Origin of the sequence: Rhodanobacter sp. OK091, assembly GCF_900142825.1 — a bacterium.
Classification (GTDB): Bacteria; Pseudomonadota; Gammaproteobacteria; order Xanthomonadales; family Rhodanobacteraceae; genus Rhodanobacter.
Genome location: NZ_FRCH01000007.1, coordinates 1 through 48,664 on the forward strand (window position 1 = coordinate 1; position 48,664 = coordinate 48,664).

At 62.8% G+C, this 48,664-nt stretch carries 36 protein-coding genes; 24 read left to right on the forward strand and 12 right to left on the reverse strand.

What is annotated here, in order from left to right; translation table 11 throughout:
- Window positions 1-287: 287 nt before the first annotated feature.
- Window positions 288-854 (forward strand): TIGR00645 family protein, encoded by a 567-nt coding sequence (locus BUA26_RS19320; RefSeq protein WP_072762544.1) that lies wholly within the window; start codon window positions 288-290, stop codon window positions 852-854.
- 103 nt (window positions 855-957) lie between these two features.
- Window positions 958-2,457 (forward strand): glycerol kinase GlpK, encoded by a 1,500-nt coding sequence (gene glpK, locus BUA26_RS19325; protein WP_072762545.1) that lies wholly within the window; start codon window positions 958-960, stop codon window positions 2,455-2,457.
- Between the two features lie 55 nt (window positions 2,458-2,512).
- Here glpK and BUA26_RS19330 read toward each other — a convergent pair whose 3' ends face one another.
- Complete coding sequence (locus BUA26_RS19330) at window positions 2,513-3,448, reverse strand: carbohydrate kinase family protein (RefSeq protein ID WP_072762546.1); 936 nt, start codon at window positions 3,446-3,448, stop codon at window positions 2,513-2,515.
- Between the two features lie 275 nt (window positions 3,449-3,723).
- Between BUA26_RS19330 and BUA26_RS19335 the strand changes: the two genes are divergently transcribed.
- The 12 genes from BUA26_RS19335 to BUA26_RS19390 all read left to right on the forward strand — a co-directional run bounded on the left by BUA26_RS19335 (window position 3,724) and on the right by BUA26_RS19390 (window position 17,059).
- Complete coding sequence (locus BUA26_RS19335; protein ID WP_072762547.1) at window positions 3,724-4,770, forward strand: rod shape-determining protein; 1,047 nt, start codon at window positions 3,724-3,726, stop codon at window positions 4,768-4,770.
- A 22-nt stretch (window positions 4,771-4,792) separates the two neighbouring features.
- A complete protein-coding gene (gene mreC / locus BUA26_RS19340) occupies window positions 4,793-5,770 on the forward strand; it encodes a rod shape-determining protein MreC (protein ID WP_072762548.1) in 978 nt (325 codons plus the stop codon).
- The gene (gene mreD, locus BUA26_RS19345; protein WP_072762549.1) at window positions 5,767-6,252 is read left to right on the forward strand and encodes a rod shape-determining protein MreD; all 486 of its coding nucleotides are present in this window, start codon (window positions 5,767-5,769) and stop codon (window positions 6,250-6,252) included. Before mreC ends, mreD begins: the two co-directional genes overlap by 4 nt.
- Window positions 6,253-6,268: 16 nt before the next feature.
- Window positions 6,269-8,260 carry a penicillin-binding protein 2 gene (mrdA, locus tag BUA26_RS19350; RefSeq protein ID WP_072762550.1) on the forward strand — a complete coding sequence of 664 codons (1,992 nt, stop codon included), beginning with the start codon at window positions 6,269-6,271 and terminating at the stop codon, window positions 8,258-8,260.
- Window positions 8,257-9,372, forward strand: coding sequence for a rod shape-determining protein RodA (rodA, locus tag BUA26_RS19355; protein WP_072762551.1), 1,116 nt, complete (start codon window positions 8,257-8,259; stop codon window positions 9,370-9,372). Before mrdA ends, rodA begins: the two co-directional genes overlap by 4 nt.
- 95 nt (window positions 9,373-9,467) lie before the next feature.
- A complete protein-coding gene (mltB, locus tag BUA26_RS19360; protein ID WP_072762552.1) occupies window positions 9,468-10,472 on the forward strand; it encodes a lytic murein transglycosylase B in 1,005 nt (334 codons plus the stop codon).
- The gene (locus BUA26_RS19365) at window positions 10,469-11,380 is read left to right on the forward strand and encodes a septal ring lytic transglycosylase RlpA family protein (protein ID WP_072762553.1); all 912 of its coding nucleotides are present in this window, start codon (window positions 10,469-10,471) and stop codon (window positions 11,378-11,380) included. The genes mltB and BUA26_RS19365 overlap by 4 nt, the downstream gene beginning before the upstream one ends.
- Window positions 11,381-11,455: 75 nt before the next feature.
- Entirely contained in the window at window positions 11,456-12,709 is a 1,254-nt protein-coding gene (locus BUA26_RS19370; protein ID WP_072762554.1) for a D-alanyl-D-alanine carboxypeptidase family protein, read from the forward strand.
- Complete coding sequence (locus tag BUA26_RS19375) at window positions 12,709-12,999, forward strand: DUF493 family protein (protein ID WP_072762555.1); 291 nt, start codon at window positions 12,709-12,711, stop codon at window positions 12,997-12,999. Before BUA26_RS19370 ends, BUA26_RS19375 begins: the two co-directional genes overlap by 1 nt.
- Before the next feature lie 122 nt (window positions 13,000-13,121).
- Window positions 13,122-13,790: a lipoyl(octanoyl) transferase LipB gene (gene lipB, locus BUA26_RS19380; protein ID WP_072762556.1), complete on the forward strand. Its 669-nt coding sequence runs from the start codon at window positions 13,122-13,124 to the stop codon at window positions 13,788-13,790.
- Between the two features lie 9 nt (window positions 13,791-13,799).
- Window positions 13,800-14,810, forward strand: a complete 1,011-nt coding sequence (gene lipA / locus BUA26_RS19385) for a lipoyl synthase (protein ID WP_072762557.1) — start codon at window positions 13,800-13,802, stop codon at window positions 14,808-14,810.
- 8 nt (window positions 14,811-14,818) lie between these two features.
- Window positions 14,819-17,059, forward strand: a complete 2,241-nt coding sequence (locus BUA26_RS19390; protein WP_072762558.1) for a carboxy terminal-processing peptidase — start codon at window positions 14,819-14,821, stop codon at window positions 17,057-17,059.
- A gap of 57 nt (window positions 17,060-17,116) precedes the next feature.
- Here BUA26_RS19390 and BUA26_RS19395 read toward each other — a convergent pair whose 3' ends face one another.
- From BUA26_RS19395 to BUA26_RS19435, 9 genes are all read right to left on the reverse strand, one after another.
- On the reverse strand, window positions 17,117-18,739 hold the full coding sequence (locus tag BUA26_RS19395) for a family 43 glycosylhydrolase (protein WP_072762559.1): 1,623 nt from the start codon (window positions 18,737-18,739) through the stop codon (window positions 17,117-17,119).
- A gap of 154 nt (window positions 18,740-18,893) precedes the next feature.
- The gene (locus tag BUA26_RS19400; RefSeq protein WP_072762560.1) at window positions 18,894-20,636 is read right to left on the reverse strand and encodes a M1 family metallopeptidase; all 1,743 of its coding nucleotides are present in this window, start codon (window positions 20,634-20,636) and stop codon (window positions 18,894-18,896) included.
- 121 nt (window positions 20,637-20,757) lie between these two features.
- Window positions 20,758-22,632 carry a tetratricopeptide repeat-containing sulfotransferase family protein gene (locus tag BUA26_RS19405; RefSeq protein WP_072762561.1) on the reverse strand — a complete coding sequence of 625 codons (1,875 nt, stop codon included), beginning with the start codon at window positions 22,630-22,632 and terminating at the stop codon, window positions 20,758-20,760.
- Window positions 22,633-22,700: 68 nt separating this feature from the next.
- Window positions 22,701-25,562, reverse strand: a complete 2,862-nt coding sequence (locus BUA26_RS19410) for a TonB-dependent receptor domain-containing protein (RefSeq protein ID WP_255368423.1) — start codon at window positions 25,560-25,562, stop codon at window positions 22,701-22,703.
- A 203-nt stretch (window positions 25,563-25,765) separates the two neighbouring features.
- On the reverse strand, window positions 25,766-27,091 hold the full coding sequence (locus BUA26_RS19415; RefSeq protein ID WP_072762563.1) for an aspartyl/asparaginyl beta-hydroxylase domain-containing protein: 1,326 nt from the start codon (window positions 27,089-27,091) through the stop codon (window positions 25,766-25,768).
- A gap of 78 nt (window positions 27,092-27,169) precedes the next feature.
- Window positions 27,170-28,549, reverse strand: coding sequence for a leucyl aminopeptidase family protein (locus tag BUA26_RS19420; RefSeq protein ID WP_072762579.1), 1,380 nt, complete (start codon window positions 28,547-28,549; stop codon window positions 27,170-27,172).
- Between the two features lie 99 nt (window positions 28,550-28,648).
- Window positions 28,649-29,356: an HAD family hydrolase gene (locus tag BUA26_RS19425; RefSeq protein WP_072762580.1), complete on the reverse strand. Its 708-nt coding sequence runs from the start codon at window positions 29,354-29,356 to the stop codon at window positions 28,649-28,651.
- A gap of 26 nt (window positions 29,357-29,382) precedes the next feature.
- A complete protein-coding gene (locus BUA26_RS19430; protein WP_072762564.1) occupies window positions 29,383-30,729 on the reverse strand; it encodes a LysM peptidoglycan-binding domain-containing protein in 1,347 nt (448 codons plus the stop codon).
- Window positions 30,730-31,118: 389 nt separating this feature from the next.
- Window positions 31,119-32,516, reverse strand: a complete 1,398-nt coding sequence (locus BUA26_RS19435) for a Do family serine endopeptidase (RefSeq protein WP_072762565.1) — start codon at window positions 32,514-32,516, stop codon at window positions 31,119-31,121.
- A gap of 379 nt (window positions 32,517-32,895) precedes the next feature.
- Between BUA26_RS19435 and BUA26_RS19440 the strand changes: the two genes are divergently transcribed.
- The 7 genes from BUA26_RS19440 to BUA26_RS19465 all read left to right on the forward strand — a co-directional run bounded on the left by BUA26_RS19440 (window position 32,896) and on the right by BUA26_RS19465 (window position 41,557).
- On the forward strand, window positions 32,896-35,058 hold the full coding sequence (locus tag BUA26_RS19440; protein ID WP_072762566.1) for an adenosylcobalamin-dependent ribonucleoside-diphosphate reductase: 2,163 nt from the start codon (window positions 32,896-32,898) through the stop codon (window positions 35,056-35,058).
- A gap of 91 nt (window positions 35,059-35,149) precedes the next feature.
- Complete coding sequence (locus BUA26_RS19445; protein WP_072762567.1) at window positions 35,150-35,839, forward strand: hypothetical protein; 690 nt, start codon at window positions 35,150-35,152, stop codon at window positions 35,837-35,839.
- Between the two features lie 98 nt (window positions 35,840-35,937).
- Window positions 35,938-36,702, forward strand: a complete 765-nt coding sequence (locus tag BUA26_RS19450) for a TSCPD domain-containing protein (RefSeq protein ID WP_072762568.1) — start codon at window positions 35,938-35,940, stop codon at window positions 36,700-36,702.
- Between the two features lie 314 nt (window positions 36,703-37,016).
- Window positions 37,017-37,934, forward strand: a complete 918-nt coding sequence (locus BUA26_RS19455; protein WP_072762569.1) for an S-4TM family putative pore-forming effector — start codon at window positions 37,017-37,019, stop codon at window positions 37,932-37,934.
- On the forward strand, window positions 37,931-39,343 hold the full coding sequence (locus BUA26_RS19460) for an SMODS domain-containing nucleotidyltransferase (protein ID WP_072762570.1): 1,413 nt from the start codon (window positions 37,931-37,933) through the stop codon (window positions 39,341-39,343). Before BUA26_RS19455 ends, BUA26_RS19460 begins: the two co-directional genes overlap by 4 nt.
- A gap of 100 nt (window positions 39,344-39,443) precedes the next feature.
- Window positions 39,444-40,178, forward strand: coding sequence for a hypothetical protein (locus BUA26_RS20335; RefSeq protein ID WP_143154349.1), 735 nt, complete (start codon window positions 39,444-39,446; stop codon window positions 40,176-40,178).
- 734 nt (window positions 40,179-40,912) lie between these two features.
- Complete coding sequence (locus BUA26_RS19465; protein ID WP_255368427.1) at window positions 40,913-41,557, forward strand: XAC0095 family protein; 645 nt, start codon at window positions 40,913-40,915, stop codon at window positions 41,555-41,557.
- Window positions 41,558-41,705: 148 nt separating this feature from the next.
- Here BUA26_RS19465 and BUA26_RS20345 read toward each other — a convergent pair whose 3' ends face one another.
- Window positions 41,706-43,004, reverse strand: coding sequence for a glycoside hydrolase (locus BUA26_RS20345; RefSeq protein ID WP_143154350.1), 1,299 nt, complete (start codon window positions 43,002-43,004; stop codon window positions 41,706-41,708).
- A gap of 764 nt (window positions 43,005-43,768) precedes the next feature.
- Here BUA26_RS20345 and BUA26_RS19480 point away from each other — a divergent pair.
- A complete protein-coding gene (locus tag BUA26_RS19480) occupies window positions 43,769-45,307 on the forward strand; it encodes an FAD-dependent oxidoreductase (protein ID WP_255368428.1) in 1,539 nt (512 codons plus the stop codon).
- Between the two features lie 67 nt (window positions 45,308-45,374).
- Here BUA26_RS19480 and BUA26_RS19485 read toward each other — a convergent pair whose 3' ends face one another.
- Window positions 45,375-46,121 carry a DUF3667 domain-containing protein gene (locus BUA26_RS19485; RefSeq protein WP_083573114.1) on the reverse strand — a complete coding sequence of 249 codons (747 nt, stop codon included), beginning with the start codon at window positions 46,119-46,121 and terminating at the stop codon, window positions 45,375-45,377.
- A gap of 506 nt (window positions 46,122-46,627) precedes the next feature.
- Between BUA26_RS19485 and BUA26_RS19490 the strand changes: the two genes are divergently transcribed.
- Entirely contained in the window at window positions 46,628-47,017 is a 390-nt protein-coding gene (locus tag BUA26_RS19490) for a hypothetical protein (RefSeq protein WP_072762576.1), read from the forward strand.
- A 20-nt stretch (window positions 47,018-47,037) separates the two neighbouring features.
- Window positions 47,038-47,805, forward strand: a complete 768-nt coding sequence (locus tag BUA26_RS19495; protein WP_143154351.1) for a hypothetical protein — start codon at window positions 47,038-47,040, stop codon at window positions 47,803-47,805.
- Window positions 47,806-48,664: the final 859 nt, after the last annotated feature.

A 48,664-nucleotide genomic window follows, 5' to 3' on the forward strand; every position in this document is an offset into this window, starting at 1 on the left:
CATGCAAGAGTAGGTCACCGCCAGGGGCTTTATCCCTAAAAACCTCCACCCGAAACGGTGGGGGTTTTTTCTTGTCTGGACGACGGCGGCGACGAGCGCCGAGCGCGACGACTTGGTCCACTGCCAGAGGCTTGAGCACGCTCAGTTCCCAATCGAACCATGATCACGTCGGCCTTCGTATGCGCCTGCCGAGGTAACGGCGAAGATATTGCGATGATGACTCGCGTTAACGAAAGTTTTTGCGACGTTCGCTAAAATCGGCCGTATCCCCCCCATCACAAACACGAATGACGACTTCCCATCCAGGCCGCCTCGGCCCCTTGTCGTACCTGATTTTTTCCTCGCGCTGGCTGCAGTTGCCTTTGTACCTTGGCCTCATCGTGGCCCAGGGCATTTATGTGGTGCAGTTTCTGCGCGAGCTGTGGCACTTGATGGAAACCACGCTGTTGCACAACGGGATCGACGCTTCGGGCGGAGCCGAGAGTGCCGAAGCGACGATCATGCTGACCGTGCTGGGTCTGATCGACGTGGTGATGATCTCCAACCTGCTGGTGATGGTGATCGTGGGAGGCTACGAGACGTTCGTTTCGCGTTTGCGGCTTGAAGGGCATCCGGATCAACCCGAATGGCTGTCGCATGTGAATGCCACCGTGTTGAAGGTGAAGCTGGCGATGGCGATCATCGGCATTTCCTCGATCCACCTGCTCGCCACCTTCATCAAGGCGCGCAGCATGGATGGCGACACCATCATGTGGCAGATCCTGCTGCACCTGACTTTCGTGGTCTCGGCGGTGGCGCTCGCGTATATAGACAAGCTGACCCAGCCCGCCGGCAAGCATGCCGGGGCGCACTGAACGCGGACGGTCGAGGTACGGCGATCGCTCCACGCATCGGCCACTTGCTACTACTCTTCGCCGATGGGTTCATGGGCGACGGGTCCGCGCGAAAGGAAGTACCGTGGTGCAACGTTACGTACTGGCGATAGATCAGGGCACGACCAGCTCGCGCGCGATGCTGTTCGACCAGGCCGGTGCCGTCGCGGGCTTGGCGCAACGCGAGTTGCACCAGATATTCCCGCAGCCGGGCTGGGTGGAGCACGATCCACAGGAGATTCTGGCCAGCGTGCTGGAGACGGTCGGCAACGCGCTGGCCGCGGCACGGATAAGCGCCAATGAACTGGCTGGCATAGGTATCACCAACCAGCGCGAGACTGCCGTGGTGTGGGATCGCCATACCGGCCAGCCGGTCTACAACGCGATCGTGTGGCAGTCGCGGCAGAGCCTGGCGATCTGCGAGCGACTGGAAGCGGACGGCTATGCAGCCTTGGTGCGCGAAAAAACCGGCTTGCTGATCGATGCCTACTTTTCCGGCAGCAAGATCCGCTGGATTCTCGATCACGTGGCGGGTGCCCGAGCGCGTGCAGAGCGCGGCGATCTGCTGTTCGGCACGATCGACAGCTGGCTGATCTGGAACCTCAGCGGTGGCAAGCTGCACGTCACGGATATCAGCAATGCCGCACGCACGCTGCTGTTCGATATTCATGCGCGATGCTGGGATGACGAACTGCTGCGCATGCTGGATATTCCACGCAGCATGTTGCCGCAAGTGCGTTCGTGCAGTGAAGTCTACGGGCATACCGCGGCATTGCCGGGCCTGCCTGCAGGCATACCGATCAGCGGTGTGGCCGGCGATCAGCAGGCGGCCTTGTTCGGCCAGGCCTGCTTTGAACCGGGTATGGCCAAGAACACCTACGGCACCGGCTGTTTCATGCTGATGAATACCGGAACGCGGGCCGTGCCATCACGACATGGCCTGTTGACCACGATCGCCTGGGACGTGGGAGGCACGGTCGAATACGCGCTGGAAGGCAGCATCTTTGTCGCCGGCTCCGTAGTTCAGTGGCTGCGCGATGGCTTGCACATGCTGGAGCAGGCCAGCGATTCGCAGCTCTGTGCGGAGAGCGTGCCTTCGAGCGAGGGCGTGTATTTGGTGCCGGCGTTCGTGGGGCTGGGCGCGCCTTACTGGCGCAGCGACGTGCGTGGCGCCATGTTCGGCCTGTCGCGCGGCACCCGCAAGGAGCATGTGGTGCGCGCGGCGCTCGAGTCGATGGCCTACCAGTCGCGCGATGTGCTGGCCGCGATGGAGGCGGACGCCGGCATTCCGCTGAGGGAATTGCGCGCCGACGGTGGTGCGATCGCGAACGACTTCATGGCGCAGTTCCAGAGCGACATGCTCGGCGTGCCGGTGCTGCGCCCGCGCGTGGCCGAGACCACTGCGCTGGGTACGGCCTATCTGGCGGGACTTGCGGTGGGATTCTGGGAAAGCCGCGCACAGATCGCGGCGTTGTGGCAGATGGATAGACGCTTTCAGCCAGCGATGGACGAAGCCACCCGGCAACGCCTGTATCGCGGCTGGCAGAACGCAGTGAACGCGACCATCGGCTTTCGCGTCGACTGATACGAACGAGGCTCCCGTCGTAGGGAGCCTCGCGGTCCAGTCGCTGGCGCGACGGTCAATCCAGCGCGTAACCGAACTGGTCGAGGAATTCCGCCGCAAACTCGGGGTAGCTGAAGCGCTGGTTCTGCGTGCCGGGATGTTCGACTTTCAGCGCGCCCATCAGCGACGCCATGCGGCCGACCGTCGGCCAGTCTTTGTTGCCCATGATGCCGAAGATCATGCCGGCACGATACGCGTCGCCGCAGCCGGTCGGATCCACGATCTGGCGTTCGCGTGCCGGCGGGATGTGGTGGGTCTCGCCGTCGACGTGGATGATCGAGCCGCGTGGCCCCTGGGTCACGACATACGCGGTCACCTTAGCGGCGATCTCGGCGGCGCTCCAGCCGGTCCGCGTCTGCAGCAGCTGCGACTCGTAGTCGTTGACGATCACATAGGTCGACTTGGCGATCATCGAGCGGAATTCGTCGCCGCTGAACAACGGCATCGCCTGGCCCGGATCGAAGATGAAGGGCACGCCGCGCTCGGCGAACTCGTCCACGTGCTGCAGCATCGCTTCGCGGCCGTCGGGCGCAACGATCGCGATGTCGATCTGCGGGATGTCGCGCACGTGGTTTTCCTGTGCACTGGACATCGCGCCCGGATGGAAGGCGGTGATCTGATTGTTGTCCAGGTCGGTGGTGATGAAGCATTGCGGCGTGAACTGGTCGTCGAACTCGCGCACGCAATCGAGCCGGATGCCGCACTGCTCCAGGTGCTTGCGATACGGCGCGAAATCCTGGCCCACGGCAGCCACCGGCAGCGGATCGCCGCCGAGCAGCTTGAGGTTGTAGGCGATATTGCCGGCACAGCCGCCGAATTCGCGACGCATCCGCGGGACCAGAAACGACACGTTCAGAATATGCATCTGATCGGGCAGGATATGATTCTTGAACTGGTCCTGGAACACCATGATGGTGTCGTAGGCCAGCGATCCGCAGATGACGGCAGGCATGATGTGCGGGAGTCCCCAGGCAAGGTGGCAAGGCCGCGCGTGCCCTGATCGGCGATGGCCGAACCGGAATGCTGCGGTCAAAGGGTGGAATCGTACCGCCATATGTCCGCGTTGGCGACTTCCTGCCGGCATGCACAGCTCACTTCGAGGCGCAGGAAATGTGCTTAGGGCAGTGTTGTGAAAGGATTTCTTAACGTTATTGTCCTTGCGCATGCGGGTCACGCTGACTAGACTGGCGAGCTTACTTTTTAGCCAAGCCGACCCACGGCGGACCCATGTTCAAGAAGTTTCGCGGGATCTTTTCCAACGACATCTCCATCGACCTCGGCACAGCCAATACGCTGATTTATGTGCGCGGCCAGGGCATCGTCCTGAATGAGCCGTCGGTGGTGGCGATTCGCCAGGATCGTGGTCCCGGTGGTCCGCGTACCATTGCCGCGGTTGGCAGCGACGCCAAGCGCATGCTTGGCCGCACCCCGGGCAACATCGCCACGGTGCGTCCGATGAAGGACGGCGTGATCGCCGACTTCACCATGACCGAGGCGATGCTGCAGCACTTCATCAAGCAGGTGCACAAGTCGCGTTTCCTGCGGCCGAGCCCGCGTGTGCTGGTCTGCGTGCCTTGCGGCTCGACCCAGGTCGAGCGCCGTGCGATCAAGGAATCGGCTGAAGGTGCCGGTGCGCGCGACGTGTTCCTAATCGAGGAGCCGATGGCCGCGGCGATCGGCGCCGGCATTCCGGTGCATGAGGCGCGCGGTGCGATGGTGCTGGATATCGGCGGCGGTACTTCCGAAGTGGCGGTGATCTCGCTCAACGGCATCGTCTATTCGCAGTCGGTGCGCGTTGGTGGCGATCGCTTCGACGAGGCCATCATCAATTACGTTCGGCGCAACCACGGCACCTTGATCGGCGAATCCACCGCCGAAAAGATCAAGCTGCAGATCGGCTGCGCATTCCCGCAGAGCGAGGTCAAGGAGATCGAGATCTCCGGCCGCAATCTCGCCGAAGGCGTGCCGCGCATGTTCACGATCAACTCCAACGAGATCCTCGAGGCGCTGCACGAGCCGCTCGCCGGCATCGTGGCCGCGGTCAAATCGGCGCTGGAGCAGACCCCGCCGGAGCTGTGCTCCGACGTGGCCGAGCGGGGCATCGTGCTGACCGGCGGCGGCGCATTGCTGCGCGATCTGGATCGGTTGATCTCCGAGGAGACCGGCCTGCACGTGCAGGTGGCGGACGATCCGCTGACCTGTGTGGCGCGCGGTGGCGGCAAGGCGCTGGAGCTGATCGATCAGCACGGCAGCGACTTCTTCGCGCCCGAATAACCCACGCTAATCAGGGGCGGCCATGGCGCGCACGCGCGACGAATCCTCGCCTCTGTTCGCCGGCAATGCGGCCGGCACGCTGCGGCTGATTGTCTATCTCGCATTGGCCGTAGTGCTGATGGTGCTCGACCATCGCAACGGCTGGCTGTGGCACCTGCGCTACGGCGCGTCCGCAGTGGTGGAGCCGGTGTATCGGCTGGCCGGTTTGCCGGCCGAAGGCATACGCACCATGAGCGTGGCGTTTGCCGATCGCCAGCGGCTGACCGAGCAGAATCAGCGGCTGCGCGAAGATCTGCTGCTGGCCAACGCCAAATTGAACCGAATGGCCGCGGTCGCCGAACAGAATCAGCGCCTGAAGGAATTGCTCGATACCCAGCACAGCCTGGAGCTCAACGTGCAACTGGCGCGCGTGATCGGCGTGGATCTGGGTGCTTACCGATACCGGCTGACCTTGAACATGGGTGCCCGCGACGGCGTCAAGCCGGGGCAACCGGTGATCGACGCGCATGGCGTGATGGGTCAGGTGAAGGAGGTGCTGCCGACGACGTCGGTGGTGATGCTGATCACCGATCCGGCGCACGCCATTCCGGTGGTGATCGAGCGCTCGGGTTTGCGCACCGTGGCTTACGGCTCGCGCGATGGCGATCAGCTCGCGTTGCCCAATATTCCCCTGGCAACCGATGTGCGCGCAGGCGACAAGCTGCTTACCTCCGGCCTCGGCGGGCGTTTTCCGCCGGGCTTCCCGGTGGGCGAGATCGTTTCGGTGGCGCCGGCAGCCACCGGCATGTTCCAAGTAGCGCTGGCGCGGCCGGCGGCGGATATCGACCGCAGCGAGGACGTGTTGCTTCTGCACGATCAGGCCGAGCCGGATGGACCGCCAGCGCTGGTGAAACCGATGGGCCCACCCCGCGAGCTGATGTCGAACGGAACCGCGGCGCCGGCGACAACCTCGACCGTCCGGTCGGCGACAACGCCGGCCTCCGGCGAGGTGCCGCGATGAACAAGCAGCGTCTGAGCCTGTGGTGGTTCATCGGCACGCTGGCGTTTGCGCTGGTCTCGATGCTGGTGCCGCTGCCCGGTGTACTGGAGCCGTTCAAGCCGTACTGGCCGGCACTGATCCTGCTGTACTGGTCGCTGGAGTCGGAGGACCGGGTCAATCTGGGTCTGGCCTTCATGGTGGGACTGGGCGCGGATCTGCTCAACGGCGTGGTGCTTGGCGAACAGGCCTTGCGCCTGTGCGCACTGGTCTTCATCGCGCTGCGCTTTCGTTCGCGGCTGCGTTTCTTCCCGATGTGGCAGCAGACCCTCGCGGTGCTGGCGTTGTTGTTGAACGACCGCATCCTGGTACTGATCGTGCGCGTGCTGGCCGGCGCGTCGCTGCCGCCGGCCAGCTGGTGGATCGCGCCGTTCGTCGGTGCGGCGCTGTGGCCGTTCCTGTTCCTGCTGCTCGACGACCTGCGCGCACGTCTGCGGATTCAATAAGACATGATCCAGTGACATGAAGATCCGGCGATCGATCAAGGACCCGCGCGGCGAAAGCGAATTGTTCCGGCGCCGCGCCGTGGTGGGTTTCGTGCTGCTTCTGCTCGGTCTCTGCCTGCTGGTCAGCCGTTACATGTCGCTGCAGGTGACGCGCCACAATGAGTTTGTCTCCCGCTCGACCAGCAACAGCGTCAAGCCGCGGGTGATTCCTCCGGCCCGCGGATTGATCTACGACCGCAACGGCGTGATGCTGGCCGACAACGTACCCGCGTTCCGGCTCGAAGTGGTGCCCGAGCAGGTCAAGGACATGCCGGCCCTGCTGGTCGAGCTGGGCAATGTGGTGCCGCTGGGTCAGGACGATCTGGACGCGTTCAAGAAGCAGCTCACGCAGAGCCGGCGCTTCGACAGCGTGCCGTTGAAGATGCGCCTGACCGAAGACGAGATCGCCCGCTTCGCGGTGAACCGCTGGCGTTTTCCCGGTGTGGATGTAGTGCCTTACCTGACCCGGCGTTATCCGCTGGGTGGACTGTTCGCGCATGTGGTGGGTTATGTCAGCCGCATCGACGCCGACGACCTCGACCGACTTGATCCGGCGCGTTACAAAGGCACCAGCCATGTCGGTCGCAGCGGCATCGAGCGATCTTACGAGGATGTGCTGCACGGCACCCCGGGCTACGAACTGGTGGAAGTCAATGCCGATGGGCGTACCCAGCGCGTATTGCAGACGTACCCGCCCATACCTGGCAAGAATCTGTACTTGAGCGTCGATGTGCGTATGCAGAAGGCTGCCGAAGCGGCCTTCGCCGGTCGACCGGGCGCCGCCGTGGCGATCGATCCGCGCAACGGCCAGGTACTGGCGATGGTCAGCGTGCCCACGTTCGATCCCAATCTGTTCGTCAACGGCATCAGTCAGGCCGACTACAGCGGGTTGACCAACGATCCGGCCAAACCGCTGGTCAACCGCGTGCTGAAGGGCGTCTATCCGCCCGGTTCCACCGTGAAGCCGTTTCTCGCGTTGGGCGGACTCGAGTACGGCATACGTCGGCCAGGGGATACGGTGCTGTCCACGGGTCAGTTCTGTCTGCCCGGACAGACGCGCTGTTATCGCGACGATGACCGCGGCGGCAATGGCGTGGTCGACATGGTGCGTGCCATCGAGAAATCGACCAACACCTACTTCTACAAGCTGGCGCTCGATCTGGGCATCGACCGGTTGAGCGCCTGGATGAGCCGCTTCAGCTTCGGCGGCAAGACCGGCATCGATCTGCTCGGCGAGTCCGAAGGTGTGCTGCCCTCGCGCGAGTGGAAGGCCAAGCACAGCAAGTTCGGCTGGTTTCCCGGCGAAACCGTGATCGCCGGTATCGGGCAGGGCTACTGGGCGGTGACTCCATTGCAGGTCGGCCATGCCGTGGCCACCTTCGCTGGACGCGGCGTGCCCTACCAGCCGAGGCTGGTGATGGCCACCAAGGCAGTCGCCGAAGCACAACCTCAACCACTGGCCAATCCGCCCTCAGGTCCCTCGCTGATCCGCAAAGCTTCTGACTGGGATGTGATCAACGAAGGCATGCGGGCGGTGATTACCAGCGGTACCGGCAAGGATGCGAAGTTGAATGACGGCTTCCCGTATCTGATCGCCGGCAAGAGCGGTACCGCCGAGCGTTTCTCGCGTAAGTCGGAGGCCTACGATACGAACAAGAACACGGCCTATCTGGCGACGCGCCATCGCGCATGGTTCGAAGCCTATACGCCTGCGGACGATCCGCAGATAGCCGCCGCTGTCCTCCTCGAATCAGGAGCATGGGGCGCCCTGGATGCAGGGCCGATCGTGCGCAAGATTTTTGATGCCTGGGTAGTCGCCAAGGGCGGCGTGCAACCGGTGGATACATCGCTGCCCAATCCGGCCACGTCGTCGCCGTCGCCGGGGAATCAAGCCGTGCCTGCCGAAGACCTGCCGGCAGAGCCGTCCAGCAGCGACGAAGCGACCAGCAGCGACGGAGAGACGCCATGATCGGGGCCATGCAAGTGCGTCTGCGCCGCTTCCTGCGCCGCATCATGACCCGGCCGCGGATCGACCTTCCGCTGGCCCTCGGCTTGTTCGCGCTGGCGACGGTCGGCCTGATCACGCTGTACAGCGCCGGCGACGAAAGTCTCGCGCTGGTCGGCGGCCAGGCCGCGCGCTTCGTGCTGGGCGGCGTGCTGTTGCTGCTGATTTCGCGCATCCCGCCATCGACGTTGCGCAACTGGACGCCATGGCTCTATGCCGGCAGCACCCTGTTGCTGGTGGTGGTGGCGGTACTGGGCGAAGGCCGCGGTGCGAGCCGCTGGCTGAACCTGGGCGTGATGCGTTTTCAGCCGTCCGAACTGCTCAAGCTGACGATGCCGATGATGGTCGCCTGGTACCTGCATCCGCGCCAGTTGCCGCCGGGCTGGAAGGACATCGCCGTGGTCGGCCTGCTGATCGCGATACCGGCAGCGCTGATCGCCAAACAGCCGGATCTCGGTACGGCGCTGCTGGTGAGCGCCGCCGGTGCGTTCGCGCTGTTCCTGTCCGGCATGGCGTGGTGGCGGATCGGCGTGCTGATCGGCGCGGTCGGCGGCATGATTCCGGTAGGCTGGCACTTCCTGCATCAATATCAGCGCGATCGCGTGCTGACCTTGCTCAATCCGGAATCCGATCCGCTCGGCAACGGCTGGCACATCATCCAGTCGCAAATAGCCGTGGGTTCGGGCGGCATCTTCGGCAAGGGCTGGCAGCACAGCACGCAGTCGCGGCTGGATTTCCTGCCCGAACACACCACCGACTTCATCTTCGCGGTGTTTTCCGAGGAGTTCGGGCTGGTCGGCGTATGCGCGTTGTTCGTGCTGTATGCGTTCATCATCGGCCGCTGCCTGTGGATCGCGATGGAGGCGCGCGACACTTACTCGCGTCTGCTTGCCGGCGCGATCGGCATGAGCTTCTTCGTCTACGTGTTCGTCAACGGCGGCATGGTCGCCGGCATGCTGCCGGTGGTCGGCGTGCCGATGCCGATGGTCAGTTACGGCGGCACTTCGGCGGTGTCGCTGCTGGTCGGTTTCGGTGTATTGATGTCGATCCACGCCAATCGCAAGACGCACCTGTGAACACAGCCAGTGCGTTGCCCGCGTGCGGCCCGAAGTTGCCCCGGCGTGCGTGTTAGGCTTTCGATGACATCGTTTTCTGCGAGCGAAGCCTGCACATGACAGCCACTCCTGCGCCGCGCGCGGCCTGTTTTCTCGCCATCCTCAGCCTGTTCGGGGTGGCTGTGCCGGCGCTGGCGGCGACCCATCCCGGTCAGGCTGAGCTGGTGCGCGAGGTGGCGAGCGAGACCGGCAAAGACCCGCAGGCGCTGAACAGGTTGCTCGACGGCGCGAAGATGCAGCAAAGCATCCTCGATGCGATCAGTCGTCCGGCCGAGAGCAAGCCGTGGAAGGATTACCGGCCGATCTTCATGACCGACAAGCGCATCAGCGATGGCATCGCGTTCTACCGCGAGCATCGCGCGATGTTGGAGCAGATCGGCAAGCAGTACGGCGTGGCGCCGCAGTACATCGTGGCCATCGTCGGCGTGGAAACCAATTACGGCCGCATCACCGGCAAGTACAAGGTGCTCGACGCGCTGGTCACGCTGGGTTTGTACTACCCGCCGCGGGCCAAGTTCTTCCGCGAGCAGCTGAAGGAGCTGCTGGAAATGCCAGACAACCATCTGGCCGGGCCGGTCGATACGCTCACCGGCTCGTATGCCGGTGCGCAGGGCTGGGGCCAGTTCATGCCCACCAGCATCCGCGACTTCGCGGTGGACGCCGATCAGGACGGCCACATCGACCTGCAGAATTCGCTGCCGGATATCTTCGCCAGCGTGGCGAACTACTTCGCGAAGCACGGCTGGATCAGCGCCGATCCGGTGGCGGCGCGGGCGCAGCCGGATGCCGCGGCGCGACCGATCGCGGTGGAGGACACCACACCGCAATGGCCGCTGGAGCAGCTCGAGGCGTGGGGCTATGCGCCGCTGCAACCGCTGTCGCCGGCGCAACCCAGCAGCTTGCAGACGCTGGAAGGCCCGAACGGTCCGGAGTACTGGTTTACCTTCCAGAATTTCTATGTGATCACCCGCTACAACCGCAGTCCGCTCTATGCGATGGCGGTCGATCAGCTGGCGGGCGCCATCGCCGCCGGCGTGGCCCAGGCGGACGCTGCACCATGAGGCTGCCGGGGGCGGCGGTATTGCTGCTGGCCATGATGTTGCTGCTGACTGGCTGCGGCGGTGCGAGGACGAAGCCTTATCATGGCGCCAGCGATCGGCAGCGGCCGAGCCGGGCAGGAACCGCCGCGGGCAGCGACAGTTTTCGCGACGACCTCAGCAGGTCGCAGGACAGCCGCTATCGCGACGGCAGCGACAGCGTGCCGGACGACGTGCCGGATGTGAGCAAGCTGATCGAACCGGTGCCGAAGGTCGAACCGCGTTCGCTGTACGGCAACAAGTCGCCGTATACCGTGCTGGGGCACACGTACAACGTGCTGCCCAGCGCGCGCGACTACGACGAGCGCGGCATCGCCTCGTTCTACGGCAACAAGTTCCACGGCTACAAGACCTCCAGCCTGGAAACCTACGACATGTACGGGTTCAGCGCCGCCAGCACCACGCTGCCGCTGCCCAGCTATGCGCGCGTCACCAATCTCGAGAACGGCAAGAGCGTGATCGTGCGGGTCAACGATCGCGGCCCGTTCCACCAGAACCGGGTGATTGACCTTTCCTACGCGGCCGCCGTGAAAATCGGCATCTGGCCCAAAGGCACCGGGCTGGTCGAGGTGCGTGGCATCGATCCGGGAAATTCTACGCAGGAACTGCCGCCGCCGGCTGTGGTCACATCCCAACACCCTGGCATCTACCTGCAAGTGGGCGCGTTCTCGGATGCGGACAATGCCGAGCGGCTCGCCCAGCGCCTGCGCCAGGCCAATCTCGGCGACGTGCAGGTGATGGACGCCGACGTCAACGGCCGCCGCGTGCGGCGGGTGCGGGTCGGGCCGCTGGCCGATGTGGATCGCGCCGACCAGGTCAGCGCCCGGATCGAAGGCATGGGTCTGCCGCGGCCTCAGGTCGCGGTAGACTGAGCAGGATTTGCGTACCCCTTTTAATCACGTCGGCACCCGCGATGCCGATATTCAGAGACTGGACAGAACAACCCGATGAATTTCCTCCGCCGTAGCTTGATTCCGTTCGCCGCCGCCGTGTTGCTGGTCGGTGTTGCCGTCGCCCAGACACCGCCGCGTCCGTCGCCGGTGCCGCGCCCGGTGGTGCCTGACGCACCGGTGCCGCCGCCGCCGGATGTCGACGGCAAGAGCTGGGTGCTGATGGATTACGCCACCGGACAAATCCTCGCCAGCAAGGAGCCGGACCTGCGCGTGGAGCCCGCCTCCATCACCAAGATCATGACCGACTACGTGGTCTCGGCCGAGGTCGCCAACGGCAAGGTCCACATGACCGATCCGGTCACCATCACCGAGAATGCGTGGCGCGGCGGCGGTGCGGGCACCGACGGTTCCACCAGCTTCCTCAAGCTCAACAGCCAGGTGCCGCTGAAGGATCTGCTGTACGGCCTGATCATCCAGTCCGGCAACGACGCCGCGATCGCGTTGGCCGAGCACACCGCGGGTTCCGAGCAGGCCTTCGCCGGCTTGATGAACGCGTATGCCAAGCAGCTCGGCATGGTGAACTCGAACTTCGAGAACGCTTCCGGCTACCCGATCGCGAACCACTACACCACCGCCCATGACGTGGCGATGCTGTCGCGCGCGCTGATCCAGGATTTTCCCGAGGACTACGCGATCTCCGCGATAAAGGAGTTCGAGTGGAACGGGATCAAGCAGCACAACCGCAACACCTTGCTGTGGCGCGACCCCAGCGTGGACGGTATCAAGACCGGTCACACCGCTGGCGCCGGCTATTGCCTGGCTGCCTCGGCCAAGCAGGGCGAGGCGCGCATGATCGCGATCGTGATGGGCGCCAGCAGCGAGAAGGCGCGTGCCGATTCGGCGATGGCGCTGCTCAGCTACGGCTTCCGTTTCTACGAGACTCACAAGCTGTACGACAACAGCAAGCCGCTGGCCACGCCGCGGCTGTGGAAAGGCGCGACGAACCAGTTGCCGCTGGGTGTCGCCGACAATGTGCTGGTCACCGTCAAGCGCGGCCAATACGACCAGCTGAAAGCCACCATGGACATTCCGGCCACGCTGATCGCGCCGTTCAAGAAGGGTCAGCAGGTCGGTACGCTGCGCATCACGCTGGCTGGCCAGCCGGTGCAGAGCGTGCCGCTGATCGCCATGAACGACGCGCCGCAGGGCGGCTTCTTCTCGCGCCTGTGGGACAGCATCATGCTGTGGTTCCACGGCGACAAGAAGGCCGCTGCGGAGGCGCCGGCCAAGAGTACGGACGCGAAGTAATGCAACCGATCGATTTCACCAAAGCGAAGCAGGACGGCAAGGGCTTCCAGTTTCCCGGCGAGTTCGAGATCACGGCGGTCGGCAGCGCCAGTGCGAATTTGCCGACCCACGTGCCGCAGCTGCTGGAGCGTGCCGGCCTGCATGTGCTGCACGAGAGCGTGCGGCACCGGCATTCCGGTGCCGGCAACTTCGTCTCGGTCACGGTGAGCTTTCGCTGCGAGAACCGCGAACAGTACGAAGCGGCCCATGCCGCACTGCGCGCGAGTCCGGATATCCGTTACACGCTGTGAAGTGCGGGGAGCGCGAGTCTTCCCGCAACCTGAAGGTGACCGCTCCCGGGTCGCCGTGGTGCCATTGATCGCTCGCCAAATACCCCAACGTTCCCCGTACTGCGTTCCCAAGGTCTGATGTCATGTCGTTGCCGCTGAAAATTCGCCGTCTTGGTCGCCAGCCGTATGAGGCGACCTGGAAGGCGATGAGCGCGTTCACCGACAACCGCACGGCCGATACCGCCGACGAACTGTGGCTGCTGGAGCATGATCCGGTGTTCACCCTCGGCCAGGCCGGCAAGATGGAGCACGTGCTGGCACCGGGCGATATCCCGGTGGTGCCGGTCGATCGCGGCGGTCAGGTGACCTATCACGGTCCCGGCCAGATCGTCGGCTATCCATTGATCGACCTGCGCCGGATCGGCGTCGGCGTGCGCGAGCTGGTGACCAGGATCGAGCAGTCGCTGATCGATACGCTGGCGCATTGGAACGTCGCGGCGGTGCGGCGCGAGGGTGCGCCCGGCGTATACGTGGCGGACGCCAAGGTCGCTGCGCTGGGATTGCGCGTGCGGCGCGGCTGCAGCTTTCATGGGCTGGCCTTCAACGTGGCCATGGACCTGGAGCCGTTTCATCGCATCAACCCTTGCGGTTACAAGGGTTTGGCGGTCACACAGCTGCTAGACTTGGGCGGCCCGTCGCAGTTGGCAACGGTCGAGAACGTGCTGGTGGAGGAGTTCTGCCGCCAGTTCGGCTTTGCTGCCGAGCCAGCTGCCCCCGTTTTACCCGAACTCCCCGCTCGTGCAGCGGTCTGAGCTGTCTACATGAGCGAAATCTCCACTTCTTCTTCCAAAGTCATTCCGATCACCGTCGTCAGCGGTGCGCCCGCCGGTGAAAAGCAGATCGGCAATGACAAGATCGCGCTGAATCGTGCCGGCTTCGATACTGCCGTTCCGATCCTGCGCAAGCCGTCGTGGATCCGCGTGCGCCTGCCGCAAGGCAACGCCGTGCAGCAGCTGAAGGCGCGCCTGCGCGAGAACGCGCTGGTCACCGTATGCGAAGAAGCGTCGTGCCCGAACATCCACGAATGCTTCAGCAAGGGCACTGCGACGTTCATGATTCTCGGCGAGGTATGCACGCGCCGCTGCTCGTTCTGCGATGTGGCGCATGGCCGCCCGGTCGCGCCCGATCCGCTGGAGCCGGCGCGGCTGGCCGAGACGATCCGCGACATGCGCCTGAAGTACGTGGTGATCACGTCGGTCGATCGCGACGATCTGCGCGACGGTGGCGCCGAGCATTTCGCGGCGTGCATCCGCGCCACGCGCCATGCCAGCCCGAACATCAAGATCGAGATCCTCACGCCCGACTTCCGCGGCAAAGGCCGCATGGAGCGCGCGCTCGAAGTGCTCAAGGATTTCCCGCCGGACGTGTTCAACCACAATCTGGAAACCGTGCCGCACCTGTATCGCGAAGTGCGCCCGGGCGCGGACTATCAGTGGTCGCTGGATTTGCTGAAGCGCTTCAAGGCGCAGCATCCGGAGGTGCCGACCAAATCCGGCATCATGCTGGGCCTGGGCGAAACCTGGGATCAGGTGATCGAGACCATGGGCGATTTACGCTCTCATGACGTCGAGATGATCACCATTGGCCAATACTTGCAGCCCACACCCCACCATCACCCGGTAGTGCGCTACTGGACTCCGGAAGAATTCGAGGCGCTGCGCGAAGCCGGTGAGGCGATGGGTTTCCATCACGTCGCCTCCGGCCCGCTGGTGCGTTCGTCCTATCACGCCGACCTGCAAGCCCATGCAGCCGGTGTCACCGAGTCAGCTTGAGAGCCTTCATGAAATTTCGTCCTGCACTGGTCCTGTTGCTTGCCCTCGTCACCGCGACCTGCGCCTCCGCGCAGTCGGCGGCCGATCTCGGTGCCGGCAGTACGGGCCGCAAGGCGGCCAGCTGGCCGCTCACCTCCACCACCAGCGAGGCGCAGGCCGCGCAGCTGTCGGCGCGCTTCCTGACCCGCTTCCACTACGACGCGCAGCCGCTCGACGATGCGATGTCGGCGCGCATCTACACCGCCTACTTCAAGCTGCTCGACAGCGAGAAAGTGTTCTTCACCCAGGTCGACATGGCGAAGTTCGCGCCGCTGAAGACCCAGCTCGACGACGCGATCTGGAATCAAGACCTGTCCGCGCCGTTCTCGGTATTCAACCTGTACGTGCAGCGCGCGGTCGAACGCATGACCTATGCGCGCGGCCTGCTCAAGCAAGGCTTCGATTTTTCCGTCGATGAAAACTACACGTTCGATCGCGACCATGCCGACTGGCCGAAAGACCAGGCCGAGCTGGACAAGCTGTGGCGCCAGCGCACCAAGAACGACTGGCTGCGCCTGAAGCTGGCCGGCAAGAATGACGACGACATCCGCAAGACGCTGGACAAGCGTTATGCCGGCTACATCGAGCGGGTCAAGCAACTCGATGGCGAGGACGCGTTCCAGACCTTCATGACCGCGTACGCCGAAACCACCGACCCGCATACCGACTACCTCGGCCCGCGTGCGGCGGAAAACTTCGACATCCAGATGAAGCTGTCGCTGGAAGGTATCGGTGCCCAGCTGCAGGCGCGCGACGACTACACGATGATCTTCACCCTGGTGCCCGGCGGTCCGGCGATCAAGTCCGGCAAGCTCAAGGCCGGCGATCGCATCGTGGCGGTGGGGCAGGGCGACAGTGGTCCGATGACCGACGTGATCGGCTGGCGGCTGGACGATGTGGTCAATCGCATCCGCGGCAAGAAAGACACCACCGTGCGGCTGGAGATCCTGCCCGCCGATGCCGGCCTGGACGGCAAGCACGAGATCGTCACGCTGGTGCGCAAGAAAGTCAGCATCGAGGATTCGGCGGCGAAGAAGAAGGTCATCGACATCAAGGACGGCGATGTCACCCGCAAGATCGGCGTAATCGAGCTGCCCTCGTTCTATTCCGACTTCGGCGCGCGCAGCGAGGGCGACAAGGACTTCAAGAGCGCCACTCGCGACGTGGCCAAGCTGCTGGGCGAACTCAAGACCGCCGGCGTACAGGGCGTCGTAGTCGATCTGCGCAACAACGGCGGCGGTTCGCTGGCCGAGGCCAATTCGCTGACCGGCTTGTTCATCGACAAGGGGCCGGTGGTCCAGGTGCGCGACTCCAAGGGCCAGGTCGAAGTGCAGGGCGATGACGACCCGGGCATGGCGTGGAGCGGTCCGCTGGCGGTGCTGGTCAACCGCGGCACGGCGTCGGCGTCGGAGATCTTCTCCGCGGCGATCCAGGACTACCACCGCGGCCTGATCGTCGGCGAACCGACCTTCGGCAAGGGCACCGTGCAGAACCTGGTCGATCTGGATCGTTTCTCGCAGAGCGACAGCGAGAAGCCGCAGCTCGGCGAGCTGAAGATGACCATCCAGGAATTCTTCCGCATCAACGGCGGGTCCACCCAGCTGAAGGGTGTGACGCCGGACATCGCCTTCCCGAAGAACGGCGACGACAAGGACTTCGGCGAGTCGACCTACGACAACGCGTTGAAGTGGACGCAGATTCCGCCGGCCGACTACCAGCCCGTGGCGAACCTCAATGCCTATCTGCCGCAGCTGGTGCAGCTGCATGACCAGCGCGCGGCGAAGTCGCCGGCGTGGAAACTGATGCTGGACGAGCTGGCGCAATACAAGACCATGCGCGCCAAGACCTCGATCTCGCTGAACTTCGCCACGCGCGAAGCCGAGCGCAAGCAGCAGGATGCGATCCAGTCCGATTTCCGCGCACGGCACAAGGCCATCGACGGTACCGACGCAACACTGGGCGACGACCAGAGCAGCCTCGACGACGGCCTCAACGCGAACGAGCGCAGCCTGAAGAGCGAGCTCAAGCAGGAAAGCGAAGCGAAGAAGGCGAAGGACGTGCAGCTCAACGAAACCGCGCACATCCTGTTCGACGCGGTCGGCCTGGTCAAGGCCGATCCGAAGCTGGCCGGCGAGGTGTTGCCGTATGGCGGCAAGTTCTCCGCCACGGCCGCGGTGGCGCCACCGGCCGCCGCACCGATCGCGCATTGAGCTTCACTGCGTGAAGGCCGACAAAGGCAGCGCTCCGGCGCTGCCTTTGTTTTTGGGCTAGGCCTCCAGCGCGCGATAGTTGAAATCGCTAACGAGGATGCTTCCCTCGTCGGCGCTGTAGATGCCCAGCTTGAGGCTGAGGAAGCCGCCGAAGACGTTGTGATGGATGCCCGAGACTTCCATCCGCAGCCCGTTGCGGGCCCAGGTTTTTCCGTCGTCGTGCGAATAGTGGTAAGTCACCACGTTACGGTCGTTGGTCAGCCTGATGCGGACGCGGGAGGTGTGCATCGGCTGCCGTGCCCACAGTTGTTCGTCCGCGTACTCGAAGGTCCTCATGTAGTCGGGCGTGAAGCCGACGCCGACGAAGGCTTTCGCGTTGTAGAACAGCAGTAGCCCGCCTTCGGCCTTGCCGACCAGGTCGATCGTGACTTCGGCGACGTACCCGCGGTCGCCCATCGTGCACACCAGTGGCGAACTGTCGGCAGGTGAGCTTCCCTTGGCCACGATGCGCAGGCCCTGCTTCTCATACGCGGCACGTTGCATCTCGTCCGGCGCCGGGTCATGGAAGCACCACTGGATCCCGAACTTGTTCGTGCCGAAGTCGTCCGACAGCGCGGCACGGGTGGGCGTGGGGCGGCCACCCCGGGGCTTGGGCAACGGTTTCGACAGATCGCCTCCGGTGGCCCGGAACCAGCCATCGCCGGTCCACTCGACCGGTTCCAGCAGCGTCTGTCGGCCCAGTGTCCTGAAGCCGTTCTCGTAGCCGTGGTACACCATCCACCAATCGCCCGCCGGCCCTTCCACCAGCGACGCGTGTCCGCGCGACCACCACGGCTCTTCGGCGCTGGTGGTGCGCACCAGCGGATTGTGCGGGCAGTGTTCCCACGGGCCATGGATGGATTTCGAGCGGGCCGCGATCACCATGTGCCCGGTCGGCGGACCCGCGGTGCCGCCGACGGCCGTGATCAGATAAAACCAGTCGTCATGCCGGAGCAGCTTCGGCCCCTCCGGCGAAAACGCTTCCACCACCCAGTCATCGGGATATCGCCACGGGCTGTACGCCGGTTCCAGCGATCCATCCGTGGCCAGGCCATCGTCCGTCAGCCGGATCCGCCGGATGCCGTTGACGAAGAGATAGCGCTTGCCGTCTTCCCCGACGATATGGCCCGGGTCGATGCAACCGCTGATCTTGAGGTCGATGGGCTCGCTCCATGGCCCTTCGATCCGGTCGGCCCAGATCACAAAGATCGACCAGCCCTTGCCGCCCGGATTGGCGGGCAGGTAAATGAAGTAGCGGTTCCCGTGCTTGCACAGATCGACCGCCCAGATGCTGCCGAGCTGCTTGTGCAGGGCCGGCCCCAGCGGCGTCCAGTTCACCAGGTCGGTGGAGTGCCAGATGATCAGGCCCGGATAGGCGAACAGCGACGAAAACGTCATGTAGTAGTCGTCGCCATCCTTGAGGATGGTCGGGTCCGGGTGGTCGCCGGTGACGATCGGATTGAGATACGTCCCGTTGCCCAGGTCCGCCTTTCGCTGCCCTTCGGTTCCGTGGCCCCATGCAGGGCTCTGAAGGCGGTGATCGATGCAGCGCGTGTCCGTCGTAGCCCGCAGCGCAAGCGGCGCGGCCGCGGCGCTGGTCAGCATCCATTTGATGCTGTTGCGACGGCTGGTATCGACCATCTCGTTTTCCTCATTGGCATGGATAGGACGGAAGCGCCCGATTCGTAGCGGGCATCGACTCCCTACCATCGATAGTACGGCCTGCCGTCGTATGCGAGCCATGCCATGAACGCAACTCGATCCACCTTCCCGCGCTTGGCGGCCATCCTTGCGCTCAATGCGTCGCGGACTTGGCCTTGCGCTGCTGCTTCATCCACTGCCGGAATGCATCGATGTGCGGCAGTTGCCGCAGCAGCTTGGAGTGCGGATCGACGATCAGCAGACTGCCGGCCGGCACCTGCAACCGACCTTCGCCCTGCGTCATCGGCACGGTGTGCACGGCCTCGCCGACTTGCACTTCCACCGGCATCGGGAACGGCTTGCCATGCTCGGTCACCCAGTGCAGCGCGAGCGTGTCGCCATCGTGGTGCATGTCGAGGCGGGGCAGCGCGGCGTCGTGGAGATAGACGTCGAAGAACCAGTGCAGATCGCGCCCGGTTACCTTGTCGACGATCGCGATGTACTCGTCGGTGGTGGCATAGCGCGGGCTGAAGTTGCCCGGTTTCGGATCCGGCCGGCCGTACACCAGCCGGCGCGTGCTTTCGAAGAAATCCTTGTCGCCGATCAGCTGCCGCAGCGTGTGCAGCATCAGCGCACCCTTGTTGTAGATGTCCTGACCGGGCCCGGTCTTCTCGTCGTAGACCTGCTCCTCGGTTTTGCTGCTGCCGGAAACGATGGGGCGGGCGTTGCTCAACATCAGGCGCAGGCCATGCACCCAGCTGAAGTAATCCGCGTCGCCGTTGAGGTACTGGCTGTACAGCGGCTGCATGTAGGTGCCGAAACCCTCGTGCAGCCACATGTCGTCCCAGTCGGCATTGGTCATCTGGTTGCCGAACCACTCATGCGCAAACTCGTGCTGCAGCAGCCGGTCGAAACCGTAACCGTCCTGCTTGTAGTCGTTGCCGTAGGCGTTGAGGGTCTGGTGTTCCATGCCAAGGTACGGGGTTTCCACCACGCCCATCTTCTCGTCGCCGAAGGGATACGGGCCGATCTCCTGCTCGAAGAAATCCAGCATGCGTGGGAACCCGGCGAACAGTTCTTTCGCCTGTGCCTCTTGTCCGCGCAGATACCAGAATTCCAGTGGGATGGTGTTGCCGTAGCGGCTGGGGTAGTCCGCCTTGAGTACATCGAACGGGCCGACGTTGATCGCGATGGCGTAGGTGTCCGGATGCTTGGCGCGCCAGTGATACGTATGCCGATCGCCTTCCTCGGTGATGCCGATCAGCACGCCGTTGCCGGGCGCCGCGAGCGTCTTCGGTACGGTCACGTAGGTGTCGACCAGGTCGGGCTCGCCCTGCGGATGGTCGATGCACGGCCAGAACAGGTCGCAGCCTTCGCCCTCGACCGCGCTGGCGATCCATGGCTGGCCGTCCGCGGTGTGACTCCAGACAAAGCCGCCGTCCCACGGCGCCTTTTTCGCCACATGCGGCTTGCCGCCGTAGCGGATGGTGACGCGCACCTTGCCGCCGCTGGCGAGCGGTGCCGGCAGTGCGATACGCAGGCGGCCGTCCGGATTGCTCCAGCGGGTGGCGGCAAGCGGCTGGTCGTCGAGGGCGATGCCGCCGATCGGCAGGTTGCGGTCCAGGTCCAGCAGCAGCACGTCGGTGGCGGATTTGGCGGTGAAGCTCAGCGTGGCGCTGGCGTCGATGCTTTGCCCGGCCGGGTCGATCGTGAAGTGCAGCTCGGCATGATCGAAATGCACGCGCGCCTGCTCGGCCGGCATCACGCCACCGGAGTTCAGCGTCTGCGCCGTCAGCGCCGGCTGGGTGGGCGCACCAGTCTTGGCGACCGGTACGCTGGTGCAGGCAGCGAGGCCGAGTGCCACGCTGATGGCGAGCAGGTGCAGGCGATGGTGCATGAGGGTTTCCTACCGGCGGATTGAAACGGCAGGATGCAATCTTTCAGCCCGGGGCGACAACGCCAGAAGTCATGCCATATGGCATATCCGCGATGCGGGTGCGGCAACGGTGCACCGATTGCTATTCGGCGTAGCCGAGGCGGTCCATCCACGGCCGCAGCACCGGCAGCACGGAATCGAAATGTTCGCGATAGTTCTGCCAGCGGCCGAGAGCCTTGCGGTGAACACCTTCGGTGACCTGCGCATAGCTGGGCGTGCTGATGAAACGCTTGTGCCGAGCGTGTTCGGCGAAGCGTGTCATGGGTGAGGCGTCGGTGACGTCGAGGAACTGCGCCAGACGCGCGACCTGACCGTCGAAGTCGTTGACGACCGATTCGTAACGCCACTCCAGCACCTGCGGCGCGAACACCTCGACATGCTGCTGCCACTGTTCGAAGGCCTGCACATAACCTTCGGCGAGGCGCTGCAGCGATGAGCAGAGAATCATGAAAGGCGGCGAGCGAAACGGAAGCATATAGCAGCTAAGCAACACGTCGCAGGGGTGGCGCAGGCACAGGATGATCCGCGCCTCGGGGAACAGTCGGGCGATCATCGGCAGGCACAGCATATTGAGCGGATTCTTGTCGACCAGTCGTTGTCCCCCGAGGTCAGGTATCACCTTGTTCACCAAACCGGCATAAATCCCCCGCAACTGATCCGTATCTTGCTGGATCAACCCGGCAAGATCCTCCGGGTAGGATTGCCCGGCGAGCTGCATGCGTCCGATCAGCTCGTACACGAAACCACGCTCGTCCATCGAGCGAAAATCGGGATGGGAGTCGAGCATCTGTTCGAGCAGTGTCGTACCCGAACGAGGAAAGCCGACCACGAACACTGGGCTTTCATGGCTGCGTGGTGCCGATAGCGTGGTCCAGCGGTCATGTTCCAGATGACTCACGCGATGGCTCGCCATGGACAGTGGCTGGCTGCCCTCGGCGGTCAGTTCGGGCACGATGTCCCTGGCGATTTCCCATTGCGCAGCATGAGCGATCTCTGCGGCCTGCCAGGCTTCCCGATGGCGCCCCTGTTTGCTCCTCGCACCGGCCAGCCCGAAAGCGGCGTTCGCGCGCGATTCGGGTTGGTCAACCAAGCCGAGCATGCGTTCATATAGACCGGCGGCGTCATCCAGCTCGCCCACACGGGCAGCCATGGCCGCATGGGCTTGCCAGGCTGCAGAGAGAAGAGACGGGGACGCCTTGGATAACGCCTCCAGTGTGTTCAGTGGCAATTGCGCGAGTTCGGTCTGAGCGCGCTCGATCTGGTTGCTGCGCTCATAAATCGCTGCGCGCAATGCGACGATGCGCCATTCCATGATCTGCGCATCCGGTCCCTTGGGCAGTACCGCTTGATCCAGGATTTGAAACGCAGTCGCCTGATCACCCTGGGTGGATAACATTGTCGCCATGAGCAATGCTTGCTCGGCAGGTTGTGGCGGCCAGTCGACGGCGCCGGCCAGCATGTCTTCCTCGCCATTGTTGTCGCCGCAGACATGGCAGGCGTACGCCGCCTGCAGCCGTGCGTCGATGAAGGCGGGCACCAGCTGCACAGCATTGAGCATCGCCTGCCGTGCCTGTAGCCAGCGTTGTTGCTGCGCATAGAGCAGGCCGAGGTTGTAATGGATCTGCGCCTCATGTGGCGCCAGCTCCACGGCTTGCAGCAGCGCTTGTTCGGCCATCGCCAGGTCGCCTGTCTGGCGGGCAACGACAGAGAGGTTGTTCCAGTACTCGGGCGTTTCAGGATGGCGCCGCACCAGCCGCTGAAAAGTCGCTAGCGCGTCGTCGAGTCTAAGGCTGGATTGCTGGGCGGTGCCCAGCAACAGCAGAGCGGTTTCGTCGGCGTCGTCCGCGTCGGCGATGGGTTCGCCGAGGGCCAGCACGGTGGCGATATCACCACTGTTGTACGCCGCGAGCATGCGGGCGGCGAGGTCGGCAGAAGATGGCGAAGGGTGGTCCGTCATCCCTGAATCCTAGCAGCGGGATGGCCGCGGCGGTTTCTCCGCGGCCATCCGCTTGCTCTCCAATCAGATCAGAACTTCACCGTGGCGCGAGCCCAGTAGTAGCGGCCCATGACGTCATAGGTGGCCGTATCCACGTTGTAGTTTGAACCAGTCTCGTAACTCAGCGGCGGTGTCTTGTCGCTGAGGTTGTCGATACCCACATCGAAACGGGTGTTGATCTTTTTGAACTCGTAACCTGCCTGGATCGAGTGATACAGCACGGACGCCATGGGCGAGCTGGCGCCGGTATCGAGGTTGGCATTCAGGTTGGTCAGACGATGGACGTAGCGCGACTGCCACTGCGCGCTCCAGTTGCCCAGTGCCCAATTCAACGTCACCGTGCCGCGCCAGCGGGAGATATTGCCGAACTGCTGGCTGTAGGTGCCCGCGTAGTTGGTGGTCCGCGCACCCGGCTGCCCAGGGGTGGAGTCGTTGTTGTATGTCGAGATATAGGTGGTGTTGAGACCAGCCTTGAAGTTGCCTGGGTCCACGCTGCCCAAGTTGAAGTGCGGAACCGCGTAGTTCAGCGTGAAGTCGACGCCGGTGGTGCTCAGGTTGCCCAAGTTGACCACGGGCGTGTTGATGTAATTGACCGCGCCGGCCAGCTTGCTGGTGTTGTCATAGCGGTTGATGTACGAGCAGTACGGGCTGTTGTTGTTGGCGAAGCACGAATTGGCCACCGTCTGGGCGGTGACCGGTGTCAGCATGTCGGTCAGGTAGATATGCCAGAAGTCGAGGCTGCTCGACAGACCATTGAGCCAGCTCGGCGAATACACGAAGCCGATGTCGATCGATTTGCCCTGCTCGGGCTTCAGTTTGCTGCCCACGGCGGCCGCACCCGAGTAGTAGCCAGTAACCTGGCCGATCGGATTGCCGCTCCAGTTCGGCGGCACAAACTGACAGGCGGCAGCATGCTGGGCCAATTGTGCGCTGGTCAATCCGACGCACGGGTCCGTGAGGTTGGGGCCGGCGATCGTGCGACCGTCGTATAGCTCGTCCATGTTGGGTGCCCGGAACACCTGGGATACGGTGCCTCGCACCAGCAGGTCGGCGATGGGGCGATATTCGATGGCGAACTTGCCGTTGGTGGTGCTGCCCGAGCTGTCGTAGTCCGAATAACGTACGCCCAGGTCGATATTGAGCGAGTAGGCCCAAGGCTGTCCGGTCAGTAGCGGGATCAGCGATTCGGCATAAAGCTCCTTCACCGTGTCGCTGCCGCCTCCCGGCGAGCCGCAGGCTTCCTGCAACACGGTACAGGTGCCGGTCGCCGGATCGAGGACCGCATCACTGGTCACGTTGTAGTTCATCGAGGTCTTGCGGTACAGCACGCCCGCCGACATCTGCATCGCACCGGCCGGCAGATCCCACAGTTCGCCCGACGCGTTGGCCTGCGCCTGCTTCATGGTGTTCGTCATGGTATAGACCGGGGCGTCCACACCCTTCCTCAGCAGCGCGGTGACGGTCGGGTCGGCCTGGTCGAAGATATTCGCGCCACCATCGATGGCCGCCTGGAAGGCCGGTATGTTCACTTCGTTGAAGTTGGTCTGGACGCGGTGGGAATGGCCGTAGTCGAAGCTGGCGTCCCAGATCCAGGTGGTGTTTGCCCCGAAGTTGCCGCGCAGGCCGGTGTTCAACTGCTCGTTAGTGGTGGTGAAGGTGTGCAGGCGCGTGCCAAGGCCCGTGAGTCGGGTGTTGAAGGCGTAGCCACTGGTGGCCGGGTTGCCGAGAGCGCCGCTGCTGAAGGTGACGCCGAACGGATTGTTCGGATTGCTCGCCAGCACGTGCCAACCATCACCGACGCCCGTCGGTGCGGGGGCATCCTGGCCGGCGGAATTGGTGTGGTTGTAGAACGCGTCGGCGAAGAACGTCACATAGTCGTTGAACTTGTAGTTGCCGATGACAAAGACGTTGGTGCGTTCCTGCTGGGTCTGGATGTAGTTGAAGGCGTTGTAGTTATAAACGTCGTTCGCGCTGCTGAAGCAGCGGTAGTCGCCCAGGCTGCTGCCGGTGCCGCTGGCGCGGGTGACATAGGTGTTGCCCTGCGAATTGATCGAGCAGCCCGCCGGAGCCAGGTTCTGTGGCACCAGGAGGCGGCCCGTAGGGATGGTATGGGAGCCCGATGGCTGCGGGCCGCCGGCGTACAGGTACAGCTGCTGCGCGGAGAAGCTCCGACGGGGCGCCAACACCGGGTTGTACTTGTTGTAGTCGATGCCTGCGACGATGTTGCCCTGGTCGCCACTGGCGCCCACGGTGAACTGCCCGCCGTGGCGCTGGCCGTCGCCGTGACTGGAAATGCCATCGTTGACGCTCAGCTCGGCGCCTTTGAAGTCCTTGCGCAGGATGAAGTTGACCACGCCGCCGATAGCGTCCGAGCCGTACACCGTGGAAGCGCCTTCGGCCAAGACGTCCACGCGTTCGATCATGTTCTGCGGAATCATGTTCAGGTCGGCGTTGGCAAGACGCTGGCCATCGACCATCACCAAGGTGCGGTTAGTGCCCAGGCCGCGCAACGAGACGCGCGCTGCGCCATCGCCACCTTCGAGTGTGGGACTGGCGCCGCCGCCACCGTTGCTGTTGTTTTGGGTATTGGTCGCATTGCCGGAGATACTGGGCAGCGCCTGCAACACATTGCCGAGGGTCGGACTGCCGTTGTTGGTGATCGCGGCGCGATCCAGTGTGACGACTGGGCTGGATGTTTCGGCGTCGATGCGCCGGATCAACGAGCCGGTCACGACCACCGCCTGCAAGGTCTTGGCCTTGTTCTTGGACGGCGGCGTGGTCTGATCTGCCGAGGACGTATCTGCCTGCGGTACCTGCGCCTGGGCGACACCCGCTGCCGTGAAAATTCCTGCAGTCAATGCCAGGCGCACCGCCAGTGACAAGTGATTCATGCCATGTTTCATTTGGTCTCCCCAGTGGATGTAGGTGTTCGTTCCCGGTCTTCGAGTGCGTCGAGTCCCCTCCGGGGTACATTGGCCAGGCCACGATGATTGCCTGCGGCATCCAGCCGCCAAAAGACTACTCCCAGAAGCGGTCACGCGCACAGCCGCCTCGGAGTCGGGAGGTCGTCATACCGTTGATGCACCCACGGGGGTCAGGGTTGCAAGGGAGTCTCGCCGGACCGGTTGAAGTCGCCGATGGCGGCGACCAGGTCGGCCACTGCCGCCTGCTCCACTTCGCTGAGATCGGGATTCCAGCTGTCCATGATCAATACCACGCGGGTCTGGTCGCTGTTGTTCCACGCCTCGTGCTCGAACGTATCGTCGAAGGTGACGCAGCGGCCTTCCTCCCACACATGGGTTTCGCCACCGACGCGCAACGCACAATCCGGCGGCACGATAAGCGGGAGATGCGTGACCAGGCGAGTATTGGTGACGCCACGGTGCGGCAGGATATGCGTACCCGGACGCAGTACCGAGAAAAGCGTTTCCGGGGCGTGGTCGCGAACCCGAATCAGCGGCATGGAGTCCAGCAGCCCGATGGTGCGGGGGCAACGCGCACAGTTCGCGTCATGGCGTATGCCGTGGCGATAAAAGAAGAAGGCATCCCATGCCGCCTCTTGCGTACTGGACGAAGCCAGCAGATGCGCCGACACCGCCTCGGCCGAAGGGGTGCCAAGAAACGGCACGAAGTCATCCGGCGTGTCCGACAGCACCGCGCGCAGTTCCTCGCGTATCGCATCGACGGCAGCCTCGATCCGCGCATGCGCCGGAAAGCGCTCACGCGGGTAGAAGATCTGGCTGGGGATGCCCGGAAAATACAAGAATTTGGGACGCTGTCGCGGATCCGGGAACGGTGCGGGTTGTTCCTGGAGATAGATGGACAGGCACTGGTCGACGCGCGCCAGTTCCGATCGTCCGTAGCGTTGCCGCAGCGGCTCGATGATCGCATCGAACAGCTCGCGCCGAGCGACAGCAACGTATTGCATGGCGTGTTTTACCGCGTCGCGCACGTCTGGCGCGGTGGTGGCGTCGCTGAGCCAGCGTCCGTGCGCTTGCGCCGCATTGATCGCACCCAGATAAGCCGTCATCGCGTCGTGCCGGCGCCCCTGCTGCTCGAACACGACGCCCAGGCGCAGCCGCGCCACGAACATGCCGGGCCCGAGCTGCAGACCTTGGCGCAAGCTGTCCGCCGCGGCTTGCAGATCCCCGGCCAGCATCTGCGCCGAACCCAGCTGGTGCAGGATGGCCGCGTCCTGGGGCTGCGTGCGTAGCGCCGCCAGCAGCAACTCGATCGCGCGAGCCGCATTTCCCCGATTGAGCTGGAGGCTAGCCAGAAACTGCAGCGCTTCCGCGTCATCGGGCTGGATGTCGAGCAGGCGCAGGAACGCCTGCTCGGCAAGCGCCGCGTCGCCACGCTGCAATCCGGCATGCGCCTGCGCGCGGCAAGTCGCGGGAGTGACGTTCGGCGGGTTGTCCATCGGTAGATTCGCTATGGGACGTACCTGCGCAGTATAGGAACGCGATCGGGCGATGAGGCAACCCCGGCCCGTCGTGCGTCAGCGCGTGTAGCGGTTTTGCAGAAACGCAAATACGGCGCGCAGACCCATCGCTTCGCCGCCGCGCGGCCGGCCTGGGCGATCGGCGTCGTTCCAGGCGTAGGTGTCCAGATGCATCCATGGCATGCCGTCGGGCACGAAGCGTTCCAGATACAGCGCCGCGGTGATCGCCCCGGCGTGGCGCGACGCGCCGGCATTGGCGAAGTCGGCCAGATACGAATCGAGCATTCGCCGGTACGGCCGCCACAACGGCAGCTGCCACAGCGGATCGTTGACCGTGCGGCCGGCGGCCAGCAAGGCGGCGGCGATGCCGTCGTCGTTGGCGAACAGCGCCGGCAGATCCGGTCCCAGCGCCACTCGTGCGGCGCCGGTGAGGGTGGCGAAATCGACCATCAGTTCGGGCTGCTGTTCGGCGCCGTAGGCCAGCGCGTCGCACAGCACCAGCCGTCCCTCGGCATCGGTGTTGTCGATCTCGACGGTGTGGCCGGCGCGGGTGGTGATCACTTCGCCCGGGCGCATCGCATTGCCGGCTACGGAATTCTCCACCGCCGGAACCAGCAAGGTCAGCCGCACCGGCAGCTTCGCCTGCATGATCAGCCCGGCCAGCGCGATCGCATGCGCGGCGCCGCCCATGTCCTTCTTCATCCAGCGCATGCCGTCGGACGATTTCAGGTCGAGCCCGCCGGTGTCGAAACACACGCCCTTGCCGATCACCACCAGCTTGGGATCGTCCGCCTTGCCCCAGCTCAGCTCGATCAGCCGCGGTGCGCGATGGCTGGCGCGGCCGACCGCGTGGATGGTCGGAAAATTGGCCTTGAGCAAGTCGTCGCCGACCCACTCGCGCACCTTCGCCTTGTGCGTCTTGCCGAGCTGCTTGATCGCATCGGCCAGGTGCCGCGGGCCCATCTCCTCGGTCGGCGTGTTGACCAGGTCGCGCACCTGCGCGGTCGCCTCCACCAGCGGCGCCAGCTGCTGCAGCTCGGCAGCGGTCACGGCGAGCCGGGCCGGTGCGCGCTTGGGCTGGCGATAGCGGTTGAACTGATACGCACCCAGCGCCCAGCCCAGCGCCGCCAGCGCCGGATCGGTCAGCACGCTTTCGGCGGCGAGGTGATAGTTCGCCTCGGGCAGGCTGCACGGCAGCGCAGCCAGGGCGGACAACGGATCGCGCGGATCGACGCCGGCCAGCACGCGCACCAGCTTGCCGGCGGGATCGGACAGCAGCGCGAAGCTGCCCGCCGTCGCCGCGAAGCCGCTGTCGCTCAACCAGCGCCGCTGCGCCGCACTGAGCCGCCGGCGCGTCGCCGCGTAATGCGCGGCATCGGTGGTCTCGATGGCGATGCTGTGGCGGGCGCCGGACTGGCGTTCGATCAAGGCGGACATGCGGAATCCTTCTGGCTTGTGGCGCATCGAGCGCGCCGGACTCGTGACGATCGGTCGGCAATGATGCGCGTTTTGCCCGCTGCTTGACTATGTGCCGGGTTAAATACCGGCGACCGGATGCTGCGCGTCGAGCCAGTCCGCCAGCGCGGTCATGTCGCGCAGATCCAGCTCGGGCGGTGCGCCCAGTTCGGCCGGCCACGGCTGGCCGTCGCGGTTGATCCAGGCGGTGCGCAGGCCGGCGTCGCGCGCGCCGGCGACATCCATTTCCGGATCGTCGCCGACGTGCAGGATCCGATCGGGCGCCACGCCCAGCCGCTCGGCGGCGGCCAGGAAGATCCGCGGATCGGGCTTGGCCACGCCGCTGTCGCGGGCGCAGATGTGATGGGCGAAATGCGCATGGATGCCGATGCGCCGCAGGTCGGCATTGCCGTTGGTCAGGCTCGCCAGCGGCCAGCGTGCGGTGATCCGCTGCAGCGCCGGCAGGCTGTCCGGATACAGCTCCACGCTGTTGCGCGCAGCGAAGTAGATTTCCCACAACGCCTCGATCGGCGCCGCGGCGATGCCGCAGGCGGCGAACGCATGCTGCATGGTGAGCTGGCGCTGGGAGGTGAAGTCATGCGCCAGGTCGAGCCGCTCCGCGGCGACCTGATCGCGCAACTCGCGCATGGCCGCGATCGGCCACGCGCGAGCGACCTCGGGATGGTGCTGCTGCAGCCAGGCGTCCACCGCCTGGTCGGCGCGTTGCAGTGCCGGCAGCACCGGCCACAAGGTGTCGTCCAGATCCAGCGTCAGCGCGAGTATCGGCACGGGCACGCCAGCAAGACTCGGCGGACTCAGCGGTTGCTGACGCGAAGCACCTGGCCGAGCTTGATCTGGTCGTTCTTCAGGTGGTTCCACTCGCGCAGCTGGGCCACATCGACCGTATGCCGCTTGGCGATGGCGGACAGCGTGTCGCCCTTGCTCACCTTGTAGGTCGTCGGACCGGTCTGGCTGACGCCTGCCGTCACCTTGCCGAAATCCTTGCCGTTGGCCTGGCTGACCGTGGTGGCGCTGCCGTTGGCATAAGCCACGCTGCTGACGGTGACGTTCGCCACGCTGCCGTTGACCCGGGTGAGTCGGGCGGTTTCCTTGTCCTCGGCGCGGCGATTTTCCAGCGCCATCTTCGCCGCCAGCGTATCGGGCGAGGTCGGGGCCACTGCGACGCGGGAAGCATACGTGGCGCCCGGCGCGGAGACCGGCGTGATATGGCTGGCGCGGGCGCCGACTTCGGCGAGGATGTCGCTGCGGCGCGAGCCGTCCATCGAGGCCAGCGCGCTGCCGTCCTGATACGGCAATACCGCATGCTTGCGCAGCGCGGCCTTGGCCGGATCGGTCTGCAGGAAGTCGACGAAGGACTGCGCCGCGGCGGCCTTCGGGCTGCTCGGGTTGGTCACCAGGTAGAGCGGAATGAACAACGGATAGCTGCCGTCGGCGATGTTGGCCACGGTGGCCGGCTTGCCGTTGATCGGGATCGCCTTGACCTTCGGGTTGCCGCTGATGCCGGCGAGCGTGGCGACACCGAAGCCGTTCGGGTTCAGCGAAATGCCTTCTTCCAGCTTGCGCGTGTTGACGTACAGCCGCGGCGCGGCGACCGGCTGGTTGCCGCGACCGAACAGCAGGCTGCGCAAGCTGTATTCCACGCCGTCACCGGGGCTGGCCACCGCGTACACGTCGATCGGCGCGTTGCTGCCGCCGACCTCGCTCCAGTTGTGGATCTTGCCGTAATAGATGTCGTGCACCTGCTTCAGCGTAAGCCCCCGGATCGGGTTGGACGACTGGGTGATGATCACCAGACCGTCCCACGCCACCGGAGTGAACGTGAGGTTCGCGTTCTGCGCGCTGCCGTCGCCGGGGCGCGCGCTGCCGGCCAGGTCCGCGGTACCGCTGGCCACCGCGTCGATGCCCGAGGCGGTGTTGAACGGCTGCAGTTCGATATGGCCGTGCCCGCTCTTTTCCCACGCCTGCGCCACTTCTTCGACGACGCCGTTGGCGGTCGCTACATCGCCGCGCCAGATCAGGGTGGGGCCCTTCGCGGGCGCGCTGGCCTTGGCCTTGGGGTGGGACTTGGCGAATGCCGGTGCGGTGATGAAGCAGGCCCCGATCAGGGCGACGGACAGCAAGCGGGTAATGCGAACGGACATGATGATGGGAAGCCCCGGCGTGATGTAGGTGGTTTATGTAGGCGCAAGTATGCAGCCTTGTAGGCGCACACAAGGTGAACTGGAAACGCTATTTCATCGGCCTGAATGCAGAACATCAAGCGTTTTCATGCATTTGCGTAAAGGCGTGCCTCAGGCTGTGCGCCGTGACACGGCCGGTCGGCGACCCGTGACACGGTTTCGCCGGCCTCGGCTGTGGCCTGCTTTGTGGGAGCGACTTCAGTCGCGACGGTGTGGCAGCGCGCCGTGCTGCCCGGTTTTGCACCGAGCAGTGGCAACGCCGCGTTGCTGCGGGCCGCTGCCGCGGCCATCGCGACTGAAGTCGCTCCCACAGCATTTCGGCGGCGAGTGGAAGCTTGTTCGGATGCTCCTCAATTGACCACCACGTACCGGCTGCCATCGGCATCGGCGACTACCAGCACCAGTTGGCGCACATGCACGTTGGCCAGGCCGCGCAGCATGCGCAGACTGGTGATGCGCTGGTTGCCCACGCCGATCACCAGGTCGTCAGCGCTCAGGCCGGCCCGCGCGGCGCGGCTGCCCGGTTGCACCGCGCTGATCGCCACGCCGTAGAGACCCTGGCTGCGCTGGCTCTCGCTCAAGTCGCTGAAGCGCACGCCGGCGAGGCGCGGATCGAGCTTGTCGCCGTCGACGCTGTCCAGCTTCTCCGCGCTCAGCGTGGCGCTGACCTGGCGGCTATGGCCGTCGCGCAGCACGCCCAGCTGCACCGCGCTGCCCAGCGGCAACAGGCCTTCGGCATTGCGCAGCTCCTGTTCGCTGCGCAGCGGCTTGCCGTTGAGCGTGGTCAGCACGTCGCCCGGTTGCAGGCCGGCGCGGGCGGCGGCCGAGTCGTTGCCGACGCCGGTAACCACCACGCCGTTGTCGTCCTTCAGCTTCAGCAGCTGGGCGATGCGCGGCGTGATCGTCTGCGTCTGCAAGCCCAGGCTGCCGCGCTGCACCTTGCCGTGCGCCACCAGTTGCGCCATCACCTCGGTGGTGATCGCGGTGGGTATCGCAAAGCCGATGCCGACGTTGCCGCCCGACGGCGAAAAAATCATGGTGTTGATACCGACCAGTTCGCCGCGCAGATTGACCAGCGCACCGCCGGAGTTGCCGGGGTTGATCGAAGCGTCGGTCTGGATGAAGTTCTGAAAGCCCGAGCTTCCCGAATTGGGGCTGCCGAGCCCCGAACGGCCCAGCGCGGAGACGATGCCGGCAGTCACCGTCTGGCCCAGCCCGAACGGATCGCCCACCGCGACCACATAGTCGCCCACCTGCAAGCGCGACGAATCGGCCAGCGGCACCGCCTGCAGGTTGTTGGCGGCGATCTGCACCACCGCCACATCGGTGTCCGGGTCGGTGCCGATCAGCTTGCCCTTGAGCGTGCGTCCGTCCTGCAAAGTCACACTGATATCGTCGGCGCCGCCCACCACATGGTTGTTGGTCAGCACATAGCCCTTGGCCGCATCCACGATCACGCCCGAGCCCAGGCTCTGCTCCACCCGTTCGCGCGGCGTCGCGGGCAGGCCGAAGAACTGGCGCACCATCGGGTCGTCGAAATACGCGTCGCGCACCTGCACCCGGGTCTTGGTGGAGATGTTCACCACCGCCGGGGTCACCCGCGTCAGCATCGGCGCCAGCGACGGCATCGGCTGGCCGCCGACCGTCGCGGGCAAGGTGGCGGCACGGCCGACGCCCGGCGCGATGCCGATGACGGCGGCGGCCAGCAAGCCGGTCAGCCAGGGCAGGAAGCGGGGGTGCTGCGACATGGAAGGCTCCTGTGGATCTTGGATAGCGATGAAAGGTAGCGATGAAAGCGGCGCTGGTTCGACCGGACCTCGGCGCGGCGGTTCCATCCTCTTGAAATGCTGCCGTAGGCTCTTTACTTCCAGTGTCGTGAGGGTTAACTTGCCTACCCGATAGCAACCACAACATCTTGTGTTCTAGTGCCAGCGCCGAGACAAGCTCTGGTATCGGCCATCGCACTCTTCGGGGGGAGTCGTTGTCGTCGGAAACAAGTGGCACAAGGTCTGGAGGGCAATCCTCACGACCTGTTGGCTGCAGCGGACGTAGCGTGAACAACACCGTCGTTAATCAAATAAAAAATCAACGGGGGCCGCAAGGCCACACCGAAAGGTCAGGAAGCCGATGAGCACATTGCGTGCACCAATCACCCATTCAGCCACAGGTCGTGATGCCGTCGTGGACATTCCACTACAACCCGCGTCGTACGACATTTGGGACAAGAAATATCGCCTGAAGGCGAAGTCCGGCGAGCCGGTCGATCTCACCATCGACGGCACGTATCAGCGCGTGGCGCGCGCGCTGTCCGACGTGGAAGTCAGCGACGAGCTGCGCAGCCACTGGTACGAGCGTTTCCTGTGGGCGCTGCGCCGCGGTGCGATCCCCGCCGGCCGCATCACGTCCAACGCGGGCGCGCTGGCGCATAAGCCAGCCACCTCCACCATCAACTGCACCGTCTCCGGCACCATCCGCGATTCGATGGACGACATCCTGGAGAAGGTGCACGAAGCCGGCCTCACCTTGAAGGCCGGCTGCGGCATCGGCTACGAATTCTCCACGCTGCGCCCGCGCGGCGCGTACGTGTCGGGCGCCGGCGCGTACACCAGCGGCCCGCTGTCGTTCATGGATATCTACGACAAGATGTGCTTCACCGTCTCGTCCGCCGGCGGTCGCCGCGGCGCGCAGATGGGCACGTTCGACATCAGCCATCCGGACGCCAAGGAATTCATCCGCGCCAAGCGCGAAGACGGCCGGCTGCGCCAGTTCAACCTGTCGCTGCTGATCACCGACGGCTTCATGGAAGCGGTCGAGCACGACCAGGACTGGCCGCTGGTGTTCCCGGTGCACGTCAAGGAAAAAGACGAGATCGACGTCGACGACCCGACCAAGGTGGTCTGGCGCGAATGGCCGACCCACGAGAACTACGTCGATCGCGAAGACGGCCTGGTCGCCTGCAAGATCTACAGCCACATCCGTGCGCGGCACCTGTGGGACATGATCATGGTCTCGACGTACGACTACGCCGAGCCCGGTTTCATCCTGATCGACAAGGTCAACGAGATGAACAACAACTGGTGGTGCGAGCACATCCGCGCGACCAACCCCTGCGGCGAGCAGCCGTTGCCGCCGTACGGCTCCTGCCTGCTCGGCTCGATCAACCTGACCACCTTCGTGCGCGATCCGTTCGGCCCCAAGGCGCGCTTCGACTGGGACGAGTACCGCGAAGTGGTGAAGGTATTCACCCGCATGCTCGACAACGTGGTCGAGATCAACGGCCTGCCGCTGGAGCAGCAGCGCAACGAGATCATGTCCAAGCGCCGCCACGGCATGGGCTTCCTCGGCCTCGGTTCCACCGTCACCATGCTCAAGCACCGCTACGGCAGCGAAGAAGCCGTCGCGTTCACCGAGGAAGTCTCGCGCGAGATGGCCGTGGCCGGCTGGGAAATGGCGCTGGAGCTGGCCAAGGAGAAGGGCGCCGCGCCCATCCTGCTGCGCGACTTCACCGTCACCGGCGACATGCTGCGCAAGCGCCCGGAAATGGTCGCCGACGGCTACAAGGTCGGCGACTCCATCCCCGGCCGCGTGCTGCACGCCAAGTACTCGCGCTACATGCAGCGCATCGCCAGCGTGGCGCCTAACCTGGTCGCCGAGCTGGCCGAGACCGGCGCGCGCTTCACCCACCACAGCTCGATCGCGCCCACCGGCACCATCTCGCTGTCGCTGGCCAACAACGCCAGCAACGGCATCGAGCCCAGCTTTGCGCACAGCTACTCGCGCAACGTGATCCGCGAAGGCAAGAAATCCAAGGAAAAGGTCGAGGTGCTCAGCTTCGAGCTGCTGGCCTACCGCGCTCTGATCAACGCCGACGCCAAAGTGTTCACCGACGAGGCCGCCAACAAGCTGCCCGACTACTTCGTTTCCGCCGACGACATCAGCCCGAAAGAGCATGTCGACATCCAGGCGGCCTCGCAGAAGTGGATCGATTCCTCGATCTCCAAGACCGCGAACGTGCCCACCGATTACCCTTACGAAGACTTCAAGGACATCTATTTCTACGCCTACAAACAAGGCCTGAAAGGATGCACCACGTTCCGCTTCAACCCCGCCGCATTCCAGGGCGTGCTGGTCAAGGAATCCGATCTTGAAAGCACCCTCTACCGCTTCGAGCTGGAGGACGGTAGTGTTGTCGAACTGAAAGGCAATGAGCAGGTGGAATACGACGGCGAAATGCACTCCGCCGCCAACCTCTTCGATGCCTTGAAGGAAGGGTATTACGGCAAGTTTTGAGCCTCATGCAATAAAGGCTCACGACAAGTTCTGACCATCGCACGCCGCGGCGTGCGGCAACTCAAGCGGTCCATCGGAGGGGAACATCAGCATGTCCATCGACAACGAAATTGAAATGAACAACAGCGCTGCACCGGCCGTCGACGCACCGGCCGTCGTCTTGCCTGTGCTGCCCGACGTACCCGCGGTCGCGCCGGCCGCGCCGGCGGCTGCGCCCGTGGCGAAGAAGCCCGTAGCGAAGAAGGCTGCCGCCAAGAAGGCGGCGCCGAAGAAGGCCGCCGCAAAGAAAGCCGCGCCGAAGAAGGCAGCGGCCAAGAAAGCTGCGCCGAAAAAGGCCGCTGCCAAAAAGGCCGCGCCCAAGAAAAAGGCAGCGGCCAAGAAAGCCGTGAAGAAGGCCGCCGCCAAGAAGGTGGCCAAGAAGGCACCGGCCAAGAAGGCGGCACCGAAGAAAGCAGCCGCCAAGAAAGCCGTGAAAAAGGCGGTCAAGAAAGTCGCCAAGAAGGCCTCCGCCGCCAAGAAAGCGGTGAAGAAGGTCGCCAAGAAAGTCGCCAAGGTGGTGAAGAAGAAAGCCGCCAAGGTCGCAAAGAAGGTCAGCAGCAAAAAGTCGGCCAGCAAGAAGGCCGCACCCAAGAAGGCGGCAGCGAAGAAGTCCGCCAGCAAGAAAGCCGTCGCCAAGACGGCAAAGAGGTCCACTGCCAGCAAGAAGGCGAGCGTCAAGTCGGCCAAGCCAGCCATGAAAAAAGCTGCCGCCGGCAAGAAGGCCGCTGCAAAACGGAAGTAAGCGACACCGCATGCGGCCCGGCCGTGCGCCGGGCCGCATGTTTTTCGCATCACGCCGCGTCCACTCCGGCATCAACACTTTAAAAAGAAGCGAACACCATGGCGATCAAGATCGACAAGAAGATCACTGGCTACAACGTGGTCAAACCCGAAGACAAGGTTGCCGCCAACCCGGTCACCGCCGCCGCCGCGCCGAAAGAGCCGCGCCAGGCCGAAGTGATCCAGATGCACGAAAGCGTGGAGCGCCCCGAGACCCTGGTCGGCTCCACCTTCAAGGTCAAGTCGCCGCTGTTCGAGCACGCGTTGTACGTCACCATCAACGACATCGTGCTCAACGCCGGCACCCCGCACGAACAGCGCCGCCCGTTCGAGGTCTTCATCAACTCGAAAAACATGGATCACTTCCAGTGGATCGTGGCGCTCACCCGCATCCTGTCCGCCGTGTTCCGCAAAGGCGGCGACGTCACCTTCATCGTGGAAGAGCTGAAAGCCGTGTTCGACCCCCGCGGCGGCTACTTCAAGTCCGGCGGCGTCTACATGCCCAGCATCGTCGCCGAGATCGGCGCGGTGATCGAGCAGCACATGAAGAACATCGGCATGATCCACGACCCGGAAATGGACGAGGCCACCCGCAAGCTGATCGCCGAGAAGCGCGCCGCGTACGAGCAGGCTGGCGCAAAAAAAAAGGCTGACGTAACCGCGGCCCCTGTGGGAGCGGCTTCAGCCGCGAAAACGTCCGGCGACACCGAATCTTCCGGCTTCCCGCCCGGTGCCACGTTGTGCGTGAAGTGCAATACGCAGGCGTTGGTGCTGATGGATGGGTGTCAGACGTGTTTGAATTGTGGGTATTCGAAGTGCGGGTGAGGTGCATCTGACTCGAAATCAGGCGTACGTGTAAGCGTACCTGGGTTCAAATTCCACTCTCTCCGCCAGATTGCAAAAGGCCCTGACTTTTTTCAGGGCTTTTTTGTGCCTGAGGGAAACGGTGCGTGGACATCCGTGTGGACACTTCGCATGCGGCTAATAGGCATGAGCCGCATCATGTAGTGGTCGCCAATCTCGAATCAGTAGAAGTGGCGATATCTTGAAATGTGTGATGGCCGCCACAAATCTATAACGAAATCGGCCGTGGGAGAGGCGCCGACTATCCAAGACAACCAAGGTTGGGAGTAGGGGATTTGAACGCTATCGTTTCGTTGCAGAACAGTGCGGAAGCGCTGACGCTCCTCCGCGCACGTCGCCGCACGCTTGACCGCGTAAAGCGCGCGCAAAGGGCCTACTTCATCGCGGCCCTAATTTTGCCCGTGGCATCCGTCGTCGCTGCCGCTTGGTGGCAAGGAGGCAAGCCCTGGGTAAGCTTCGTAGCCCTCCTCGTCGCCATGTTGGACTTTTATTGCCTGGACCGCTGGCAAAAAGAGCAAATTAAACTCTCGGCTCGCTTGCAGGAGCAGTTCGATTGCCTCGTCCTGGACGTTCCCTGGAACAGTTTCACAGCAACAAAGAAAGTTATCCCAGAAGATGTCTTTGAATTGGGAGGGGACAAGCTATCTGCGAGCGTGGAGAAGACGTTTCCCAATTGGTATCCAGCGAGCGTCCAAGGACTTCCGCTTCACCTGGCTCGATTGGCATGCCAACGTACCAACCTTTGGTATGACGCCGCGCTGCGAAATCACTATGCCCGCTGTATTCTTTGGTTTGAGCTGGTAATTGTTGCAGCGCTCTTAGCATCGGGCTTTATTCTGGGCACATCATTTGCCGATTTCGTTTTGACGAAGCTCGTGCCCTTCGTTCCGCTCGTCATGTGGCTGGAGCGGGAGCGTCGCCGCCATAAAGACACGGAAATCACGCTATCCAGGCTGTTAGACGAAATAGAGGCGTCCATCGACAAATTTATTGATGCTTCGTCACACGATGATGCTCAAGGGCGGTCGCGGCAGCTGCAAGACGCCATTTTTTTGCACCGAGCAACTAGCCCATTGGTCAGCAATATTCTCTATAAGCTCAAGCGAAGCCGTATGGAACCGAAGATGCATGTTGGAGTCGAGGAGTTCATTAAGCGCCTTGCTGTCTCCGTGAACGGGAGGGGCGCCCTGTGAAGCATGTGAACAGTTTTGACGATTTCCTGAAGGACGTCGTCAATATCAACAGCACTCGCTTACAGAACCTCGATGATTCATTTGAGGCCATCAAAAAATTCATCCGGAACTCCACCTATACACCAAAGGTGTCTTCCTATTTTCGACACGGATCTTGGGCCCATCAAACCATCATTCGGCCAGTCGAGGGCAATCCTTTCGATGCAGATATCATCGTCTTCGTGCAGCCGGTTGAGGGTTGGGAAGCGTGCGACTACGTTGACGAACTGATGAAGGTGTTCGAAGGAAGCGGCACCTATAAAGACAAAGTAAGGCGTTTCTCGCACTGCGCCACCATTGAATATGTAAATGACCGAAAGATGGACATCGCGCCTTGCGTGCTGGGACGCACATACGAAGGCTCGGTTGAGGTGTGTAACCGTGTCACGAACAGTTTCGAGGCATCCGCGCCAGAGGACTACACAAAGTGGATAAAGGACAGGAATTCTGATGGCGGAAACAACTATCTGCGGAAGGTAACCCGGTTACTGAAATATCTACGTGACATCAAAACCACCTTTACTTGCCCTTCGTTCTTGCTCACGACTTTGCTTGGACTTCAAATCTATCCGGGTGACAAGGACAATGATGGCTTCAAGGATTTGCCTTCGGCGCTGAAGACGGTCCTTGGTCGGCTGGATACGTGGCTACAGACTAAGCCGTTTCGACCAAGTGTGTTTAACCCGGTATTGGCCTCTGAGGATCAGGCATCAGGATGGACCGATGTCCAATATCAGAACTTCCGGACGCAGATCCACCGTTACCGAGGCTGGGTTGACGAGGCTTACGAGGAGGCCGACCAAGCAAAGAGCCTTGAGAAGTGGCGCAAAGTCTTTGGTGATGACTTTGGCAAGGCAAAGCTCACTAAGGTCGAAGCGAATGCCAACTCGGAACGCGGAATCCTTGCCACCACGGACGACGTGGATGTCATTCGTGAACACGGTTTAGCCGCGCTTAGCCCCGAGGTTGCAGCGCCATGTTGGCGAAAAACTCCAGCTTGGGATGCCACGAATCTTCAGATGAACATTGGGGTTCAGGCATGGATTGCGCCGTTCAAGGACGGGCGACTCATGAAGCGGATTGCCAATGGCGAGGCCCTGGAGAGCGACCAATACATCCGATTTACTGCACATCTCTTGGGTAGTGCGAGCGCGGATGCCTATCGGACGGAATGGCGAGTGACGAACACAGGGCCTGTGGCAGCCCGCCGGAACTCCCTTCGGGGAGGATTTGAATTGTCAAAACCTGACCATACGCGTTGGGAGCAACTAAGCTACCGCGGCGTGCATATGGTTGAGGCATTCCTAATCAGAAAAGTGGACCAAGTGCAGGTAGGAATGAGCAACCCTTTCTATGTGGTGATTGAATAAAGGAAACAGAGGTCAGAGTGCGAAATAGGGGTCAGAGTGCACTTTAGAAAGTCGACTCCGCCCCCTGTTTCGAAGCGTTTAATTCTAGGGGGAGAGTTCAATGCGTTTTATGATCACCGCATCACTGGCGGTCGCGTTGCTTGCTGGCTGCGCTTCGACTCCGTCACAACGCCCGGCCACATCGCCTGTCAGTGTTGTTTTGTCTCCCGGCGTAACCGCCCTCATACCCGTCCCGGTAGGACTGACCCCAGTTACGATCGACGAATCACCAAAGCTCGCCGCTGGTCTTCGTGCTCTTCAAGGGGACCGAGCGACACTGCTCACTGGATTCGCTGAACATACCTTCATCCTCGCAGTGAACAGCGGGCAGGCGAGTCAGAGTTTTAGGTTTGCCACAGTGGTTCAACCCAATGACCCAAGACTGTATGACGTACCACTCAACCTATTTCAGAGGGCGATCACGGCGTTTAAGACAAAAGATGCCCAATTGATTGCTCAAATGGCTACGTCGGCAAATGAATACGATGCGAAACATCCAGATGTGCTGAAGCAGGGTGGTATCTCGATCTCAACACGTGTGGCAGCAAACGGGTATCCGGTTGTATCAATTGACATTCCGCATGCGTACGGAAGCGTAATAGTTGGCGCCACAACGACCAACGCCTCAACCATCCCAATGGTGATTGGCATGACGCATCTGCTCGTAAAAGGGCACATGATTGCTGAGGGGACATACATGAGCGGCAATACGCCGAGTACCGTCGATGCAGTCAGGAAGATGGCCGCAGACTTTGCCATCGCGACTTTACAGGTCAATGGAGAACCGACGAACTAACGGTACCTCGTATGACACGAAACCCGGGCCATCTCACTCTGACCCCTGTTTCGTTGTCGTTCCTCGCGCGGGGGAGCCTATCCCGTGAGCTGCGTTTTCGTTGAAGCAAGAGCTTTCGTGCGCCTTCGGCGCGCGAGTGACTTTCTCTTGAATGGCCAAGAGAAAGTCACCAAAGAGAAGGCCACCCTCCTCGGCGCTTGCCGGGCTGCGCCCGGCAAGTCCGTGAGCCGCGGCCGGGCTTTTCGACAGCACATCCATGTGCTGTCGAAAAGGAGTCGACATCGTGTCGACTCCCCTGCCGGCCTGTCGTCCACGACTCACCGCCTCACAAGGGGGTTGAAGATCAAAGGCAACAGCAACAGCAGCGGCAATCAAAAACGGGCTGAGGTTTTCCACCCTGTCATGGACGACAGCGATAGCGACAAAACCTGTCTTGACACCCCTCCACTGCAGTAGCAGACTCGTTTGCAAGGAGCGTAGAAACTCCTCTACAAGCGGTCCCCACCTCCGTCAAACCGGTGGGTTTTTTGTGCCCATGTTGCTGCGGGCACGAGACCGACGCGATGCCTGCGTCGGGAGGGCGGCTAATACAACACCCGCAAGGGGAATACGCCCGCCGGCTTGTAGCGGTTTCTAACCTCCCGACTTCCCGTCCGTCGTCACGCCGTGGACGGGCACTTCGATGGAATGAGGAGGCGACCATGTCTAAGTTCGATTCGGACGATCTGGAAACGATGGGCTATTTCCTGCCGGAGGACAGCCAGCTCCGGCTGAAGAAGCTGCGCGAGTATGTGGAGTTCCTGGCCAACCTCGCGCGACCGCGCACGTCGGTCGAGGAAAAGGAGTGCTATGCGGAGATTCGCCCGGGCGAAGTGGCGGTCTGCCTGGAACTGCTGGAGGAGCAGATCGCTCAGGTGCTGAATGAACTCTCCTGGCCGGCCGAGCATGGCGAAAGGGCGGCAGCAGGCGAGGCCGATGCGCACGCGGACGCGGACGATTACACGGATGTCGCGGAACCGGATGTCGCCGAGCCGGTGATGGCTGAAGCCGACAACCGCTTCCTCTTCGGCGTCACCCTGGATCAGGTCGACGAGATCAACCTGCTGCTGAGCAGCCTCAGGGCCCTTGGCAATGTGGTGACCTGCAGCGATCACGCCGAGTTATCCGACGTCACGCTGTCGATCATGGGCGACGCCATCGTCCGCGACGCGGAGAAGCTGCGCGACATCATCCGCGACGTGAATGCGCAGGATCTGGAGCCACCGCATGGCACGAATCCCGGCGTGCGTGAAGAGTGGGCCACCTACCTCGCGCTACCCGCGCATTCGCTCATGGGCAGCACGCCGCCCATCGTGCGGCGGCTTCCGATCTATCAGTAGCGGGAGACGGAAGCAGAGCGCGCTTTCCTGAGGCAAGCGTTGTCGGTAACCGGGTCAGAGCCCCTTCTTCGCGTGTGGAACGGGTTCTGACTCAGTTTGTTTTTCATGCGGTGCCAAGATCGCGCTGATCACTCGCGGGGAATCGCAGTCATGCCCTTCTCGTTCGTGCGAGCTCGACCAGCCGCATCAAAATGAGCGCAAATAAAACCACGATGAACAATGCATACGCATACTGTCCCCTTGCCACTCCGGTTCCATAAGGAAACCATATCCCTGGAAGGCCCAGGGCGTTGAGTTCGGTCGCGAACAGACCTATGCCGACCAGGATCGCGGCGAACGCTGCCAAATAGGCGGAAGGCTTCCCTGGTCGCATCACGCCTAGCCCGATGAGCCATAGGTAGAGCGCGGCATATATCAGACGTACGCCCTCCACAACGATGTTGGCGGCCATCTTGATACCGTGGGTTGCTTCTGGCGCAAACCATGGACGGCCGATCAACGCGAAGACAAGGTAGACCACGGTAAGCACGCTGACCGCGTAACGCAGCCATGGCTTGCCCAGGCGGAACCAGTCCCGCCAGGCCATCGTCCATGCCGCCAATGCGAGCGGCTTGAGTATCACTGCGGTCGCGATGTCATAGCAGCGAAGACTTTGAACGTGCGTCCAGGAAAACGTCACTTGATTGATGCGTAACAGCGCAAGGAAAAGAAGCGCAGCGCCTAGCCATCGATAGGAGTCATCGGTGCGGGACGCCATCAGCCCCAAGACCATCATTGCAAGCAGAACAAATGCAGCTGGTTCAAACGCATCCACCACGTAACCCTTGAATGTCTCCAGCCATTGCACTTGATGCAGAAGGTCGATGCCGTTCGCATAACCGATAGTCGGCGCGATATGAATGCCACCGTTGTCCTCGCCCGCATCGACGGGATCCATCCACACGCGCAGCGCTATCAGGTAGGTTCGCGCGCCCGCCGATGATGCCGCCGGCAATGGAAATACGCTCGGTCGGACGCTGTACACCGCTGGGGCTTTTCCGGTGAACACACCCGGACCGCCAAGTAGCTTTCCATCCACATAAAGTTGGTAAGTCGAATCAACAAGGGTCGGCCCCGCCAACGCAAGCTGGGCGTCTTTGTCGCTGTCGATGGTGACTTTCAGCCGATACCATGCATAACCCGTGTATCCCGCATGACCTCGCTTGCTCCATCCAGACACATAGCCCGGTAGCCCGACATCTCCATCATGTGCACCAGGAGCAGGCGTGAGATCGACGGTATCCCACGTGCTGTCATCGAAGTTCGGCAAAGACCAACGAAGATCGTCACCGGTCTTGAATCGCCATGGGCCATTCAGGGCAACAGTCGAATGACCGAGCCTTATGGTTTCGATCTGAGCGGGCTCAGCTGATACCGGACTGCTCCCGCTTATGAAAGCGGAAAACACGCATAGAAAAGCCAAGAGTCTCGATAGGTGCACCTGTTCACTCCCCACGAATGATGTGTCAGATGTTCGGCATTTACTATGATGTCATCATGAATCGACGGAGTGACAGCACATGGTGCCGCAACCCCATATCCACTGCCCGTTGTGCAGGTGGGAGCCGAGCGGAGACAGCCTGTGGTACTGCGGCCCCCTGGAACCTGGCGCTGGCTGCCGCACCCGTTGGAACACGTTCTGGACTGCGGGCTGCTGCCCTGGCTGCGGACACTTCTGGGCCATGACGCAATGCCTGTCGTGCAAGCAGAAGTCGCCGCACGAGGCGTGGTATCACTACCCTTCAGATGAAGGCCGGGAGCAGCGGAAGGAAGAAGAACTTGAAATTTCGCGTTGAGTCGCCTCGTTGCGAAACAGAAATTGCGGTGAGAGTGCACTTTTAGAGAAAGGGCCCAGGTTCATTCACTGGCGAGCGGCCGTCGCCCTCGACTCACCATTGCACAGGGGCTCCGGGTAGAACGGCGGGCCATCGTGGCCCGCTCTTTTCAGAGAAGCTCGATCAAGAGCCAGAAGCTGCCGAGCGTCATCCCCATCGGCCGCGCTATGATCGCCCCATGTGATTTCCCCGATAGCCGTCCATTCGGTTGGCGACGAGTTGGAACGCATCGCAAAGGCGGAATTCCATGGAATCGATCGGTGACGATTTGCGAGTCATGCAGCGTACCCCGCTGGCCCCTGCGCACGTTGCCGCGTTGCGTGAGGCAGGTACGGAAGTGGTCTACGCGGCCGGCAGCTACCTCGCGCGCCCGGGACAACTGGCCGATCGTTTCGTCTATGTCGTCGATGGCGAAATCGAGGTCGTCAACGCCTACACCGATGAGCGTCATCTGCCGTCGACGCTGGGGCCGACCCAGTTCATGGGCGAGATTTCGTTCCTCAACGGCGGCACCTCCTCCATGCCGCTGCGCGCCGTGCGGGATACGACCGTGATCGAGGTGCCACGCACCACGATGCTGACGCTGATGTCGCAGATCCCCGAGATGTCGGACATCATCATCACCGTTTTCTCCGCGCGTCGTCGCCGGCAGATCGAGCAACGCGACAGTGCGCTGGTGCTGATCGGTGAGGAGCTCGACCGCGATGTCCGTTGCATCGCCGAATTCGCCACCCGCAATCGCATTCCCTACAGCTCGTTCGAGCTGGGCAGCGCCGAGGCGGACGCCGTGGCCGCCACATGTGCGCTGGCGCCCGGTCGTCCCGCGGTCATTTTTGGCCGGAACACGATCGTCGTCGATCCCACGCCGGACAGGGTCGCGCGTCTGCTCGGGCTCAACCTCGATCTGGTCGACGACGAGGATTTCGACGTGCTGATCGTCGGCGGCGGGCCGGCGGGCGTGGCGGCCGGGGTCTATGCGGGCGCCGAGGGGCTTTGCGCGCTGGTGACCGAGGACATCGCGATTGGCGGCCAGGCGGGTACGTCGAGCCGGATCGAGAACTACATGGGATTTCCCACCGGTATTTCCGGTGCCGATCTGGTGTGGCGCGGCCAAGTTCAGGCGATGAAGTTCGGCACGCGCTTCGCCATGCCGCGCCGGGTCGCGCGGCTGGAGGTGCTGGGGGACGGCAGCTTCTGCGCGACTTTCGACAACGGCAAGCGCATCCGGGCCAAGACGGTGGTGGTAGCGACCGGCGTGCAATATCGCCGTCTGCCGATCGAGCGGCTGATCGAGTTCGAGGGTGCCGGCGTCTATTACGCCGCGACCGAAATCGAGGCCCGCTATAGCAAGGGGACGGAGGCGATCATCATTGGCGGCGGCAATTCGGCCGGCCAGGCGGCGATGTTCCTCAGCCGAACAGCGAGCCGGGTACGCCTGCTGGTGCGCGGTCGATCGTTGGCGGCATCGATGTCGAGTTACCTGTCGAGCCGGCTCGAAGCGGAGCCGACGATCACCATCGAATACGGCGCCGAAGTCAGCGCGCTGCACGGCAGCGACCACCTGGAGGCGGTGACGATCCGCAACACCGCGCGCGGGAACGAAGAAACGGTGCCGACCCGGGCGCTCTTCATCATGGTCGGTGCCGCCCCCAATACCGACTGGCTGGCGGATCTGGTCGAGCTGGACGACAAGGGCTTCGTGCTCACCGGCGAGGCCGCAGGCGCAAGCTCGCCCTTCGCCGCCTCGCTGCCGGGCATCTTTGCGGTGGGCGACGTGCGCAGCGGATCGGTCAAGCGCGTGGCTTCAGCCGTCGGCGAGGGATCGGTGGTGATATCGAAGGTCTGGGAATTCGTCGATCGTGGCGGCCGCATCTGAGCGGGCGCAGAAGCAGGGGTCAGGGTGCACTTTCTGGAAAGTCGACCCTGGCCCCTGCTTCGAACACCTACGGGTGGAACAAGAAAGTGTAGAGCCGAGATGCGCCATCAAGGATAAAGTTGGACACCACGAGCGTCAGCGCGGCTGCAGTTGCACCCTTCAGCCAAGATGCAAACCTGTTGCCGGCATAGAACTCCAGGGTTGCAAGACCAACGTATGGGCACCATAGCGCAGCGGACAGGTACCCCACCGTAGTCGGCGATAACCTCTCGACATACCACAATGGCAGAATGAGCACGCAGAAAATAAGGGCCCTGAGGCAAAACGCGTAGGTTGCGAGCACAATGTGCTCCGCATAGTTCAATCGCTCGCGTCGAAACACGACTAGAAAAAAAAGGCTCAGAAGCGGGACTTGAGCTAGAACGATGAGATTCAGGTGCCGTTCTTCAAAGCTTTGCAGCGCATTAAGTCCATTCGGTGAGGTAATCGAATGGAAGCCAGTCACATTGACCAGCAATGTTGTAATGGCCGTTAGAATGACAAGTGAAGCAAAGGGGCCGAAGTGACGCCGACGCTTTCCGGCGACGAATTCTCGCGCTACATGGCCGGGACGCGTAACCAAAGCCTTTATGACGGTATAGGCGCTGCGATCGGCGTGCACCAAAGCGTGCAGCAGATCATGACCGATTTCGCGAGTCGTCAAGCGATGCGTAGCTGCCGGCTGGCCGCACATGCTGCAGAAGCGCTGCCGGAATTGAAGAGGTGCCCCACAGTCCAAGCAATGGCGCGTGCCGCCCACCGAGAAATCCGACATGTCGCCGCCCTATTCAAGTCCCATCATCGCCAACCAACGGCCGAAGATATCAGCACGAGCATGCTAACGGAATTCTTCGAACCGGGGTTTGGTGAAGTGCTGCCATTTGGCCCATCCATCGAACTACCTCGTCTTGAGCCAGGCCTAGCTGCTGCCTGCATCAACGGGCGATCATTTGGAGCACGTGCGACTTAAACGATAGCCCGGAGTCGCTAACCCGATCAGAGCCACTAACTGGAATATATGGGGTCACGGCTTCAGCGAGGCCTCCTACTACCTGTGGCGTAGCAAGTTCGGCGGGATGAGCGTGTCCGAAAAAGCCGGGTCACCTCAGAGTCCATTCCTTGTGTGTAACAGGCTCTCATGCAGATTCCGCAATCAGCACGTAAATGGGCCCAGAGCCCAGAAACTGCCTTGGGTGATTGAGCTAGCCAAAATCTGCAATCCATATAAGATGCGTCTCGCTCTTTTTTCGCTCCGTCAAAAACCATCGCAATGGATAAGCCATGAAGTCAGTACGTAATGTTTCGTTTGCCCTGAACAAGGCATGGACCAGTACCTTGTTGGGCACCGTCATCGGCATGGCCATGATCGCACCGGCGCATGCAGACGACATGTCGTCGCGCATGGTCGACCAGTACGCCGATATGTGCGCCAACCAGTCGATCAACATCCCGTCACCCTACGGCGAGGCGGATCTCAAAGGAAACCCGAAGCTGGCGACTTACTGCCATTGTTTTGCCGGAAAATTTGCGCAACGTGCGGCGGCCACTCTACAGAATATGAATAGCGGCAAGCCTGATTCGAGTTCCGTGCAGGATACCGTCAACGAAGAGCGCGAAATGCGTAACAGCTGCCGGCAGCAGGTCGGCCTGCCACTGATCAAGTCCTCCTGATGATTGCCTTGAAGATCCGTATGCGCACACTTTTTGCCGTTGCCCTGGTTGCTGCTTTGCCGCTGGCCGGATGGGCGGCAAGCCCGGCGGCGCATGCCGTCGCTGATGCCTCGTCGTCGCAAGACAGTGTCTATCTCGGTTACTACCAGGAAGACCCGGCCACCAACCACGAAGACCCGACCATGGGCTCGGTGTACTTGAATCTGCCGGCATCCGATAGCGACTTCTCGGGCACCATGTACTTCACTTACCTCGGCTGCCAGAGCCATAACCTGGGCACCATCTCAGGCACCAAAGCCGGAGCCTTGTTGAAAGGCCACTGGAACGGCAGCATCGACGGCACCCAACAAACCGGCACGTTTACCGGCACCTATTCGGCAGCGCAAAGTGCTTATGCCGGCACGTTTACCGTTGCCGGTGGCAAGCAGCGCATCGATATCCCCTCGTGCATCAGTTACTACATTGCGCCGAAGGGTAGCTTCGAATTGTTTGCCATCGGCAAGCATGTGCCCAGCAACTTCTCTGTGTCGATGAACGGCAATGCGGTCAGCTGGAACCCACCCAGTGGCGCGGTGATGACGCTGGTCTACGTGCTTGATCCAGCCATTGCCAACAGCGGCCATGGCAATGCCACCGTGTGGCAGACCTTGGTGCTGGGGCCCCAAGGCAGCGCGAACCTGAGCGATGCCGGCCTGCTGAGCGGGCATGCGTACCTGATTGCCGTCGGTGCATCGGATAGCCGCTTTCATCGGTTGAGCTTTGCCAGCAGCCGGTTCACCGCCCCCTGAGTGAACTACCTTCGTACATCATCCTGCCAACGCAGGACGATGTACGAAGCACCAGCTTTCTTTTGTCCAGGACGCAACGCGACGAAACGCACCGTAACTTGTCGCCCCGGTAACCGGGTCAGCGCTCCTTACGGAACTGCGCAGGCCACGGCCGGCAGAGTAGTGCTTCAGAAAGTGGCTCTGAGCTGGCCCGGGTTTGACGGACATATGCTCAAGAAGGCGAGACGACCGCAGCACTCGAATGTCCTACATTTATGATGTCATCTCGAACCCACGGAACGACAACGCATGGAACCGCAACCGCTCATCTACTGCCCGCTGTGCAAGTGGGAGCCCAACGGAAACAGCCTGTGGTGCTGCGCACCTTCGGAGCCGGGTGCGGGCTGCTTCACCCGTTGGAACACATTCTGGACTGCGGGCTGCTGCCCCGGCTGCGGACACTTCTGGGCCATAACGCAATGCTTGTCGTGCAAGCAGAAGTCGCCACACGAGGCTTGGTATCACTACCCGTCAGATGAAGGCCGGGAGCGGAGTAAGGAAGAAGAGCTCGAAATTTCGCGTTGAGTCGCGTCGTTGCCGAAACAGAAATTGCTGCTGCAGGTTCCCAGCTTGTTGACCAAGTCATTGCCAACACAGCTGACCAAGCTCGCCATACAACTTGACCGGCATCGCCAACCACCTGACCATCCGACTGAAGGTCGCTTGTCGACCATAACGGACGTTGGACCGCTAATCTATCCGATCGAGATAGTGCGATTTCACGAGTGAAATTAAGGGCTTGAACATATGAAGAGGACGACAGCTGCCAACTTTGCCTTGGGCTTGGCCGTTATCGGATGGGCGATGTCGTGGTTGGGGT

Excerpts from the sequence above, each read along its gene's own strand:
- BUA26_RS19330 (WP_072762546.1), bottom strand. The coding sequence starts at position 3,448 with ATGCCTGCCGTCATCTGCGGATCGCTGGCCTACGACACCATCATGGTG.
- BUA26_RS19400 (WP_072762560.1), bottom strand. The coding sequence starts at position 20,636 with ATGCACCATCGCCTGCACCTGCTCGCCATCAGCGTGGCACTCGGCCTC.
- BUA26_RS20335 (WP_143154349.1), top strand. The coding sequence starts at position 39,444 with ATGCGTTTTATGATCACCGCATCACTGGCGGTCGCGTTGCTTGCTGGC.
- BUA26_RS19495 (WP_143154351.1), top strand. The coding sequence starts at position 47,038 with ATGCGCACACTTTTTGCCGTTGCCCTGGTTGCTGCTTTGCCGCTGGCC.
- BUA26_RS19450 (WP_072762568.1), top strand. The coding sequence starts at position 35,938 with ATGGCGATCAAGATCGACAAGAAGATCACTGGCTACAACGTGGTCAAA.
- BUA26_RS19410 (WP_255368423.1), bottom strand. The coding sequence starts at position 25,562 with ATGAATCACTTGTCACTGGCGGTGCGCCTGGCATTGACTGCAGGAATT.
- lipA (WP_072762557.1), top strand. The coding sequence starts at position 13,800 with ATGAGCGAAATCTCCACTTCTTCTTCCAAAGTCATTCCGATCACCGTC.
- BUA26_RS19465 (WP_255368427.1), top strand. The coding sequence starts at position 40,913 with ATGGGCTATTTCCTGCCGGAGGACAGCCAGCTCCGGCTGAAGAAGCTG.
- BUA26_RS19420 (WP_072762579.1), bottom strand. The coding sequence starts at position 28,549 with ATGTCCGCCTTGATCGAACGCCAGTCCGGCGCCCGCCACAGCATCGCC.
- BUA26_RS19485 (WP_083573114.1), bottom strand. The coding sequence starts at position 46,121 with ATGTCGGATTTCTCGGTGGGCGGCACGCGCCATTGCTTGGACTGTGGG.
- BUA26_RS19365 (WP_072762553.1), top strand. The coding sequence starts at position 10,469 with ATGAGGCTGCCGGGGGCGGCGGTATTGCTGCTGGCCATGATGTTGCTG.
- mreD (WP_072762549.1), top strand. The coding sequence starts at position 5,767 with ATGAACAAGCAGCGTCTGAGCCTGTGGTGGTTCATCGGCACGCTGGCG.
- BUA26_RS19375 (WP_072762555.1), top strand. The coding sequence starts at position 12,709 with ATGCAACCGATCGATTTCACCAAAGCGAAGCAGGACGGCAAGGGCTTC.
- BUA26_RS19370 (WP_072762554.1), top strand. The coding sequence starts at position 11,456 with ATGAATTTCCTCCGCCGTAGCTTGATTCCGTTCGCCGCCGCCGTGTTG.
- BUA26_RS19415 (WP_072762563.1), bottom strand. The coding sequence starts at position 27,091 with ATGGACAACCCGCCGAACGTCACTCCCGCGACTTGCCGCGCGCAGGCG.
- rodA (WP_072762551.1), top strand. The coding sequence starts at position 8,257 with ATGATCGGGGCCATGCAAGTGCGTCTGCGCCGCTTCCTGCGCCGCATC.
- BUA26_RS19440 (WP_072762566.1), top strand. The coding sequence starts at position 32,896 with ATGAGCACATTGCGTGCACCAATCACCCATTCAGCCACAGGTCGTGAT.
- BUA26_RS19320 (WP_072762544.1), top strand. The coding sequence starts at position 288 with ATGACGACTTCCCATCCAGGCCGCCTCGGCCCCTTGTCGTACCTGATT.
- BUA26_RS19395 (WP_072762559.1), bottom strand. The coding sequence starts at position 18,739 with ATGGTCGATACCAGCCGTCGCAACAGCATCAAATGGATGCTGACCAGC.
- BUA26_RS19435 (WP_072762565.1), bottom strand. The coding sequence starts at position 32,516 with ATGTCGCAGCACCCCCGCTTCCTGCCCTGGCTGACCGGCTTGCTGGCC.
- BUA26_RS19335 (WP_072762547.1), top strand. The coding sequence starts at position 3,724 with ATGTTCAAGAAGTTTCGCGGGATCTTTTCCAACGACATCTCCATCGAC.
- BUA26_RS19405 (WP_072762561.1), bottom strand. The coding sequence starts at position 22,632 with ATGACGGACCACCCTTCGCCATCTTCTGCCGACCTCGCCGCCCGCATG.
- lipB (WP_072762556.1), top strand. The coding sequence starts at position 13,122 with ATGTCGTTGCCGCTGAAAATTCGCCGTCTTGGTCGCCAGCCGTATGAG.
- BUA26_RS19490 (WP_072762576.1), top strand. The coding sequence starts at position 46,628 with ATGAAGTCAGTACGTAATGTTTCGTTTGCCCTGAACAAGGCATGGACC.
- BUA26_RS19390 (WP_072762558.1), top strand. The coding sequence starts at position 14,819 with ATGAAATTTCGTCCTGCACTGGTCCTGTTGCTTGCCCTCGTCACCGCG.
- BUA26_RS19445 (WP_072762567.1), top strand. The coding sequence starts at position 35,150 with ATGTCCATCGACAACGAAATTGAAATGAACAACAGCGCTGCACCGGCC.
- BUA26_RS19430 (WP_072762564.1), bottom strand. The coding sequence starts at position 30,729 with ATGTCCGTTCGCATTACCCGCTTGCTGTCCGTCGCCCTGATCGGGGCC.
- mrdA (WP_072762550.1), top strand. The coding sequence starts at position 6,269 with ATGAAGATCCGGCGATCGATCAAGGACCCGCGCGGCGAAAGCGAATTG.
- mreC (WP_072762548.1), top strand. The coding sequence starts at position 4,793 with ATGGCGCGCACGCGCGACGAATCCTCGCCTCTGTTCGCCGGCAATGCG.
- mltB (WP_072762552.1), top strand. The coding sequence starts at position 9,468 with ATGACAGCCACTCCTGCGCCGCGCGCGGCCTGTTTTCTCGCCATCCTC.